Annotated in this window: 38 protein-coding genes and 1 pseudogene (1 of these 39 cut by a window edge); 18 read left to right on the top strand and 21 right to left on the bottom strand. The window is 64.0% G+C overall.

Translation table 11 applies throughout. The annotated features are described in order from the left end of the window. Positions 1 to 2 precede the first annotated feature (2 nt). The gene (locus EAW56_RS01580) at positions 3 to 176 is read left to right on the top strand and encodes an ATP-binding protein (protein ID WP_341867407.1); all 174 of its coding nucleotides are present in this window, start codon (positions 3 to 5) and stop codon (positions 174 to 176) included. Between the two features lie 487 nt (positions 177 to 663). Here the strand turns inward: EAW56_RS01580 and EAW56_RS01575 are convergent, their stop codons facing one another. The 7 genes and pseudogenes from EAW56_RS01575 to EAW56_RS13200 all read right to left on the bottom strand — a co-directional run. Then, positions 664 to 2,262 carry an ImmA/IrrE family metallo-endopeptidase gene (locus tag EAW56_RS01575; protein ID WP_108721767.1) on the bottom strand — a complete coding sequence of 533 codons (1,599 nt, stop codon included), beginning with the start codon at positions 2,260 to 2,262 and terminating at the stop codon, positions 664 to 666. Then, on the bottom strand, positions 2,225 to 2,971 hold the full coding sequence (locus tag EAW56_RS01570) for a M48 family metallopeptidase (RefSeq protein ID WP_095278761.1): 747 nt from the start codon (positions 2,969 to 2,971) through the stop codon (positions 2,225 to 2,227). Before EAW56_RS01570 ends, EAW56_RS01575 begins: the two co-directional genes overlap by 38 nt. After that, the gene (locus EAW56_RS01565) at positions 2,964 to 6,116 is read right to left on the bottom strand and encodes a type I restriction endonuclease subunit R (protein WP_095278762.1); all 3,153 of its coding nucleotides are present in this window, start codon (positions 6,114 to 6,116) and stop codon (positions 2,964 to 2,966) included. Before EAW56_RS01565 ends, EAW56_RS01570 begins: the two co-directional genes overlap by 8 nt. Beyond that, a complete protein-coding gene (locus EAW56_RS01560) occupies positions 6,113 to 7,324 on the bottom strand; it encodes a restriction endonuclease subunit S (RefSeq protein WP_095278763.1) in 1,212 nt (403 codons plus the stop codon). The genes EAW56_RS01565 and EAW56_RS01560 overlap by 4 nt, the downstream gene beginning before the upstream one ends. Next, positions 7,318 to 9,987: a type I restriction-modification system subunit M gene (locus tag EAW56_RS01555; protein ID WP_095278764.1), complete on the bottom strand. Its 2,670-nt coding sequence runs from the start codon at positions 9,985 to 9,987 to the stop codon at positions 7,318 to 7,320. The genes EAW56_RS01560 and EAW56_RS01555 overlap by 7 nt, the downstream gene beginning before the upstream one ends. Positions 9,988 to 10,011: 24 nt before the next feature. Beyond that, positions 10,012 to 10,218, bottom strand: a complete 207-nt coding sequence (locus EAW56_RS01550) for a type II toxin-antitoxin system Phd/YefM family antitoxin (protein WP_173783239.1) — start codon at positions 10,216 to 10,218, stop codon at positions 10,012 to 10,014. 290 nt (positions 10,219 to 10,508) lie between these two features. Further along, a pseudogene (locus tag EAW56_RS13200) lies at positions 10,509 to 11,561 on the bottom strand (type IIL restriction-modification enzyme MmeI); the annotation flags it as partial. Between the two features lie 122 nt (positions 11,562 to 11,683). On the opposite strand from EAW56_RS13200, the gene EAW56_RS01540 reads away from it, so the two are divergent. The 4 genes from EAW56_RS01540 to EAW56_RS01525 all read left to right on the top strand — a co-directional run bounded on the left by EAW56_RS01540 (position 11,684) and on the right by EAW56_RS01525 (position 18,706). Further along, on the top strand, positions 11,684 to 11,857 hold the full coding sequence (locus EAW56_RS01540) for an RNA helicase (RefSeq protein WP_095278765.1): 174 nt from the start codon (positions 11,684 to 11,686) through the stop codon (positions 11,855 to 11,857). Between the two features lie 39 nt (positions 11,858 to 11,896). Next, entirely contained in the window at positions 11,897 to 12,262 is a 366-nt protein-coding gene (locus tag EAW56_RS01535; RefSeq protein WP_095278766.1) for a DoxX family protein, read from the top strand. A gap of 86 nt (positions 12,263 to 12,348) precedes the next feature. Continuing rightward, positions 12,349 to 15,192 carry a PD-(D/E)XK nuclease family protein gene (locus tag EAW56_RS01530; RefSeq protein ID WP_167457371.1) on the top strand — a complete coding sequence of 948 codons (2,844 nt, stop codon included), beginning with the start codon at positions 12,349 to 12,351 and terminating at the stop codon, positions 15,190 to 15,192. Between the two features lie 19 nt (positions 15,193 to 15,211). Further along, the gene (locus EAW56_RS01525; protein ID WP_122084761.1) at positions 15,212 to 18,706 is read left to right on the top strand and encodes a UvrD-helicase domain-containing protein; all 3,495 of its coding nucleotides are present in this window, start codon (positions 15,212 to 15,214) and stop codon (positions 18,704 to 18,706) included. A gap of 79 nt (positions 18,707 to 18,785) precedes the next feature. Here the strand turns inward: EAW56_RS01525 and EAW56_RS01520 are convergent, their stop codons facing one another. Then, complete coding sequence (locus tag EAW56_RS01520) at positions 18,786 to 19,280, bottom strand: hypothetical protein (protein ID WP_095278769.1); 495 nt, start codon at positions 19,278 to 19,280, stop codon at positions 18,786 to 18,788. A gap of 137 nt (positions 19,281 to 19,417) precedes the next feature. On the opposite strand from EAW56_RS01520, the gene EAW56_RS01515 reads away from it, so the two are divergent. Genes EAW56_RS01515 through EAW56_RS01505 form a run of 3 tightly spaced genes read left to right on the top strand, consistent with a single transcriptional unit; the run spans position 19,418 to position 21,815 of the window. Next, complete coding sequence (locus EAW56_RS01515) at positions 19,418 to 20,956, top strand: acyl-CoA carboxylase subunit beta (protein WP_095536442.1); 1,539 nt, start codon at positions 19,418 to 19,420, stop codon at positions 20,954 to 20,956. A 48-nt stretch (positions 20,957 to 21,004) separates the two neighbouring features. Then, on the top strand, positions 21,005 to 21,220 hold the full coding sequence (locus tag EAW56_RS01510) for an acyl-CoA carboxylase subunit epsilon (protein WP_095278771.1): 216 nt from the start codon (positions 21,005 to 21,007) through the stop codon (positions 21,218 to 21,220). 4 nt (positions 21,221 to 21,224) lie between these two features. Further along, positions 21,225 to 21,815: a Maf family protein gene (locus EAW56_RS01505; RefSeq protein ID WP_095537160.1), complete on the top strand. Its 591-nt coding sequence runs from the start codon at positions 21,225 to 21,227 to the stop codon at positions 21,813 to 21,815. Here EAW56_RS01505 and EAW56_RS01500 read toward each other — a convergent pair. Together EAW56_RS01500 and EAW56_RS01495 are read right to left on the bottom strand one after the other, a co-directional pair. Next, positions 21,812 to 22,333, bottom strand: coding sequence for an ankyrin repeat domain-containing protein (locus tag EAW56_RS01500; RefSeq protein ID WP_095555338.1), 522 nt, complete (start codon positions 22,331 to 22,333; stop codon positions 21,812 to 21,814). The two genes, EAW56_RS01505 and EAW56_RS01500, sit on opposite strands and share 4 nt — an antisense overlap. Positions 22,334 to 22,348: 15 nt before the next feature. Continuing rightward, positions 22,349 to 22,876 (bottom strand): hypothetical protein, encoded by a 528-nt coding sequence (locus EAW56_RS01495; RefSeq protein ID WP_095546103.1) that lies wholly within the window; start codon positions 22,874 to 22,876, stop codon positions 22,349 to 22,351. Positions 22,877 to 22,965: 89 nt separating this feature from the next. Here EAW56_RS01495 and EAW56_RS01490 point away from each other — a divergent pair, with 89 nt between their 5' ends. Both EAW56_RS01490 and EAW56_RS01485 read left to right on the top strand, forming a co-directional pair. Further along, positions 22,966 to 23,361 (top strand): DUF3151 domain-containing protein, encoded by a 396-nt coding sequence (locus EAW56_RS01490; RefSeq protein WP_095537163.1) that lies wholly within the window; start codon positions 22,966 to 22,968, stop codon positions 23,359 to 23,361. Between the two features lie 6 nt (positions 23,362 to 23,367). After that, entirely contained in the window at positions 23,368 to 24,063 is a 696-nt protein-coding gene (locus EAW56_RS01485) for a hypothetical protein (RefSeq protein ID WP_147453237.1), read from the top strand. Between the two features lie 26 nt (positions 24,064 to 24,089). On the opposite strand, the gene EAW56_RS01480 is transcribed toward EAW56_RS01485, so the two are convergent. Next, the gene (locus EAW56_RS01480) at positions 24,090 to 25,241 is read right to left on the bottom strand and encodes a nuclease-related domain-containing protein (RefSeq protein ID WP_095277627.1); all 1,152 of its coding nucleotides are present in this window, start codon (positions 25,239 to 25,241) and stop codon (positions 24,090 to 24,092) included. A gap of 90 nt (positions 25,242 to 25,331) precedes the next feature. Beyond that, positions 25,332 to 26,393 carry a Cj0069 family protein gene (locus EAW56_RS01475; RefSeq protein ID WP_122084758.1) on the bottom strand — a complete coding sequence of 354 codons (1,062 nt, stop codon included), beginning with the start codon at positions 26,391 to 26,393 and terminating at the stop codon, positions 25,332 to 25,334. 281 nt (positions 26,394 to 26,674) lie between these two features. On the opposite strand from EAW56_RS01475, the gene EAW56_RS01470 reads away from it, so the two are divergent. Together EAW56_RS01470 and EAW56_RS01465 are read left to right on the top strand one after the other, a co-directional pair. Next, positions 26,675 to 27,562 carry a sulfurtransferase gene (locus EAW56_RS01470; RefSeq protein WP_095555334.1) on the top strand — a complete coding sequence of 296 codons (888 nt, stop codon included), beginning with the start codon at positions 26,675 to 26,677 and terminating at the stop codon, positions 27,560 to 27,562. Between the two features lie 115 nt (positions 27,563 to 27,677). Then, entirely contained in the window at positions 27,678 to 29,456 is a 1,779-nt protein-coding gene (locus EAW56_RS01465) for an acetyl/propionyl/methylcrotonyl-CoA carboxylase subunit alpha (RefSeq protein WP_122084756.1), read from the top strand. Positions 29,457 to 29,460: 4 nt separating this feature from the next. Here the strand turns inward: EAW56_RS01465 and EAW56_RS01460 are convergent, their stop codons facing one another. Beyond that, the gene (locus EAW56_RS01460; RefSeq protein ID WP_095277637.1) at positions 29,461 to 30,354 is read right to left on the bottom strand and encodes a chymotrypsin family serine protease; all 894 of its coding nucleotides are present in this window, start codon (positions 30,352 to 30,354) and stop codon (positions 29,461 to 29,463) included. A 55-nt stretch (positions 30,355 to 30,409) separates the two neighbouring features. Between EAW56_RS01460 and EAW56_RS01455 the strand changes: the two genes are divergently transcribed. Further along, positions 30,410 to 30,898 carry a GNAT family N-acetyltransferase gene (locus tag EAW56_RS01455; RefSeq protein ID WP_095555331.1) on the top strand — a complete coding sequence of 163 codons (489 nt, stop codon included), beginning with the start codon at positions 30,410 to 30,412 and terminating at the stop codon, positions 30,896 to 30,898. 44 nt (positions 30,899 to 30,942) lie between these two features. After that, positions 30,943 to 32,043 (top strand): HNH endonuclease signature motif containing protein, encoded by a 1,101-nt coding sequence (locus tag EAW56_RS01450; protein ID WP_122084755.1) that lies wholly within the window; start codon positions 30,943 to 30,945, stop codon positions 32,041 to 32,043. Here EAW56_RS01450 and EAW56_RS01445 read toward each other — a convergent pair. The 5 genes from EAW56_RS01445 to prpD all read right to left on the bottom strand — a co-directional run bounded on the left by EAW56_RS01445 (position 32,040) and on the right by prpD (position 40,094). Further along, positions 32,040 to 32,837 carry a trypsin-like serine protease gene (locus tag EAW56_RS01445; protein ID WP_147453236.1) on the bottom strand — a complete coding sequence of 266 codons (798 nt, stop codon included), beginning with the start codon at positions 32,835 to 32,837 and terminating at the stop codon, positions 32,040 to 32,042. The two genes, EAW56_RS01450 and EAW56_RS01445, sit on opposite strands and share 4 nt — an antisense overlap. Positions 32,838 to 32,874: 37 nt before the next feature. Further along, complete coding sequence (locus EAW56_RS01440; RefSeq protein ID WP_244213305.1) at positions 32,875 to 36,303, bottom strand: pyruvate carboxylase; 3,429 nt, start codon at positions 36,301 to 36,303, stop codon at positions 32,875 to 32,877. Positions 36,304 to 36,487: 184 nt separating this feature from the next. After that, on the bottom strand, positions 36,488 to 37,627 hold the full coding sequence (locus EAW56_RS01435) for a bifunctional 2-methylcitrate synthase/citrate synthase (RefSeq protein WP_122084750.1): 1,140 nt from the start codon (positions 37,625 to 37,627) through the stop codon (positions 36,488 to 36,490). 34 nt (positions 37,628 to 37,661) lie between these two features. Next, positions 37,662 to 38,582, bottom strand: coding sequence for a methylisocitrate lyase (gene prpB / locus EAW56_RS01430; protein WP_122084749.1), 921 nt, complete (start codon positions 38,580 to 38,582; stop codon positions 37,662 to 37,664). After that, positions 38,583 to 40,094, bottom strand: a complete 1,512-nt coding sequence (gene prpD / locus EAW56_RS01425) for a 2-methylcitrate dehydratase PrpD (RefSeq protein WP_095547573.1) — start codon at positions 40,092 to 40,094, stop codon at positions 38,583 to 38,585. It abuts the gene before it with no gap. 189 nt (positions 40,095 to 40,283) lie between these two features. Here prpD and EAW56_RS01420 point away from each other — a divergent pair, with 189 nt between their 5' ends. Continuing rightward, entirely contained in the window at positions 40,284 to 41,546 is a 1,263-nt protein-coding gene (locus EAW56_RS01420; RefSeq protein WP_095547574.1) for a short-chain fatty acyl-CoA regulator family protein, read from the top strand. 3 nt (positions 41,547 to 41,549) lie between these two features. On the opposite strand, the gene EAW56_RS01415 is transcribed toward EAW56_RS01420, so the two are convergent. From EAW56_RS01415 to upp, 3 genes are all read right to left on the bottom strand, one after another. Continuing rightward, positions 41,550 to 42,956 carry an NAD(P)H-quinone dehydrogenase gene (locus EAW56_RS01415; protein WP_095277660.1) on the bottom strand — a complete coding sequence of 469 codons (1,407 nt, stop codon included), beginning with the start codon at positions 42,954 to 42,956 and terminating at the stop codon, positions 41,550 to 41,552. 60 nt (positions 42,957 to 43,016) lie between these two features. Continuing rightward, positions 43,017 to 44,201, bottom strand: a complete 1,185-nt coding sequence (locus EAW56_RS01410) for an amidohydrolase (RefSeq protein ID WP_095555324.1) — start codon at positions 44,199 to 44,201, stop codon at positions 43,017 to 43,019. Positions 44,202 to 44,271: 70 nt separating this feature from the next. Continuing rightward, positions 44,272 to 44,907 (bottom strand): uracil phosphoribosyltransferase, encoded by a 636-nt coding sequence (gene upp / locus EAW56_RS01405; RefSeq protein WP_095537178.1) that lies wholly within the window; start codon positions 44,905 to 44,907, stop codon positions 44,272 to 44,274. A gap of 130 nt (positions 44,908 to 45,037) precedes the next feature. Between upp and EAW56_RS01400 the strand changes: the two genes are divergently transcribed. The 3 genes in view from EAW56_RS01400 to EAW56_RS01390 are tightly spaced (at most 60 nt apart) and all read left to right on the top strand, a layout consistent with a single transcriptional unit that may run on beyond the window. Continuing rightward, complete coding sequence (locus EAW56_RS01400; RefSeq protein ID WP_095546116.1) at positions 45,038 to 45,319, top strand: hypothetical protein; 282 nt, start codon at positions 45,038 to 45,040, stop codon at positions 45,317 to 45,319. Then, a complete protein-coding gene (locus tag EAW56_RS01395) occupies positions 45,316 to 46,413 on the top strand; it encodes a C40 family peptidase (RefSeq protein ID WP_122084747.1) in 1,098 nt (365 codons plus the stop codon). Before EAW56_RS01400 ends, EAW56_RS01395 begins: the two co-directional genes overlap by 4 nt. Before the next feature lie 60 nt (positions 46,414 to 46,473). After that, on the top strand, positions 46,474 to 47,627 hold the 5' portion of the coding sequence (locus EAW56_RS01390) for a hypothetical protein (RefSeq protein WP_122084745.1). It continues 85 nt past the right edge of the window; only the first 1,154 of its 1,239 coding nucleotides appear in the window; it begins with the start codon at positions 46,474 to 46,476; the stop codon falls past the right edge of the window.

The raw sequence follows: 47,627 nt of genomic DNA, 5'->3' as shown, positions 1-47,627 counted from the left end.
CCATCATTGCGGAACGAGAAAACCGAGGAGCGACCATCGTGACATCCCAGTTCGCCCCCATCGAATGGTGCAAGTCCATCCCCGACGCTGTCATCGCTGAGTCGATCCTCAACCGGCTCGCCGTCGGTGCCGAGATCATCACACTAGAAGGAGACAACATGCGCCTGACCCACTAACCTCACCCAACCCCCAAAACGCCCGGGTGTTACTGGATACTCACCCGGGCGTTACTCGATCCTCACCATGGCGTTACTAAATCAGTGGTCTGAACAGGGTGACCCGTCGAGCGCTAACCAACAGGTCCCACTAGCGAAAAGTAGATGTGCTTACAACCAGGAGTGCACGAGTCCTGGAGGGCGTCCCACGCGTGAGGTGGGTTCACATGAAGGTGGTTCGGCCGCGTTGGCCACCGCAGTTCGTCCGAACTCTTCCGTTTTGGTTGACGTCCAAGGCTTTTGGAGGCCGAATGCAAGAACAGCGCGTTAGGGGCGGCGCACGACCCATTGGTGTACTACTCATGCAATTGAGGATGCTTGATATTGAACGGCGTATCCTGACTTGGAAAGTCGGGATTAAAACCCCTGGCCAGGAACCTTGTGTGCCATTTGGGCATGAAAAAAGCCCCTTGCGGGGCTTGATCCTGACTTGCGAAGTTTTCGAGTTTTAGCTGGAGCGGGATTTGCTTCCGAGGAGTTCAAGACCGTGCGCGTCTAGGATGCCGTTGGCATCGTGAATTGATATGCCCGGGCACCGTTCAAGCATGAGCAGATAGACGTTGTCGGGAGAAGTGTCTCGGCTCAGGTGGATTCCAGATTTTTCCATGAGTTTGGTTGTTGCGTACGCATTGAGGTCCAAGCCGACAGCGATCGCCATCAGTGTCTCTCGCTTCATTGTAGTCAATCTGTCGTGCTGAATCTTGTTGAACAGTGCATCGTAGAGGCCGGTACGTTCGGTGAAGGTCTGCGGGTATCGGATACCGCGATATTCGAAAAGATTTGTAATTACTTGGCAGAGAGATGCTTGGCGATTGCTGATAATGTCGTCAAGCTCACCAGCTTCTTCAATAGCGGTGCTCATCGTCTTGGCAGCAGCCGCGTAGACTTTCTCATTCTCGTGATCGTCTGGGGTGGCTTGGTGGGCGGGGTCGATGTAGATGATGCGCTTGTCAACGCCGTACCGGTGTTCTAAGTGGAACAGGGTGTCGAGATCTCTATTGAGGCCGACATAGTCTTTGGTGACTACCGATCGGATGCGCAAGAGTGCTTTCTTAGGGCTCCTCTTCGCAGCTGGCTTGAGTCTGTAAGCGCCGCGGGCGTCGACGCGCACATATCTGGTGGAGTTTCTGACAAAGTAGCCTTCAACAAATATGTAGTCGCCTGCTTGTACCCATTGGCGTAAGCGGGCATTTTGGCTGAGCAGGACGGCAGCGTCAACGTGAGTGATGGCTATGAAGTCCTCCGCACCTTCGCCCATGAATCCATAAACAGAGTCATACTCGGGAAGCTTCGAGATACGGTTCTTTAGCCCCACTTCGAGGAGTCGGTACTTCACAGCAGAACGGGAGACCTGGTAGAGGTCGGCGAGTTGATCCAACAAGGCTCCACAACTCAGTTCAGGTGAGGAGTCCATGGCCTCGATGGCTGCCTTGGTGAACGTGGACTTGGGAATGAGTACTCGAGGCGCAAGACGGTGAGCCTGCCACTCGAGCCACTGCAGCTCAGTTTCCCCCCGTCTTGAGTTTTCCGAAGGTTCGAAGAACGTAGTGGATATCCGGGATTTTATCGGCTCAATGGCTTCACCTGCATTAGCGAGACGCGCGTGGTGGATTCGGAAGAATGTGCGATCCTTCTCCCAGTGCAGGATCTCATGCATGAGTGCATTACGTCGCGCTCCTTCACCCATTGACCACTCTGACCGAGGATCAACCACTATGGTGCCTGCAGGGTAAAACGTTTGAGTGTACTGACCAGTAGTGGGTTGAAAGGTAGTCACCTCACCGTCAACAAGTACACAGCAGGCAAACACATCCGAGCTCGCAGATAGGTAGGCCTCCTTTATCTGAAGGCCGCTTTCTTTAATAAGTTCATCCACTGGAATAGCCGTGGGCGCTTCAAGGGCTTGTGGATAATGCTCAGAGAGGTATTTTTCGGCATAGTCATCTAACCGGTTCTTGCCTAGGATCAGAGCGCCGGTTCGTGGGTTGACGTCAAACACATCAGAGTGACTACGCTTCACTGTCGGCAACCGGTGTTTCTCCTTCATTGATGTAATCCAACGGCATCTCTTTCAAGGTCTTGTCAACTTCTCGCCAAGTAGGGCAGTACTTTTCCACCAACTCATGAAATCGGTGGGTGTGGTTTGCTTCAACGAGATGGACTAGTTCGTGGATAAGCACATAGTCGAGACATTCAGGTGGCTTCTTCACCAATTGGAGGTTCACCCAGATGCGGCGTCGGGCAATATTGCAGGTGCCCCAACGTGTTTTCATGTTCTTGATCCGAAAATCGTCAGCTTCTATACCGGTAATCTCCGCGCAACGCCGAGCAGCAGATTGAAGTATTCGACGAAGCTCACCTCTGTACCATTCCGTCAGGACGCGCTCACGTTGTTCGACCGTGTAGCCCTCCGGAACTGTCATAACTAGCTTGCTAGCCCGTTTCGTGACCGCTGGACGTGTTCCTTCGTAGATCACTTGCAGTCGGTACGGCTTGCCCCAGAGGTAGTGGGCTTCGCCTGAGACGTAGGTTCGTTCGGTTTGTCGCGGTTGCGATTGCATCCGTTGTTGCCGCATATAGATGTCGGGGAGTTTTGATAAGAGGAAGCTGGAAAGCTCTGCGTTCGTTACGTATGACGGCACACTCACAGTAACCTGGCCATCTGGGGGAAGAATTCGCAGGTACACGTTCTTCAGGTTTTGTTTGCGAAGCACCGTCACGGGAACACTCCCGACTTGAAGCTCCTCTTTAGTCATCGAAGTATTCTTCCTGCCTAGTTGCCATTTCGTAGACCAGGTCGACAAGAATGTCAATCTGATCTGCTGGGCACCTGTATTCCCTCAAAGTGACGGCAATGGCACGTTTAATGCGCTGTTGCTTCTGCCTGTTTGCCAACCAGCCAGCCTCGAGAGATTCGAGGATTCCGTAATGAAGGTCAAATGCAAGGTCGCCCAAGTTAGCTTCGCCAAGTGAGTCTTGATCACAGACGAAGTCATAGAATGCTCGACCTGCTTGAGTATCCTTGATTTGTGCTGGGTAGTTCTCGGTTTCCTCCGGGTTATGAACGCGTCGAGCGAGTTCAGTAACTTGACGCAAATATTCGGCATACGACAGTGCGCCGAGACGGCGCTCGTCAATGATCCTCTTCAATAGCTCAGACATTTTGCCGAAATACGCCTTGTTGATTGGCATTTTTCGAATGATCTCGCTGGTCAAGTTCGCATCAATGATCTCCGCCTTGGCATTGTCGTCGCCCGTGACAGTATTGACGATCGAATCGACTGGAGTGGTTGAGGTGTTGTTGAGCAGCAGCTCTACTAACGGGGTGTCGTCCAGCTTGGAGATGAGAGTGCTGTCTTGGGCGGTGACGTATGTGTCCAAGATGAATCGCATGTCCTCTTGGTAACTACGCAGATCGATCCAGTCTTGGGCGGCAAGCATGACAGCATCTTTCAACTGGTTGTAGTTGTTAACATCCGCCCGGATCTGCTCGACATCTCGTGCCGTGTAATCAAAGTCTTCAACAAGGCGGTCAGCACAATCCGCAAACGAACGTGTCAGCGCCGAGACCAAGCCGTAGAAGGTAGCGCGCTTGCGGGAGTCAGCGTCGGCTTCATCCTCGGCAGCAGGAGGTTCGCAGAAGAACTGAATATGCGCAGCATCATCACGCGGAGCAGGAACTTCAGATAGAAGCTGGCTTAGCGAGTCCCGCGCACCTTCCATCTTGGCCGTCGCTTCAAGAGCACGCTGCTTGATCAGCCCTTCCACATCTTCAGGAGCAAAACCATCGAAAGCTTCGCTCGTGTAGTCTACGAACGCAGACTGCACGGAGCGGAACAAGTCCTTGTAGTCCACGATGTAGCCATAGTCCTTGGATGGGTCATCAGGACGGTTCACGCGACAAATTGCTTGGAACAGGTCGTGATCGCGCATGGACTTGTCGATGTACAAGTAGGTAGCACTAGGTGCATCAAAACCAGTAAGAAGCTTATCGACAACGATCAACAGCTTCATACGTGTAGGTTCGTCCTTGAACAGGCGCTTTGCCTCGTCCTCGAAGTCCCTAACTGATTTGCCATCGAGCATGCGCTCATAGATGCGCTTTTTGTACTCGTCCTCGCTTTCCTGATCGGGATCAGTCGAAGCGGTTCGAACAGACGCGTCGGTCGGCTCGTATGAGGTAACGACAGCGCAGCGCTTGAAGCCGCTCATCTGGAACAATTCCCAGTAACGGCACGCTTGGTAGATGCTGCCTGCGACGAGCATAGCAGTGCCACGGTCTTGTTTGAGGCGCGGCTTAGTCTGCATGTCGAAGATGACGTCGGAAACTATCTTCTGCAGGCGATCCTTTGACGAATAGAGCTTGTTCAGTGTTGACCACGACGTTTTCAGCTTGTCTTTTGCCGTCTCGGTCAGTCCAGCAGTGCGGCTGTCGAACCACTGGTCAACCTTTGTTTCATTGGACAGCTCTTGATCAACGTCACGTGCCTCATAGCGCAGATCGAGAACAACGCCGTCAGCAACACCTTCGTTGAACTTGTAGGTATGAATGTAAGGACCGAAGATCTCTAAGGTGGTCTTTTTGTCTTGCTTCAACAATGGCGTGCCCGTAAAACCGATAAGTGTCGCGCCGGGCATGAGTTGCCGAACTGCCTCGTGTAGCTTCCCTGAATTGGTGCGGTGCGCTTCATCGATGAACGCGACGATGTGACCCTTCGCCTGGTAGTCTGACGGCAAACTGTCCAGCAGCTCTCGCCGATATGCTTCAATGTCCGAGTCCTTGCCTGCGCTGTGGCCATACTTGTGGATCAGAGAACACACGACCCTATCCTCTGGATTATTCAGGATCTCTCGCAGATCAGCGCCGCTGGTAGCGCGGCGAATCTTCTCTCCGATGTCAAAGAACAAGTCCCGGATCTGTTTGTCCAGCTCATCGCGGTCAGTGATGATTACCACGCGAGAATCGTCGATGTGTTCGATGATCCACTTGGCCAGCCAAGCCATGATCAGCGATTTTCCCGAGCCCTGTGTGTTCCAGATGATGCCACCTTCACCGCGCTCGATGAAGGGGCGGGCTGCTAGGTTGGCAAAGAATTGATTGGGCCGGGGTACCTTCTTGATTCCAGCATCGAAAATAATGAAGTCATGGATGATCTGAAGCAGGCGGCGCTTCTCGCACAACGAAATAACGCCATGTTGCAAGGGATTCTTAGTCTGGTCGTGTAGACGGCGTATCTCAATGGATGTTTCGTCAGATGCCTTGGGATCCTCTCGCCACTGGAGATAGAATTTCTCCGGTGTTTCGATAGTTCCGTAGAAGAGACCTTGAGCCTCATTACCGGCAAACAAAAGCTGCTGAGTGGTGAAGAACCCAGAAATATACTCAGGTTTTTGGTTCGTGATCAGCTGGCGAATGCCTTGGGAAGCCTCTACGCAAGACTTCTTCAACTCGAACATGCCAAGAGCAATCCCGTTCACATACAACACGATGTCAGGTCGTTTAGACTTCTTACCGGTCGTGTAACGAACCGTGACCTCTTCAGCGACCGCGAAGTGATTGAGCTCGGGCTGCTCCCAATCGATGTAGTGAAGCCGCTTATCCTTTTGCCCGCGCTCGCGATAGGTGATGCCGTAGCGCAGAAGCGAATAAATCCTCTTATTCAGGTCATAGAGGGAAGATACCCGATCCTCTGACAGATCCTTGAGCTCCTTGACTGCCTTCACGACACCGACCTTGGGGTAGCCCCGGCTGTACAAGTAGGTAGTGAGGCGGGCTTCATCGACCGGCTTGTTGTACAGATCATGCAGGTTTCCGATGTATTCGTAGCCCAGATCATGAATTAGGCAATCCTTGATCAACCGCTTTTGAGCGTGAAACTCACTATTTACTACAACGCTCATGCCGCTCTCTCCTCAATCGGTAGGCGCACGCGCCCCGTCAACAAATCATCCATCGCGCCCAACTTCAAGCGTTCAACCTTCGCCCGCTCCTCCTCAAGCAGGCGAATCTCTTCACTGGCACCAAAAAGGATCTCCGCTAGTGCCGTTTGTTCTGATAAAGAGGGCGGAGCCATGAAAGTGAAATCCTTGAGATCTTTTTGGTACAGGTGTTTGATGGTGGATCCAGCAGCCAGAGTGTCAATAAAACGTTCAAACACGGGAGACATTAGAACCCAGTAAAGAAACTCTCTACTAAGCCCCGCATTCGGCCTAAACACGAAGACCCCGCTATTAAGAGTTGCTGGCTTGTTGAGCTGCGGAACTCGAGCAACTTTCCCTATCGTTCCATCTTTGGTCACCAAGACGTCGCCGGGCCTAACATGAATATAGGGATCCAACTCGTAGCGTGCACGACTAACGAAGCTAATGCTGTCAAAGGCGATAGTGCCAGAATCAAAATCCGTACCACCTATGAGATAGCTGTACCCCGTAGGCAAATACTCTTCAGCTTTTAGTCCCTGCCAGCCGATACGGGCTTTAGGCTGAATCGCTTCTTCAAAACTGATTTTGACCCACGGCTCTCGATAGTCGGCTATTCGCGTGCGCCCCGTTACAAGTTCTTCAAGCGCGCCGTCACTGATCGCTTTCTTCTTCGCAATCAACTCATCCAGGTTCGCAAGATGCTCATCAAACCCAGACAACACCCCAGCAATCACACGTTGCTCATGCAGAGGAGGTAGAAGAATCTCTGTACTAAGGATTAGATCATTGTAGAGCCTATTGATCGTTGTTCCTTCCATGCCTTTCCATGGAAAGCTATCAAAGACATACATGAGGAACTTGTTGTCGACAAGGGACTCGTCAGTATCAAGCCAGACAATATTTGAATCTTGGAAGTAAGAGGGTTCCCCTTTATACTCCACAGTCCGCCCTACGGTCCCGGCCGCAGAGATGAGGATCTGCCCACGTTTTGGGTACGAATACTTAGACCGGTACTCTTCAAAAAGCCGCTTTGAGATAAAAGCGTCGGGCGCTTTCCCGAATGTTCCAATCTTGTAGAAGGGAATAGGGCCGATCTCATTAGTTTGATCTTTAAAGATTCGCCGACACATTTTCACGGACCCCAAGTCGCTTAGCGTGCAAACCGTCCAATCACTAGGAACTACCATGTGTATCCCATTTTCTTTAGGCTATTCAAAACCGACTCACGAGAATTATTAACTGCGGCTTGGATGCGAGGCAGGGTACGTTCGTAGCGTCGGGCGATGTCGGTGATTCGTGTGGCGTGGGTAGTGACCTGTTGGTCGAAGATGCTGGAGATCTCCGATTGCAGGTGAGGCATCCATTTACGGTCAAACAACAGGTGCTTGATCTCGTCCTCAGTGAGCGTGCCGTACCGGGCGAGCACCTTCTGGCTGAGCTCGTCACGGGCAGCCTTAGCCTGCTTCCTCAAAGCCTTGACTTGATCCAACCTGTCTCGATAACCGGCGAGAGCCTCATATTCGTCTTGGTAGGCTTCCGGCACCGGTGCGGATCTCGCCAGTTCCTGACGTGCTTTCTTGAGCTTCGTCTTAATCGGCTTGCCGGACTTACCGTACAGATCCAGTGCGGCGATATCCGGGTGTTGCTCAAGCAGCCGGTCGACGCGAATCACTTTCTTCTGAGTGAACGTGTCGATCAGCTCGTTCAGGACGTCAAGCTGCGACGATTGCTTCATGGCGTCGAGAGCCTTGAGCCTGGCGTTGAGTTCCTTCTCCACGACCTTGCCCGTGGAGCTGAGGACTTCAGCGAACGGGTTATCTTCTTCGGGCTGCTCCTCCAAGAGGCTCTCCAAGTCAGCTTCGCTCCTAAGCAAGGTGCGGTCGAGCTCGGCAAGCTGTGCCTGTTCCCGCGGGAAGTATTCAGCTTCGATGATGGTAGCGGGGATCAGCAACCCCTCGAACCCTTTAATCTGCACGGTATCAGTTGTCTGCCCGTTGTCGGTCTTCTTCTGCTTGTAGTCGTACTCCACTTCACGGCCAGCTAAGAAACCGGAAGCCTTGATGACGTACACATCATCCTGGAGGCGTGTATTCCAGTAGTTCATGACAACGTCGAACACGTCGTACGGGTCAAGAACCTTCGCGTCGGCGTAATGGTCTAGGAGTTCTTCACCAACCTCGCGGATCATCAGGCGAGGATGGGTATCACGGTTCACCCCGAGCAAGGCAGGCTTGGCGCACGCTTCAGCCCAGGAAGCCAGCATATCGCTGACCTCGACGGTCTCTTGCGCGATGAGCATTTCGTCCGCCGTGATTCGTGTTGCCAGTTCGTCCGGAGTGAGCAGCAGTGCGAAGCGACCTGAATCTATTTGAGTGAACACGCGCTGTTTCAGATTTGGTGCCACCTGCCAGAGGGCGGCCAGCGAGTCGAGGTCTCCAGCCGGGATGCCTCCTTGCAGATGTGCGGCAATGTCCTGTGGTAGCTCGGTGCTCGGGCGTTGAATAAAGCGCGGAACGTTGAGATTACCACCGTTGCCTTCGAGAATCTCCTCGTAGCTGACCATGCGAGAGTAACCGTCGATCTCACGGCGAAGGTTATAGGTCTGGACGATCCGTTCGATGTCTTGCTCGCGCAGGCGATTCTTGTTGCCGTCCTTCTTAAAGCCTTGGCTGGCATCGATCATGAAGATGCCCTCATGATCGTCAGCGTGTTCCTTGTTGACTACGACGATGCACGCGGGAATACCGGTACCGTAGAACAGGTTCGCTGGCAGACTAACAATTCCGGTGATGTACTTACGTGCCAGGACTTGCTTGCGGATCGTCTCTTCAGCGTTACCTCGGAACAAGATGCCATGCGGCATAATGATGGCGGCCTTGCCATCTTCGGTCAACGACTTCAGCACGTGTAGGAACCAGGCCCAGTCACCGTTCTTTTCGGGCGGTATCCCATAACCATCGAACCGATGGAAAACATCGTTCTCAGGCGTGATCCCGTCAGACCATGACTTATCGGAGAACGGTGGGTTCATCACGATAAAGTCGAACTTGCGCAACTGGCCGTATTCGTCAAGGTACTGGGGAGACGTGAGTGTCGAGTGCGTTTTAATCTCACCGGTGCTCTTTTGGTGAAGCACCAAGTTCATCTTCGCTAAACCCGCCGTCGCATTGTCTTTCTCCTGGCCGTAAATCGACACCATCGCATTGCCTTGGCGGTTCACTGGGGCCTCGTCCGCTGCCCGGATCAACAGGGAGCCGCTGCCAGCTGCTGGATCGTACAGTGTCCACGGGCGACCCTGCCGTGGCTCGATGTGGGAAATGCCCACAAGCCTTGCCATGATCCGTGACACCTCGGAAGGCGTGTAGAACTGGCCTTTACTCTTGCCTGATTCCTGAGCGAACTTCATCATGAAGTACTCGTAGGCGTCGCCGATGATGTCATCGCCACTCGCGCGGTTGGTCTTGAAATCAATCGCCGGATTCTCAAAGACCGCGATCAGGCCAGTAACCTTATCCACGAGCTCCTTGCCTCGCCCCAGTTCGTCCTCGTTGTTGAACGAAACCTCTGGCAGGGAGCCTTGGAGCTGGTTCTCTTCCATGAAAGCGGACAGGATCTTGTCGACGCGCTCACCGATATCCTTCTTGCCCTTCGCAGCAATCAGATCATCGAACGATGCGCCTTCTTCCACAATGAAATCGCCGTAGAGTTGGCCCTTGTACCGGTCGGACACGTACTTGAAGAACAGCAGGGTCAGCACATAGTCCTTGTAGCGGGCGGGCTCAACACCGCCACGAAGTTTGTTAGCCGCTTCCCATAACAGGGAGTATAGTTCTGTCTTTTTCACTGCCATCAAGAAATCCTCGGTAGATTCTTTCTAGTACTCGGTAATGTCGATCCCGGCCTTCATCAGCCGCCCGTACCTGTCGATTGAGATGAGCACCGCCATCGGTCTACCGTTCTTAAGCACGAAAGCCGCCTCATCTTCTTCGGATAGCTTCGTGATAATCTTCGACGACTGACCACGCAGGAAGTCCGACATGTTATAGAAGTCCATCGTTGTCTTCTCCGCTTTGTCGTCCACATCGACCCCTCTCAGCGCAGTTCCGCAGTCAGACACTAATACACAATTCAACCTATAAAGTAGTTACTAAAGATGGTACCACCACGGCCGGCCCCTCCACCCGAACTCGCTAACGAAAGAGGTGAACCGCACCCCTCCTCGACTGGTGGCGCGGTTTTTCCGAGCGGGAGAGCCCCATGGCGACACTCGAATGCTGCACGTTGAAGATTTCAGCCCGCCCCAGAAACAAGAAAACCCCTGGTCATCAGGGGTTAGGTAGCGACGGTGGGTCTTATCAAATCCGAGGTCCTTGGCTCGAAGACCTTGATGCGAGCGATCCGATCGAGCAGCTTATCTAGCTTTTTCGTGCTGTCGTAGGCCGCATCAAATTCCTCCTTGAGCTCGTCCATAAAGAGCGGCTCGATGATCTTCAAGATGTTAGGCACCGATGTGTAGTGCTGACCCAGGTTCGAGCGCTTACCCGGCGTAACGATCGCCTAAAACATGGAGCCGAAAAGTCCAGGTTGATGTCCAACCAGATCTGTTTGCCCAACTCGATGAGCATCTCGCGTGCCTTCGGCGAGAAACGCGGAACAGTAAGGTGAGCGTCAGCCCGGAAGAGGCGACCGTTGACGTACGGGAAACCTGCTAGGTGTCCCGGTTTCTTCGCGGGATCAGACTCATCGAGTGCAGTGAAGAGTTCGCGAATGAAATCGGCGGTGTCGGAGCCGTCGTCAAGCGTGTGCGAGCCCACCGCATTGGTGAACTGATTCTCTTCAAAGACCCCGGCGTCTTCGGCGAAGTAGCAGAACAGCAGACGAGTGAAGAAGACGTTCACCCGTGGCGGTGCTCAGGATCTTTCATCAGGCCCGGGTTGGCGGAGGCGAGCTCATCGAAAAGCTTGCCCATCTCCTCTGCAGCCTTCACGTCGGCGTGCGACTCGGCGGTGTACTGGGCCTTCTCATTCCCAGCCCATGGGAGGAAGAAAGTGAAGTGCTGATCAATCTCGAGCAGTGGAAACGTACGGTTTTCCGCAGTCTTGAGTTCGTAGGTAATCATGTCCGTTTAGTCGGTCACGATGACAAACGGGTGGCGAATTTCACCACCGTCAGCGATACACACAGCCGCTCTAGTTCTGCGAGGAGATCCCCCTCCGTCTCGCGGAAATAAATAATGTTCTTCTGCGCAACCTCATGCTCCGGGTCCTCGGCGATGTTCAGCGAGCCGTTGCGAAGGCAAGTGACATTTCCCTTCGAGCGTCCGTACGCAGCTAGCAGGTCAAAGATGAACTCGCGGTCGTACTCTTCTTGCCCAGCTAACGGCTTGATTCGTTCCTCGATCGCTTTCAAGTTCAGTCTTACCACGACTGCATCCCACTTCCACGGATGTTTGCGGATGATTTTTTGGACCGGATTTCCCCACAGGAGTTTACAAGGAAAAGCGGAACACGTAGCGGGAGTTGCGGAACGCATCTAGAGTGACGTGCATGAGGTGCAACAATGAACAGTGCGAGGACGAGGTCTACGTCCCCAAAACCAACGTCCCACCTCACGCCGGTCAGATCGCAGCGGCCAAGCTGATCATGAAGCGTCATCGCGAGGGCAAGAGTCGCTTGGAAATCACCCCGAAGATCCGCTACCTCGCCAACTACGATTCCTAGGGTTCCTTTGCCGGATCATCCCGGCGTACCGTGGCAGGCATGAATACATTGCAAAAAGCGCTCATCCCCGTCTTCGGTGGCGCGGGCGTGCTCCACTTCATCAAGCCTGAGCCTTTCGACGGCATCGTTCCCGAGCAACTTCCGGGCAGCGCGCGGACCTACACCTATGTCTCTGGCGTGGCCGAACTCGCCACCGCAGCCCTGCTGGCAAACACGAAAACCCGCGCGACCGGTGGCGCCGTCGCGGCGGCACTTTTGCTCGCCGTGTGGCCGGCCAACTTCAACATGGCGTGGCAGTGGCGCAACAAGCCCTGGTATTTACAGGCGGGCGCCATCGCGCGTCTCCCGCTGCAGATCCCGATGATCCGTGCTGGGTGGGACTTGTACAAGAAGGGCAAGAAGTAGCGCACCTCGAGCGCAACCCACCACTTTAGAACGCCGGTTCGATTACGCACCTGCGGATGTCGGGCTGCCCAATTACTGTGGGCCACATGACAGCTACGCCCCACCCGCCCTCGTTCCCCTACGCCACCGCGCTGCTCGCGGCCGTCGATACTGCGCAGGCCGGCGATCCTCTCGCCCCGGTCACGGTGCTGTGCCCCACCCCCGCCTTCGACGATGTGGTCGCCGCCATTGCCACCGGCGGCCCGCGCCTCGGAGTGGACGTGGTCACACTCGACATGCTGCTGCAGCGCGCCGCCCGCGACCAGGAGTCTCGCACGCTGCTGCAGCGCGCCGATGTCGCCGCCTTCGTCGCCCGCACCCTTGCCGACGGCGCGGAACCGACTCCCTTCCATGAGGCCAAGCTGCATACTTCCGCGGCCACGCATGCAGCGCTTATCGACGCCCTGTATACCCTCCTCAACTCCCCCGCCGAATGGCGCGCGGACCACGGCGGCGCGCAGCTGCCCAGCATCGTGGCCGAGATCGCCCAGCGCGCCGCCGAAGAGTTCCGCAACACCCGATTCACCTTCCCGGACGCGGTCCGTGCCGCCGCCGACTCCCACCGCGGGGCGCTCATCACCGTCGGCGCGCTGGCCCACGACGCGCGCACCGAATGGGCGCTGGCCCAGTTCCAGCAAGCCACGCCCGTCGAGCTGCCAGACCTGCGTGAGCACACCGAACGCATCTCACTGATCGCCGAACCAGACGAGGCCACCTACGTCACCGGCCGCGTCCTCGACGCCGTCACCCAAGGCACCCCACTGCACGCAATCGCCGTGGCCTACTGCGACGACGCGGAGCTGCCCTTCCTCACCCACGCCCTCGACGAGGCTGGCATCCCCTACCACGCGCCCGCGCGCGACGTGTGGGCGCAGCAAAACACGTTCCGGGCGCTGACCGCCCTGCTCACGCTTCGGCCAGCCGACATGCACCGGCACCAGCTCGTGGAGCTGCTCTCCACCGGCAAGGTCAAAAACAGCCCCAGCCTGCGCGCCTTCGACGCCGGCTCGCGCGACCGTCTCGGCACAGCGCTTACCGGTAGCGACTGGGACGCGGTGCTCGACACTGCCGCGCGCCAGGACGAGGACGGCACCCCAGAGCGCGAGCGCGTGCCCGAACGCAGCGTGACCGCAGCCCGTTGGGTCGTGGACCTGCGAGCCACACTCGCACCGCTGACCGAGGCCGAGAGCTGGGAGGGCTTCGCCTCCGCGTTCCGCGCCGCGGCACTCGATGTACTCGCCCTTGGGAAGCAACAGCAGGCAATCTACCTAGACCCGCTGGTAGATCAGCTCGCCGCCCAGCAGGGCACACCCCAGCGCGAGCGCGCCCTCGAGATCACTCGCGAACTCGCCGCCCGCCCGGCGCGCGCCACCAACACCGGTGTGCTCTCGGTCGGGCCACTGGAGTGCCTGGACGGGCGCAACCTCCAGCTCGCGTTCATCACCGGCGCCACCGACGCTGCCCTGCCCGGCTCGCTCACCCCCAGCGCGACGATGACGCAGGCGCAGCAGCACACCACTCCGGACAAGTTCCTGGCGCGGAGGGAGCGGACGCTTGCGGGGGCGCTGCGGGCGTCGAGAAGCATTGTGCTCACACGCGCCCGATCTGGGATCGCCGGCGGCGGGCTGACCGAGCCCTCCACCTGGCTTGACCAGGACGAAACCCGCGTGGATGCGCTCTACCCGGGGCTAGTAAGCGGCGAGCGCACGCCCACGAGCCAGACTGAACTGGCGCTGGCGAATGCGCTGGCCGGCGCCCCGAGCGAGCGGGCGGCGCGCTACGCGGAGATCATGCAGGCGCGGCATGCGGGCGTCGCCGGCGAATTTACCGGCTACACCGGCACCGACTTTGGCCTGCACACGCTGCAGAAACCGATTTCCAGCTCCGCGCTGGAGGGCTTTACCAAGTCGCCGCTGGAGTACTTTATCCAGCGCGTGACCGGCAACTGGGTACTTGAGGACGACGCGGAAGATATGCACGTCGCCTCCGCCGACACCGGCACGATCCTGCACGCCGTGTTTGAGCGCTGGACCAACGAGGTGTGGCTGGACAACCCGAACCGGCCGGAGCGCTACGCGGACCTGGATTGGGACGGCGAGGGCATCGAGGTGCTCGACCGCATCCTCGGCGAGGATCTCGCCGCGCGCCGCACTGACCAGATCAACCCGCTGGTGTGGGACACCTTTGCCGAGCAGGCGCGCAAGGACGTGCACGGCTGGCTCGCCCAGGAGCGCAACGAGGCAGAAGAAGGCTGGACGCCACTTGCCACCGAGTTCGCCTTTGGCAACACCACCGAGGAACCGGCAGCATCCCTGCTGCTGCCGGCGCTCGGCGTGGAACTGCCCGTGAAGGGCTACGCCGACCGCGTTGATTACAAGGTGGAAAACGGCGCCGTCATCGTGCGCGTGACCGATTACAAGTCCGGCAAGGGCAAGACGACAAGCACGTACGTGAAGCAGAAGACGCCCACCGGGCAGGTCAAAGACGGCGCGCCGCACTACTACTTCCAGCTGGCTCTGTACGGCTACATCGTGCGCGCGCTTGCCGCCACGGGTAATCCGGCCGTGCTTTTCCCCGGCGGGCCCGCAGAGTGGCCCGGCGAGGTTACCGAGGTGCAGGCGCGCTACTGGTTCTTCCGTGACCCGGACGACTCGCACGTGAAAATCACTGTCGACGACGACGCAGTTGCAACGCTGCAGACAAACCTAGGCAATGTCTACCGCCACATCCAGCGCGGTGCGTTCCCGCCGCACGCTATCCCGGAGCGCTGGGACAGCGACGAGCGCCTGCGCCTGGGTGTCTCCAACTACAACGCGTTGACAGCGATTATGCCGCCTTTGGACTTCGAGCAGCCTCTGACCACCGAGTACACTGCGTCCGCCGACGCCTAGCCCCGCGAGAGGAAAATCAATGACTCAAGCACCATTTGCCGACCGCCTCTCCGAGGACGAAGCCAACCGTGAATTCATCCAGAACCAAGTCGAGCTCTCCTGCTTCGTCGAGGCGGGTGCCGGCTCCGGCAAGACCGTCATGCTCATCCAGCGCCTGCTCACGCTGATTATCGAGCGCGGCACCCGCATCGATCAGATCGCCGCCATCACCTTCAACGAAGCCGCAGCCGCGGAGCTCACCGCCCGCTTGCGCCGCGCGCTCATCCAGGTGCGCGACACCGGGGCATACACGCTCGGCAATGGGCTGCCCCGCGCATTCCACGACCCGGAGCGGGCCAAGCAGCGCGCCCAAGAAGCGCTCGAAGGTCTGCCCGGCGCCGCGCTCGGCACGCTTCACTCCTTCTGCCTGCGCGTGCTCAAGCAGTACCCGCTGGAGGCCGGCCTGCCACCGAAAGTCGACGCCGTCGATGACCTCGCCGCTTATTTCTCCTCTGCCCAGCACAGCGAGGCAATTATCGAGACCATTACCGCGCTCTTCGAGGGCAGCGAAGAAGCCACAGCAACTATCGACGCCCTGCCGACGAGCATCTCCGCAGCCGAATTCATCACCCAACTGCAGTACCTCCTGGGCGAGGGCGTGACCTTCAAGCACCTGCAGGAGCTGGTCGAGTGGATGGACGCGCACTGGGGCGAGCTCGGCGCCACGATCAAAGCGCCCGCCTTCGAGGCCCCACCCGAAGACGAGCTACGAGCCAGCCTGCGCAAGCAGCTGCGCCTGATCCGCGATCGCGCCTACGCCTCGGGGGTCTCCGACAAACTCCTCGCCTTCTTCGATGACCGCCTGGCCGAGCTCGACGCGGCGGACTCCCTCGCCGAGCTCAAGTTGCCTAAACCTGGCAACACCGGCGGCAGCAAGCCGGAAGCTAAGCAGGTCAAGGAGGAGTACAAGGACTTCCTCGAGCGACTCGATGAGCTTGGGTGCTACGCGGGGTACGCGGCGACGTCGACAATCGCTCCCGTGCTCGCGGCCCTCGTGCTCAGAGCCGCCGACACGCGCCACCGCACCGGCGTCCTCGAGTTCCACGACATGATCTACCTGACGCAACAGCTCGTGGTCGACGACGAGGTGCGCGCAAAGCTGCATGAGCAATACCGCGTCATCTTCGTCGACGAATTCCAGGACACCGACCCCGCGCAGCTCGACATCGTCACCGCGATCGCCCGCGGGCCGCACGACACCCCGCAGCCCGGCCGCCTGTTCATGGTCGGCGACCCGAAGCAGTCGATCTACAAGTTCCGCAACGCCGACATCGACACCTACGTCGCCGCACGCACCAGCGCCGCCGCCCGCGATGCCGACCATGGTGTGAAGCAGCTCTCGCGAAACTTCCGTTCCTCGGAAGCGGTCGTCGCCGCTGTCAACGAGCTCTACGGGCAGCTTTTCGACGCCCACGCGAGCTCCAACGACGGCCCCGCCCAAGCCCACTACGTGCCCATGCTCCCCCAGGACGCCGCGGAAGGCCGCGAGGGCGCGTTCATCGTGCTGCAGGACGCAGACGCGGAAGACCTGCCGCCCGCCGAACTGCGCGAACGCGAAGCCGCCGACATTGTCGCGCTCATTCGTGCGGCGGTTGCCGGTGCGGACCCTCGCTTCGTCCACCACAGCGGTGCGCAAGCAGGCGCGCCCCTGCGCTACTCCGACATCGCCATCGTCGTGGCCACCCACAACGATGCGCTGCGCCTGATGCAAGTCCTCGGCGACGCAGACATCCCCTGGGTTTCCGAGGGCTCCGGCGCGCTTTTTGCCACCCCGGAGCTAAACGACCTGTTCACTGTACTGCGCGCGGTGGCCGACCCCGCTGACGACTTCACCCGCATCGCTGCCCTGCGCACCGCACTTCTCGGCTGCTCGGATGCGGACATCGCTCGGTGGGCGCAGGTACGCCGCGAGCACCTCCATGAAGCCCCGGAGTCGCTCGACGCCGCGATGACGCAGGATGAGGTTGCCGCGAGCGTCGACACTTGCGTCGAGCAGCTTCGCCGACTTTCCGCGGAAGCACAGCGCACCGATGCGGCAACCATGGTGCGCCGCATCGTCGCGGAGTTCGGACTCGCGGAGGCCTACGCCGCAAGTGGCCACCCCGACCACCTCCCGCGCGTGGAGACGTTGCTCGCGCTCGCTGACCGCTTCTCTGCCACAACCGGGCTCGGCCTCCGCGAATTTGTTCGCTGGTCTGACACCCAAGCTGAAACCAACCAGGGCGTCTCCGAGCCTCTGCTTGATACCGGCACCGACGCAGTTCGCTTCATGACGATCCACAAGTCCAAAGGTCGCGAGTTCCCCATGGTCATCGCCGCTGGCATGTCCGGCCACACCTCGAACAGTCGCGCGGTACGATCCTTCTCCCGGGCAGATAGCACCGCGCAGTTCAAGCTCAAGGACGCGCCGACCCCCAATTACCTCGCTGCCAAGGCCTTCGACGACGAAGCCGACGCCAACGAGCTGATCCGCCTGCTCTACGTCGCCATGACGCGCGCCAAGTCCGTCCTGGCTATCCCGCTGCAACTCAAGAAAAACAGGCCCAAGAAGAAGGGGGGACCACGCGAGTACACCAAAGCGCAGCGCGGCGCGAAGCTCGCCGAGGTCATCGACGACTCCACCCAATACGCCCCCATCGCCCGTGAGGAACTACCAGGTTTCGATGCCATCGCGGCACCCAAGGCACAGGACGCCGAACGCAGAGCGCCGAACGCAGAGCGCTTCACTACGAGGGCCGAGGCACTCGCCGAGGCGACCGGCATCACCCAACGCATGGGTGTCACCGCGATCGCTCACGCTAAGGACCAGGCCAACCCCGAGCCCACCGCCGACCCGACCGGCGTGCAGCGGGCGCAGTCCCGCCCGGGGGACGACGAAGTGCCGCGCCACACACACGTCACCGGCGTACGCCTGCGCCGCTCCCTCGACGAGCGGGTGGCAGCGTCCGGCTTCCCGGCCCGCCAGATCAACAGCGGTCTGTACCGGGACAACGCCGGGACCGACTTCGGCACCGCAGTCCACGACGTGATGGAGCACCTGCCCCAGGGCGACGAGCTCGAGCAGGTCGCCGCCACAGTGGCCTCGCTCTACGAGCTGCCGACCTCGGCCGTGAAAGACGTGGTGCGCGTCGCCGCGAGCTTCGCCGAGTCTGCACCGTACGCGCGCAGCCTCGAGCCGGACGCGCAGGCGCAGCGGGAGCTGCCGGTCATTGGCACCGTCGACGGCACCGCCGTCAACGGCTTCATCGACCTGCTCTACCGCGACACCAACAGCGATACCTCCGGGTGGGTCATCGCCGACTGGAAGACCGACATCACCGCGAAACCAGAGACCGTGACCAGCTACTTCCTGCAGCTGGACATCTACGCAACGTTCCTGGAGCAGGCGCTTGGCGAGCCGGTGACTCGCCTCGAGCTCATCTTCGCCGGGGTCGAAAAGCCGCAGGTGGTGGTGTTTGAGCGTGGGCGTCGATAAGCGATAAACCCAAACGCAAACGGCGGGTGCCTCGAACAACTCGAGGCACCCGCTCAGTGTTTGGGTGAGCCAGAAGTGATTAGAACTTCGGCAGGCCCGGGATGTTCGGCAGCAGGCCAGCCTGGTACGCGCCAGCAATCAGCGCGAGGACCAGCGCCAGGCCGCCAGCGACACCGGCAGCGATCTTCTGCTCCTTGGAGGAACCCTCGGCTGCATCGCCCTGGTCACCAGCCTTGGCCTCAGCCCACCAGTTTTCCTTGGTCAGCTTGGCGATGGTGGTGTTGTCGATGTACTTGCCACGCACCGGATCCTCGCCCTCGGCAGCTGCGAGGATGTCCTCGGAACCAGCGCCCTTGAAGAAGAACGGCACGAGCTGGTTGGTGTGGTCGCCGGAGTTGTACTTGTGCTCCGGTGCAGCCTGACTTTCGCCGGCCAGCGGGGAGAAGCCCGGGACATCGTTGGCGCCGGTGAGGTAGCCGGTCTCGTGGTCGGCGGTGACAATCAGCAGGGTCTCTTCCCAGGAGGGGTTGACCCCCGTGCCATAGATAGGAACACCCCCAGATTTCGGCTTCACAACGCCTGGGTAAAGCTTTTGCAAAACATGTATAGGCTGACACAGCATTCGCAGAGAAACGCTTATGCCCGACCGGACGATACAACGTGTGGTTTTATCTTTGGTGCACAACAGATAGGGGCATAGACTGAGGGCTTATGGGCGACAAGACTGCAAAACCCGATTTGAAGACCACCGCGGGCCGCATCCAGGACCTGCGCAACCGCCTGGACGAGGCGCGCACGCCGGCCGCTGATCGCGCGGAGGCGCCGACCGAAGGCGCGATGACGGCACGCGCGCGCGTGGAGGCGCTGCTCGACGACGGTTCGTTCGTGGAAACCGACGCGCTCGCGCGCCACCGCGTCGAGGCGTACAAGATGGATCGCACGAAGCCCGCCACCGATGGCGTCATCACGGGCTATGGGCTTATCGACGGCCGCCGGGTCTGCATCTTCAGCCAGGATCCCGACATCTTCGACGGGGCCATCGGCGAGGTCTACGCCGAGAAAATGCTCAAACTCTTTGATCTGGCAACCAAGACCGGCGTACCGGTCATCGGCATCTACGACTCGGTCGGTCCGCGCTGGCAAGAAGGCATTGTCACCGCCCACATGCAGGCCAAACTGCTGCGCGCCGCCACCCACGCCTCCGGCCTCGTGCCGCAGATTGCGCTGGTGGCCGGCGAGGTCGCCACCCTCGCGGCGACCACAGTGCCGCTTGCCGACGTCACCGTGATGGTCGAAGGCGCGAGCCTCCACCTGTCCGACACCGGAATTGTCAGCCAGGTCTCCGGCACCGCGACGACCGCAGACGCGCTCGGCGGGGCGAGCGTCCATGCCGCCACCACCGGTCTGGCACACGTCGCCGCCGCGGACATGGCGGGAGCGCTCGATGCGGTGAAGCGCATCGTAAGCTACCTGCCGCTGAACAACCTGGCTGCCTCCCCGCTCGGCGCGGACGCAGAACGCGCTACCGCAGAGGGCACAGAGGGCGCCGACACCGATCTGGACACCATAATCCCCGACGACGACGCGCAGCCCTACGAGGTCGCCGAGATCGTTGCCGCGGTCACCGACGGCGACTTCTACGAGCTCGGCGCCGACTTCGCCGGCAACGTACTCACCGGGTTCGCGCACATCCACGGCCGCGCCGTCGGCGTTGTGGCCACCCAGCCAAGCGTGCTCGCCGGCTGCCTCACCGAGGCCGGCGCACGCAAGGCTGCCCGCTTCATCCGCACCTGCGACGCGTTCAACCTACCGATCGTGCAGTTCGTGGACTCCCCAGGCTTCGTCCCCTCCACCGAGGAGGAGCACGCCGGCGCGCCCGCCGGTGCCGCCGCGCTCGCCTACGCTTTCGCCGAGGCGCAGGTCGGCACGATCACCGTGGTTACCCGCAAGGCGCTCGGCACCGCCTACACGGTGCTCGGCTCCAAGGGCCTGGGCGCCGACTTGGTGTTCGCGTGGCCTACTGCGCAGATCGCGCTTGCCGACGCCCCCACCGCCGCCGGCCACCTCAACGTCGATGCCGAGAAGTACGCCGAGGAGAACCTCAACCCGTACGCGGCCACCGAGCGTGGGCTCGTCGACGCGGTCATCCCGCCGTCGGCAACTCGCCGCCACGTCCTGGAGGGCCTGCGCCTGTTGGAGCGCAAGGTTGCATATCCGGCGCAGAAAAAGCACGGCAACATCCCGCTGTAGCCGATATACTTTCGCTACACTAAATTCTTTCTCGCTGAAAGGAATGCTATGACTGCACCAACTGCCACCCGGTTCACGGTGACCAAGGGCAACCCCACCGAGGACGAGCTCGCCGCGCTCGCAACCGTCCTTACGGACCTCCAGGCAGCCGCGAAGGCGAAGCAGCAGCCTGCAGACCAGAACCGCTGGGGCGCCCCCGCCCTGGCACACCACGGGGAGCAGCTGTTCAACCCGCACGCATTCGCCAACGTCACCTACTTCTAACCCCATGCGCCTCGTTCTCGCCTCCCAGTCCCCCTCGCGCCGCATGCTGCTTGAGCAGGGTGGCGTCACCCCAGTGTTGCGGCCCGCCCACGTCGACGAGGACGCGATCATTCGGGATTTGGCCGGAGCTGAGCCACGGGTGATCGTGGAAAAGCTTGCGCAAGCGAAAGCCGCCACCGTGGCACCCGACTTCCCCAACGACGTGGTCGTCGGCTGCGACTCGATGCTGCTGCTAGACGGCCAACTGCTGGGCAAACCCCACACCACCGAGCGCACCATCGCGCGCTGGAAAGCCCAACGTGGCAAGGAAGCACACCTGCTGACCGGCCACGCCGTTGCGCATAAGGGCGAGTGGGTCGTGGACACCATTTCCACCGCAATCCGCTTCGGCGACGTCTCGGACGCCGACATCGAGGCCTACGCCGCCTCCGGCCAACCGCTCGAATGCGCCGGCGCGTTCACGCTCGAAGCGCTGGGCAGCTGGTTCATCGACTCCATCGACGGCGACCCTACCAGCGTCATCGGCCTGTCCATGCCGCTGCTGCGCCGCTGCCTCTACCGCTTCGGGCTCAACGCCTCCGATTTCTGGGACTAGTACCCGCGGGCAGAAAGGAACTCGTCGAGCACAGCGAGGCCTTCGGGGTTCGCGTCCACGCACATGCGTAGCCAACCACCGATCGTGTTTTTCGGGTTGCGCACGCTCGACGGCAGGCTCAGGTCGAGCTCCTCGGCGCCGAACAGCGCCTCGTAGACGGGGCGGCGCTGTGCATCATCCATCCCCATGTCAATGGCCAGCTTGATGGGCACGTCCCCGCTACGGTTACGGAAATTCACGTCCGCGCCGCCGTCGATAAGCCTTTGCACCAGCGCGGCGTCGCCTGCGCCCAGCGCTTCGTGCGAGCACACCAGGGTCAGTGCGTTCTGGCCAGTGTCGACCCGCGCAGCGTCAGCACCACGGCCCAACATGTCGTTGCTGATCTTCGCGCGCGCCTCCGGGTCACCGTTGGTCAATGCCGCGAATAGCATGTCGGTCACGTCGTTTTCTTCCGCGTCGAAGACCTCGCAGAACTCCTCGTAGGTGCCATTCCCGGCAACATAGAGCGGGCTTGCCATGGGGGCCTCCTTCACTCACTCGCCACGGGCCTGGAGGAACTCGTCGAGCACATCCAGCTTGCCGGGACGCCCATCCACGTTCATGCGCAGCCACCCGCCGATGGTATTGACCGGGTTGCGCACGCTCGACGGCAGACTCAGGTCGAGCTCGCCCGTCCCAAACAGCGCCTCGTAGACTTCGCGGCGCTGCTCGTCATCAGCTACACGCACCGTGATCGCCAACCGTATCGGCAGGTCCCCGCTACGGTTGCGGAAATTCACGTCTGCGCCGCCGTCGATAAGCCTTTGCACCAGCGCAGCGTCGCCGTCCCCGAGGTCGCGATGCCGACCGAGCAGGATCGTCAGCGCGTTCTGCCCGTATTCCTCGCGCGACGCATCCGCGCCACGATCCAACATGTCGTTGCAGATTTTCGCGCGCGCCTCCGGGTCACCGTTGGTCAGCGCCCCGAACAACATGTCAGTCACATCGTTTTTCGCGGGATCGAAGACCTCGCAGAACTCTTCGTACGTTCCCTTCTTCGCAACGTAGAGCGGGCTTGCCATAGGGTCTCCTTCGTGTCAGTTGCGTACTACTGTAAGGCAACTGGTGCGCGCTGGCACGTCGAAAAGCCCAAACTGCTAGCCTGGCGCGCATGGAAATCAACGACATGCTCGCACCCCCGCCGCTCCACCTGCCCGATGATCCCGCGAGGGGCGAGGACCCCCTGGCCCGCGAGACCGCGCTCACCCACCCGGATTCCCCCGCCGTGTGGGCCGCCCGCGCCGAAAAGGAGCTCGACGGCGGCGACGAGCTGATCGCCTACGCGTACGCGCGCACCGGCTACCACCGCTCGCTCGACCGCCTGCGCGCCAACGGGTGGAAGGGCTGGGGCCCGGTCCCGGCCTCGCACGAGGCGAACGTGCCGGTGCTTAAGGCAATCGCCATGCTCGCGCTTGCCTCCAAGGCGATTGGCGACGACGCCGAGTACGACCGCTGCCGCCAAATGCTTTCCGACGCCGACCCGGCCAGCGTCGACGAACTCCTCTAAGAACCCATGCGACGAATCCTTCCAGCCGCTGTCCTCGCGACACTGCTCCCGCTTGCCGCCTGCAGCAACGAGCCAGCCGACCCGCCTACCGTGACTGTCACGCAGACCACCGTGGTGGAGGAGCCCACAGGCCCGGAGAACACTGCCTCGGACAACGCTGCCCCGGAGAGCACTGCCTCGGAGAGCGCCACGCCGCCGGCGCAGCAAACTCAAGACAACGCGGATGCCTGCGCGCAGCTGCCGAAGGACCCGCGCGAGGCCTACCCTTCCGGCACAGCCCCTGGCCGCATGCCGGCAGATGACGGCAGCGACTTCAACTACTGGATCGAGGACATCGACAACGCCTACGACCCGTGCGCGCCACTGAGCTGGATCATCTTCCGCGGCTCGCTTGGCGACGAGCACCGCCCCGCCGGCACCGGCGCCTCCATCGCCGACGGTCTCGCCTTGTACGTCAACGGCGCGCCCGCCCAGGACATGGCGGCGGTGGACAAGATCGAGTCCGTCACCCCCACCCCCGACGGCGGCGTGGACCTGGCCTGGGGCGAGCGCACCGGCGCCACCGCCGAGGGCATCACCACGCACTACACGGTGCATTTGCTCAACGACGGCGGCGCGGTTGTTCCCGTCTCTGGCAACATCGACGAGTTCAACAGGTGGTGGAACTACCCGGTCCACTATCTGCTCGGCACCTACGACTAACGGCGCCTAACGGCACCTAACTGTGCCTAGCTCTGCGGGTACCACTCGGTGCCCGGGGAGTTTGCCGCCACTGAGCTCATCGGGATCGGCTCGCGCAGGCGGCCGGCGTTGTGGAGCTCCGTGACGACGCGCGGCACGTCCTCCGCAGGAACGGCGATGATGGGGATCTGGCCATCCTCGTGCTGCTCAATCCTGCCGCCCCGCACAGTGCCGCCGACCACGGCAAGGATGATCATGGCGACGTCGCCGCGGTTGAGGCGCGATGCCTCGAAGCGCGTCGTCCTGGCCGCCTTCTCGCGGTACTGGCTGCCCGCGTGGTTCGGGCCTGCGGTGAACTGGCCGTTCTCATCCAGGCTGAGCTCGCCGGTCCAGTGCTTCGTGTCCACCATGATCACGCCCGCCGCAGTGGACAGGACGTGGTCCGCGTTGGCGGTCACCGCGCTCTTGCGGGACAGCTCGCCGAGCATGCCGATCACGCCCATCGCGAGGCCGAACTTACGGGTCTCCGGCGTCGTGCCGTAGAACATCTCGGACGTTGCGTCGTCGAAGCCGTCGACGGCCTTGGCCAGCCCGGAGCGGGAGTCGGTGCGGATCGTCACGTCGTGGGCAACCTCGATGGAGTCCGGCAGCTGCTGCTCGAGCATCTCACCGATCCGTTCCTCCGCCAGGTAACCGCGGGAGACGCGCTGCAGCGGCTCCGGCAGCCCGGTTTCCTCCGGGCGGCCCTGGCGCGCCAGCCCGACGAGGCGCTCGACCTCGGCGCGGCGTTTCTCATTGACCTGCTTTTCCAGGCCCTTGTTCACATACGCCTTGTTTTCCTTATCCTTGTTGATGCGGCGGTCCATGGAGCGGAAACCGCTCAGGCCCAGGTAGACCAGTGCGAGCACGCCCGCGAACATCATGATGCCGCCGAGGCCCTTGTTGAAGAGGGAAACGATAATGCCCAGGACAAACAGGACCGGGAAGAGGACGATGGCGATAAGCCGTCTCTGGGTGCGCTTCCGCGCCTTCTTCGCACGGTCGTCGTTTTCGCCCAGCCCGTACTTTTCGGCGTGCTCGCGCATCGCGAAGGTCACGGCGTAGCCGTCGACCTCGCTTTCCAAGTACTTGTCCACCTCGGACGCAAAGTCGGCCCATCCGCCTTGGCCGGGGCGGGTCTTCCCGTACACAGTTGCCATTCGCTACATCTTCCTTCCAATTGAGCCTCACTGATTAATAAGGCCAATTGCATTAAAGCATTACCTTTTCTGCAATGTACCGGAAACGCGTCAGGCGAACTTCGCTTCCACGCGGCCGATGGCCTCCTTGGCCACCAGCTCCTGGATGCCCATGTCCAGCTCGGAGGTGAAGCCGACGCAGGAGCAGTTGATTTCGCCGAGGACGTAGGTGTCCTGGCCGGTCTCGTCGTCGTCGGCAAGCATGAAGTCCGCGGTCCAGATCAGCGGAATGTTGTCGCCGCCGAGCTTCTCCGCAATCACCGGGCGGGCCGCGGCGAACATGTCCACCAGCTCCTGCCACTCCTCCGGCTTCTGGTAGGTGTACGTCGCGCCCGAGAACAGGGTCGCGGAGAACGCATCGCCGCCGGCCGCCGGCTTCTTGTGCACCACGAAGACGGGATGCGGGCCGACGAGCAGGATGCGGATCTCGCCCTCGGTGATGCGCGGCATGAAGCGCATATCCACGAGCATGCCGTTGTCGCCGATGATGTACTGGTCGCAGAAGTCCATAAACTCGCCCAGCTCGCGCTCCTCGGTGTGGTTGTCCACCGCCTCGGTGCACTTGAGCTTGGTGTCCAGCGGCAGGGCGGTGCCCGGCTCCAGCGCCTCGGCCTGCGCCTTATCAGCCAGCCGGACGCGCCAGATGCCGGAGCCGGTGGAGCCGCGGTTCTGCTTGAGCACGCGCTCGCCGTAGGACAGGGAGGTCGGGAACGTGTCGTGGAAAGAAGCGACGTCGTAGTAGGCGGCCGTGTCGGCGGGCACGAGGTCGGTCTGGTTGAGCTTGACTAGCGCGTCCTTCGCCCCGTACGCCATCATTTCGGCCGGGGTGGACATGCCGACCAGGCCGGCGTCGGCAAGCTTGGTCAGCAGCTCGAAGTACCCCTTCTCCCCGCCCGGGATGTTGCCGGGGTTGACACGGGAGATGTAGGCGTCGAAGTGCTCGGTGACGTACTCGAACAGCTTTTCCGACCACTCGGGGCGGTAGAAGACGACCTCGGCGTGCCAGCCGGCCGCCTTGATCGCGTCGACGATGGGCATGGTGTCTTTCCGGTGGCCGTTGAACTGCTTGTCAGATCCGCCCTCGACCTCGAAGACGACGATTGCTTTGTGCACGGGAAGCCCTTTCTTGTAGGCCTGGTTGGCAAGAGTCTCGGTCGCAGGCGCTGCCGAGCAGGTGTTACACACGGAATTTTAAGGCCAGCGCTGCGGTTCCACCGCGCGAGCGGGCGTGAGGTGTGCAACTTCACAACTGGATGGGTGCGCGCAGCGCAGCGACCAGTTCAAACAGGCGTCCAATCCGCCGTTTTGCCCCGGCGGCGCGCGGCACGCGGTAGGGTGAGCGGTGAATAAGAGGCGAAGAAGCGTCGATAAGCATGCACCGAAGGGGAACCACCATGAGCATTGAGCTCGACGACAACCCGAAATTCAAGGACTTCGCGCACCCCGAGAAGTTCGTCTCCGCCGCGTGGCTCTCCGCACGCCTGGGCAAGCCGGGGCTGCGCGTCGTGGAGAGCGACGAGGACGCTTACCTCTACGACATCGGGCACATCCCGGGCGCGGTGCGCATTGACTGGCACCGCGACCTCAACGACCCGGTCACGCGCGATTTCATTGACGGCGAGGCATTTGCCAAGCTGATGAGCGAGCGCGGCATTACCCGCGACGACACAATCGTGGTCTACGGCGACAAGTCCAACTGGTGGGCCGCCTACACCGCCTGGGTCTTCGAGCTGTTCGGCCACCCGGACGTGCGCCTGCTCGACGGCGGCCGCGACGCCTGGATGGGCGAGGAGCGCGACACCTCCTTCGCCGTGCCGGAGTTCCCGGCCTCCGACTACCCCGTGGTCGAGCGCAACGACGCGCCGTACCGCACCTTCGCCGCCGATTTGCTCGCGGAGACGCCCGCGCAGCTTATCGACGCCCGCCCGGCCGACCAATACGACGGCACCGCCGAGGACCCGACCGCCAACCGCGCCCCCGGCAAGTCCCCGAGCACGCTGCGCCACGGCCACATCCCGGGCGCGGTCAACGTGACGTGGGGCCGCTCCCTGTTCCCGAACGCCCTGTTCAAGGATCTGCCGAACATCGCCGCGATCTACGAGGACTTCGACCCGAAGGCCCGCACCGTGGTCTACTGCCAGCTCGGCGAGAGCAGCGCGCACACCTGGTACGTGCTCAACCACATCCTCGGCTTTGAAAACATCTCGCTGTACGACGGCTCCTGGGCCGAGTGGGGCAACATGGTGCGCGTGCCGGTGGAGCAGGGCTCCGGCGCCTCCTAGAATCTTGCGCTCGGGCGCGGAACTTCCGCCCCGCGACCTCCGGGTTGTAACATTGGGCACCGAAAACCGATATAGTTTGGCAACACTAATCGATTGCGAGAAAGACGGGATTTTCGTGCGTACTGAACCGAGCACCAGCCAGAACCCAGTCACCAAAGTCCTGGTGGCCAACCGCGGCGAAATCGCCGTGCGCGTGATCCGCGCCGCGAAGGACGCGGGCATCGCCTCCGTCGCCGTGTACGCCGACCCGGACCGGGGCGCGCCGTTCGCAGCGCTTGCCGACGAAGCCTTCTCCCTCGGCGGCGCCACCGCCGCAGAGTCCTACCTGGACATGGACAAGATCCTCGACGCCGCCGCGAAGGCCGGCGCGGACGCCATCCACCCCGGATACGGCTTCCTGTCCGAGAACGCCGATTTTGCCCGCCGCGTGATCGACGCCGGGCTGACCTGGATCGGCCCGTCGCCGGAGTCCATCGCTGCGCTGGGTGACAAAGTCACCGCCCGCCACATCGCCGAGGCGGCCAACGCCCCCATGGCACCGGGCACCAAGGACCCCGTCGCCGACGCGGACGAAGTCGTAGCGTTCGCGGACCAGCACGGGCTGCCGGTGGCCATCAAGGCCGCCTTCGGTGGCGGCGGGCGCGGCATGAAGGTCGCCTACACCCGCGAAGAGATCCCGGAGCTGTACGAATCCGCCACCCGCGAGGCCACCGCAGCGTTCGGCCGCGGCGAGTGCTTCGTGGAGCGCTACCTGGACAAAGCTCGCCACGTGGAGGCCCAGGTGCTGGCGGACATGCACGGCAACGTCGTCGTGATGGGCACGCGCGACTGCTCACTGCAGCGCCGCTTTCAGAAGCTCGTGGAGGAGGCGCCCGCGCCGTTCCTCACCGAAGAGCAGCGCGAGCGCATCCACTCCTCGGCCAAGGCCATCTGCCGCGAGGCGGGCTACTACGGCGCCGGCACCGTGGAGTACCTCGTCGGCTCCGACGGGCTGATCTCGTTCCTGGAGGTCAACACGCGCCTGCAGGTGGAGCACCCCGTCACGGAGGCCACCACCGGCGTGGACCTGGTGCGCGAGCAGTTCCGCATCGCGCGTGGCGAGCAGCTGCGCTTCACCGAGGACCCGACCCCGCGCGGCCACGCTTTCGAGTTCCGCATCAACGGCGAGGACGCCACGGCCAACTTCATGCCCGCCCCGGGCACGGTCACCGAGTACGTCGAGCCGGCCGGCCCGGGCGTGCGCGTCGACTCCGGCGTGCGCGCGGGCTCCGTCATCGGCGGGCAGTTCGACTCCATGCTGGCCAAGCTCATCGTCTACGGCGAGGACCGCACCGAGGCGCTGCAGCGCGCCCGCCGCGCCCTCGACGAGTATGTGGTCACCGGCTTCCCCACCGTCATCCCCTTCCACAAAGCGATTGTGAACGACCCCGCGTTCGTGGGCACCGAGGACTCCTTCGACGTGTACACGCGCTGGATCGAGGAGGAGTGGGTCAACGAGCTCACTAGCGACGACAACACCGACAACACAGACGACGCCGAGAGCGCCGAGACGCGCACGTTCGCCGTCGAGGTCAACGGCCGCCGCATCGAAGTCGCGCTCCCCGCCTCCCTCGTCTTCGGCGGCGCCCAGCGCAAGAAGCCGAAGAAGCGCCGCTCCGGCGGGTCCAAGGCGACCGTCTCCGGCGACGCCGTGGCCTCCCCGATGCAGGGCACCGTGATCAAGCTCAACGTCACCGAGGGCGACGAGGTGGAGGAGGGCGACGTCCTCCTGGTCCTCGAGGCCATGAAGATGGAGAACCCGGTCAAGGCCCACAAGGCCGGCACCGTCACCGGCCTCGCCGCCGAGGAAGGCGCCCAGGTGAACAAGGCCGCCGTGCTGATGGAGCTGAAGTAGCGGCCTACCCGAGGATCCCTTCGCCCTTCCATTCCACCACGGTCTGCAAGATCTGCCCGATGACCGGGGCGGATGCCGCGAGCACGCCGACGACAATGATCGCGATCACCGGCAGCGTGCCCTCTTCCAAACTGGTGCTGCCCTCGATGCGCTTGGCGGAGCCCGCGGCGGCGCCGCTGAGCGCGTCGTCGGGCAGCTCCGCTTTGTGCACCGTCGGCTGCTGCACGCTGTAGTACTTCGAGATCAGCGCGATCTCGTCGGCCGACTCGACCGGCCCGCCGTTCTTCGCCGCCGACGCGCGCGACAGCTGGTGCTCCCCCTCGCTCTTCGACTCAATCACGCTCACCCCCGAGTACACGCCGAGGAACCCGCGCCCGGGCGCCCACACCGGCCCGCCCGAATCGCCGTGCTGCCCCGTCTCGCCGTCGAAGTACACGTTATTGTTCACGCTCCCCGCGTACTTCCCGCAGATCACGCGCCGCGAGGCCGCGCCATAGGTGCACACTTGCTGCCCCGGACGCATGTCGCTTATCGACGCCACCTCGTCCCCACTCCTCCCATTCCCCGCAAGGCGCACCCCGTCGTCCCAGCGGATCGCCGCCCAGTCGTTGCCCGTGACGCTGTCGCCCCAGCGCGAGGAGGGGTACAGGGTGCCGATTTCTGGGGTGAGCGTGCCGTCGACAAGCTTGACCCTCACCCTGTCCCCCGAAAGGCCGCAGTGCGCGGAAGTGTAGCTGATGTGCTCGGCGTGGTCGTTGAACGCGACGGCGCAGCTGGAACTGTCGGCGACGACGATCTGCGCGCCCTGCGCCACCGCGGTCGCCGCGTGCGCGGGCGGGGCCACGGCGGCGGTGGCGGCGATCGTGGCGGTGAGGGCGGCGGCGACTCGGTTACGCATACGGCAGATCCTACAACCAGCAGCGTTCCTGCTCCGAGTTGCTATCGTGGGGCGCATGACATTTGAATTCCGACGCGCCGTCGAAGCCGATCGCACCTACCTCCAGCGACTGAACTACCTCACCGAGGTGTTCGGCGACGAGGACGCGCCGATGCACGAGCAGCACCGCGACAGCATCGTCTCCGGCGTCGACGACTACGTCTACGGCTGGGACCCGGATTCCGACGGCGGCATCATCGCCACCGACGAGTTCCACACTCCCGCCGGCGGCCTCTGGTTCCGCTACTGGGACGACCCGTCCAAGGGCCACGCCAACCTCGGCCCCGACATCCCCGAGCTGGCCATCGCGATCGAGGGCCGCTTCGCCGGGCAGCGCCTCGGCGCGCTCCTCCTCGAGCAGGCCGTGCAGCTGGGGCACGAGCAGGGCGCCGAGCGCCTCGCCCTCTGGGTCGACCCGGACAACCCGCGGGCGCGCCACCGCTACGAGCAGTTCGGCTTCGACGACGTCAAGGGCCTCGACAACGTCATGGCCCTCGACCTCTAGAGTTCCGGTTGCGGGGTCCGTGCGCCTGGGTTAGCGTCGTGCGCATGGGGGAAGCACAACTGAAGGCCTTTTTCGCCTTCAAATCCGGGGGTATCGCGGCGCTCGAGCACGTCTACGACGCCGGCTACTCCGCCGAAGCGCTGACCGGCCTCGGCGCGGCCGACGACTACGCCGAGACGCTGTGCCAGCTGGCGTCGAAATTTTTCGCGCCCACCACGCACTCCCGCTATCAGCAGCGCGCCCGCGACGCCGCGCGGCGCAACAGCCACTGCGTCGAAACGCTCGACATGATCGTGCGCACGGGCCGCGCCATCGCGGACCCCACCGACCGCTGGGACTACACCGAGCAGCTCTGCGCCACCCGCGGGGACACCGCGACGCTGACCAAGCGCGCCGCCACGCTGCGCAAGAAGTTTCTCGCGCCCCGCGTTCCCAAGGACGGCGCCACCATCCGGCGCAGCACGGCGCACGACAAGATCAGCGTGACGTTCACGGCGTCATCCAACGCGATGCAGGACGTCATCACCACCCTGGAGACGCGCGACGAGCACGGCGCGACGATCGACGCGATCGATTGGCTGGTGAACAACCGCTCGCTGTCCCAGGCCCCAGCGGCCGTCCACCTGATTGTCACCGACGACCAGATCGACCACATCCTCGCCGGCACCGACGACCAGCCGGACACCGAGCCGGTCGTGGTGACCAACACCGGGATCCGCATGACCACCAGCCAGGTGCTCGACCGGCACATCCTCCCCGACGGCTACATCACCCTCGCCTCCGGGCACCTCGGCCCCATTAACACGCACCGCATGCGCCTGGCCTCGCCAGTGCAGCGGCTCGCGCTCGAGGCGGACTCCCCGACCTGCTGCTGGCCCGACTGCAACACGCCAATTAGCGGGTGCCAGGCCCACCACCTCACCGAATACATCCAGGGCGGCGAGACCACCCCGGCGAACATGTGCTGGCTCTGCCCGCACCACAACGCCGTCAACGGCCAGCCGGGCCGCGGCCGCATGACCCGCATCGACGGCCGCATCGCCTGGGTCGGGCCGAACGACAGTTCGCCCAGGTTCACCGGCCGGAGCTACACCCCGCACCGCGCCCCCGTCGGCGGCCCCGCCCAAGGCCGACCACCCGACTAGCCGTTGAAGATCAGGGATAGGACGGCGAGGAGCAGCTGCAACGCGCCGCTGAACACCGCGCGCAACCAGGAATCACTGCTGCCCGCCGGCTCGGGCGGCGGCGGTTTCGGCGCGCCCGCCTGCGCGTCGTCGCTGAAGTAGCTGACGAACGCGTCGATGATCGCGTCACGGATCGGCCCGCCGTCGGCCGTCGTCGCGCCGAGCGTGAACGTTTTCGTGCGCCCCGTCAGGTTGTCGCGCCCGTCGAGCGACGCCGAGTGCACGCCGACGAAGCCGCGACCCGGGATCCACATCGGCCCGCCGGAGTCGCCCGGGGCGCCGGGCTCGACGTCCACGAGGAACGAGTTGCCCACCCGCGCGTAGTAGGTGCCGCAGGTCGCGGCGCCGGTGGCCCAGCCGTAGTAGCAGACGGTTTCGCCGCGCCGAATGTCGTCCAGCGGGACCTGCGCGTCGCCGGTGTACTCGTTCGGCCCGAGCTCGACGCCCGCGTCCCACCGGATGCGGGCCCAGTCGTTGGTCGTCTCCTCGCTGCGCGGCGAGGTGTCGAGGGTGCCGATTGCGGGGGACCACGTGCCGTCGTCAAGCACTTTGCGCACCCTGTTGCCGCTGGTGCCGCAGTGCGCGGCGGTGAAGCTTTCGCGCTCGCCGTTGAAGCCGACGGTGCACTCGGAGCCACTCACGACGACAGCGTCCCCCTGCCCCACCGTCACCGCCCCCGCCGCGGGCGCAGCCAGGAAAAGGGCCGCAGCCGCTGTCGCGACGCTGCGGCCCATCGGCACGGGAAGCATTCTCACCCGGGCAATTGTACCCAACTGCTCAGGTGGGCAAAACTTACTTTTCGGAGATGACAACCACCAGGTCGCCGCCCTCAACCTTGGTCGGCTGCGAGAACGCGAGACGCTCGATCGTGCCGTCCTGGGTGGCGGAGATGCCGGCCTCCATCTTCATGGCCTCGATGGTGGCGACCTGGTCGCCGGCCTTGACCTCGTCGCCGACCTTGGCGGTGATGTTGACCACGCCCGCGAACGGCGCGGCGACGTGGCCCGGGTTCGAGGCGTCCGCCTTCTCGGCCTCCGCGACCGTCGACTCGGCGTGCTCGTCGCGCACCAGCATCGGGCGGACCTGGCCGTTGACGGTGAGGATGACCTGGCGCATACCCTTCTCGTCCGGCTCGCCGACGGCGTCCAGGCGCACGGACAGCGGCGGGCGCTGCTCGTCGATCTCGCCGTACCAGATCATGGTCTCCTCGCCCTCGACGAGGCCGTAGAAGAAGGTGCGGTCCGACAGCTGGTCGGTCACGCCGTAGGTGCGGCGGTGCTCCTGGAACTCGGCGTACTGCTTCGGGAACAGCAGTTTGTCCAGGGCAGCTCGGCGGGCATCGTGGTCGTCGGTCGCCAGGTCGCCCTCGAGCTCAGCCGGGACTTCGACGGTGTGGTCGACGGGGCTGCGGTCGGCCAGGGCGGCGTCGCGAAGCAGCGGCCAGCCGCCCGGGGGCGTGCCGAGCTCGCCCTGCAGGAAGCCGATGACGGACTCCGGAATGTCGTACTTGCGCGGGTTCTCCGCGAAGTCCTTCGGGTCCACGCCGGCGCCCACGAGGTGCAGCGCCAGGTCGCCGACGACCTTGGAGGACGGGGTGACCTTGGTCGGGCGGCCGAGGATCTCGTTAACCGCGGCGTAGTAGTCCTCGATCAGTTCGAAGCGGTCGCCCAGGCCCAGCGCGTTCGCCTGCGTGCGCAGGTTGGACAGCTGGCCTCCCGGGATCTCGTGCTTGTACACGCGGCCGGTCGGGCCGGGGATGCCGGACTCGAACGGGGCGTAGACCTGACGCACGGCCTCCCAGTACGGCTCCATGTCGGAGACGGCCTGCAGGGAGATGCCGGTGTCGCGCTCCGTGTTGGCAAACGCGGCGACGAGCGCGGACATCGACGGCTGCGAGGTGGTGCCGGCCAACGGCGCGGACGCCACGTCAACGACGTCGGCACCGGCGTTGGCGGCTGCGAGGTAGGTGGCCAGCTGGCCGCCCGCGGTGTCGTGGGTGTGCACGTGGACCGGCAGGTCGAAGCGCTCGCGCAGCGCGGAGACCAGCTTCGCGGCGGCGGCCGGGCGCATGAGGCCCGCCATGTCCTTGATGGCCAGGACGTGGGCGCCGGCGTCGACAATCTGCTCCGCGAGGCGCAGGTAGTAGTCCAGCGTGTAGAGGTCCTCGTTCGGGTCCATGAGGTTGCCCGAGTACGCCATGGCGACCTCGGCGACGGTGGTGTTGGTCTCCAGGACCGCCTCGATCGCCGGGCGCATCTGGGAGACGTCGTTGAGCGCGTCGAAGATGCGGAAGATGTCGATGCCGGAGGTGGCCGCCTCCTGCACGAACGCCTTGGTCACCGAGTCCGGGTACGGCGTGTAGCCGACGGTGTTGCGGCCGCGCAGCAGCATCTGGATGTTCACGTTCGGCATCGCCTCACGCAGCTCGTCCAGGCGCATCCACGGGGATTCGTGCAGGAAGCGCATGCCCACGTCGTAGGTCGCGCCGCCCCAAGCCTCCACGGAGGTCAGCTCCGGGGTGAGGTGGCCGACGTGCTTCGCGGCCGCGACGAGCGTGTTCGTGCGGATGCGGGTGGCCAGCAAGGACTGGTGCGCGTCGCGGAACGTCGTCTCAGTGACGCCGAGCGCGGTCTGGTTGCGCAGCTTCTCTGCCCACTTCTTCGGGCCGAGCTCGAGCAGCTCGTCGCGGGAGCCGCGCGGCGTGTCGGAGTACTCGGTGGTGGGCAGCTTTTTCGACGGCCGGATCGTGGTCGGTCGCGGACCGTTCGGCTTGTTCACCGTGACGTTGGCCAGGTAGTCGAGGATGCGGCCGGCGTCGTCTGCTGCCGGCGGGGCCTCGAGCAGGAACGGGTGCGCGGCGATGTAGCCGGTGTTGATGCGCTCGTGCTGGAAGTCGTCCTGGGAGAGCAGCACGCGCAGGAAGCCGATGTTGGTGGAGACGCCGTTGACGGTGAACTCGTTGAGCGCGCGCAGGGCGCGGTCCACGGCGACCTGGAAATTGCGGCCGCGGCAGGTCATCTTGACCAGCAGGGAGTCGAAGTTCGGGGTGATCTCGGTACCGACGGACACGGAGCCGTCGAGACGCACGCCCGCGCCGCCCGGCGAGCGGTAGCCGGTGACGGTGCCGGAGTCGGGGCGGAAGCCGTTGTTCGGGTCCTCGGTGGTGATGCGGCACTGCAGGGCGGCGCCGTTGACCTCGATGAGGTCCTGCTCCAGGTGGACGTCCTCCAGCTTGGCGCCGGCGGCGATGTACATCTGGTTCTTCACAATGTCCACGCCCGTGACCTCCTCGGTCACGGTGTGCTCGACCTGCACGCGCGGGTTCATCTCGATGAAGACGTGGTTGCCCTTTTCGTCCACGAGGAACTCGACCGTGCCGGCGCCCTCGTAGTTGATCTCCTTGCAGAACCTCACCGCGTCCTCGCAGATGCGCTGGCGCTGCTCCTCGGTGATGTGCTGCGCAGGCGCGATTTCTACGACCTTCTGGTGGCGGCGCTGCAGGGAGCAGTCGCGCTCGTAGAGGTGGACCACGTTGCCGTAGGAGTCCGCCATGACCTGGACCTCGATGTGCTGTGGGTTGATCACGGCGCGCTCGACGTAGACGTTCGGGTCGCCGAAGGCGGCCTCCGCCTCGCGCGACGCCTCGGCGGCGAGCGCCTCCAGGTCTTCCGGCTTTTCCACGAAGCGCATGCCGCGCCCGCCGCCGCCCGCGACGGCCTTGATGAAGACGGGGAACTGGAATTCCTTCGCGTACTCGGCAAGCTGTGCGACGTCCGAGGACGGCTCTGAGTCCTTCAGCGTGGGCAGCCCGGCGCGCTCGGCAGCCTGGACGGCGGCGGACTTGTCGCCGGTCAGGTCCAGGGTGTCCGCGGAGGGGCCGATGAACTTAATGCCGTTGGCGTCGCAGGCGCGGGCCAGGTCGGCGCGCTCGGAGAGGAAGCCGTAGCCCGGGTAGATCGCGTCCGCGCCGGTTTCCTTGGCGGCGCGGATGATCTCGTCAATGTCCAGGTAAGCCTTGACGGGCTGGCCCTCGGTGCCGATCTGCACGGCCTCGTTTGCAAAGGGGCGGTGGAAGGAGTTGCGGTCCTCCCGCGGGTAGACCGCCACGGTTTTCGCACCGGTCTCAAACGCTGCGCGGAACGCGCGCACCGCGATCTCGCCGCGGTTGGCAACGAGGATCTTCTTGAAGGCGGGGAGGTCATTAAGTGGGAGTTGTTCCACGAGAACTTTGTCCTTTCGCTGTGTGCAAGGCACGGTTCGCATATCGAACGGAGCACCTCGACTCTACCGCGTCCGACGACGCCAGATGTGCATTTTATGAACTCATTTGGGGTGGGTAGCGCGCGCAACAGCCCGCCGAGCGCGTGGTGTGCGACGGGGCGGGCTGGCGTCGATAAGCAAATTGCTAGAGGTGGCGCTCCTCCGGGCCGTTGTAGGCGGACAGCGGGCGGATGAGCGAGTTGTTCTCGTACTGCTCGATGATGTGGGCGATCCAGCCGGTGATGCGGGCCATGACGAACAGCGGGGTGAAAAACTCGATGTCAAAGCCCAGGATGTAGTAGGCCGGGCCCGACGGGAAGTCCAGGTTGGGCTTGATGTGGATGGAGGTGTTCTCGTACATCGTTGTTTCCATGATGTCGTAGATGTCCACCCACTTCTGGGAGTCCTTCTCCGGGTGCTCGGAGGCGAGCTTCTTAAACGCGGCCTCCATCGTGGGCACGCGCGAGTCGCCCTTCTTGTACACGCGGTGACCGAAGCCCATGACGAGCTCCTTGTTTTTCAGCTTGTTCAGCGTCCAAGCCTCCGCGTTGTCCGGCGAGCCGACCTCGACCATGTTGTGCATGACAAACTCGTTCGCGCCGCCGTGCAGCGGCCCCTTGAGCGCGCCGATCGCCGCAGTGATGGCGGACCACGCGTCGGACTGCGTGGAGGTCACCGTGCGGGCGGTGAAGGTGGAGGCGTTGAAGGAGTGCTCCGCGTACAGGATGAGCGACTTCTCAAAGGCCTCGATGTCGGACGGAATCGTGGCCGGCGAGCCCTCCTCGTCGCCGAAGACCATCCAGAGGAAGTTCTCGGCAAAGCTCTTGTCGTGCGACGGCGCGAGGTAGTCCTTGCCCTGGCGGCGGCGGATGTCGGTGGCCACGACGGTCGGCAGCTTGGCCAGCAGCTGGGTGCCGATCTTGCGGATGTGGTCCGCGTCCGGCGTGAACTTGTGCTCGTCGCGGGTGCCCAGGAAGGACACGGCGGTGCGCAGCACGTCCATCGGGTGGCAGTCCTTAGGCAGGAAGTTGATGACTTGGATGAGGTCCTCGTCGATGTCGCGGTTGGCCATGCAGCCGTTGCGGAACTCCTCGCGGCCCTGCTCGTCCGGCAGCTCGCCGTGCCACAGCAGGTACGCGACCTCCTCGAAGGTGCAGTTTTCGGCGAGCTCCTGCACGGGGTAGCCCTGGTACAGCAGCGAGTTGGTCTCGGGGTTGACTTTGGAGATGGCCGTGTAGTCGGCGACGACGCCGGCGAGGCCCTTGCGAATTTCCTGATCAGACATGATGTGCTCCTTTGGGGGGGGATGGGGATGGGGTCTACTCGAACGTGGACGAGTAGCTGTCCTTGGAGTAGGTGAAGACGGACTGGTCGAACTGGTTGTATTCGTCGTAGCGGACGAGCTCGTAGAGGCGCGAGCGGTGCTGCATCTTGTCCAGCCACGGCGTTTGGATGCCGGTGTCGGCGATGTCGCGCAGCATCGCCTCGGTCTGACCCATGGCGATGCGGAACGTGGTCACCGGCCAGATCACCGCGTTGTAGCCGAGGTTCTCCAGCGTGCCGGCGGACAGCAGCTCGGTTTTGCCGAACTCCGTCATGTTGGCCAGCAGCGGGGTGTCCACGGCGGCGCGGAACTTGGCAAAGTCCTCCTCCGAGTACAACGCCTCGGTGAAGATGAGGTCCGCGCCCGCGTCGGCATACGCCTTCGCGCGCTCGATAGCCTCGTCGATGCCTTCGATGCCGGCGGCGTCGGTGCGCGCGCAGATGACAAAATTGTCGTCCTGCCGCTCGCGCACCGCCGCGGTGATGCGGCGCACCATGAGGTCGCGGGGCACGACCTCCTTGCCGTCGAGGTGGCCGCAGCGCTTCGGGTTCACCTGGTCTTCCAGGTGGAGCGCCGCCAGCCCGGCTGCCTCAAATTCGGCGACGGTGCGGGCGGCGGACATGGGTTCGCCGAAGCCGGTGTCGGCGTCGATAAGCACTGGCAGGTTCGTGGCGCGGGCGATCTGGCCGCCGCGGTTAGCCACCTCGGACAGGGTGGTCAGGCCGATGTCGGGCAGGCCGAGGTCGTTGGCCACCACGGCGCCGGAGACATACACGCCCTCGAAGGCGCCGATGTCCTCGATGAGCCGCGCCGTGAGCGGGTTGAACGCGCCCGGCAGCTTGGTGATGGTCTCCGAGGTGAGCGAATCGCGCAGTGCTTGCCGACGCTCACGCGGTGTCTTCTCTGGTGCAAACATTTAGAAAATGCCTCCTGGGATCTCGGGGGCGCTCGCCTTCGCGTCGTCGTTGACCGCGATGTTGAGCGCGGACAGGTCGGTGAGGTGTTCCAGATCCTGCACCGCGGCGAGGAAGCGGTCCTGCTCCTCCGGGGCGACGATGCCCTCGGCGAGGGTGCGGAATTTCTGGATGTAGTTGTCGCGCTCGAAGGGGCGGGCGCCGAACGGGTGGGCGTCGGCGACAGCCATCTCGTCCTCGATGACGGTGCCGTCGGCGAAGGTGATCACGGCGCGGGCACCGAACGCCTTCTCGTTCGGGTCCTGCGAGTGGTAGCGACGGGTCCACTCCTTATCCTCCACCGTGGAGATCTTGTGCCACAGGGCGACGGTCTCGGGGCGGCCGGCGCGCTCCGGGGTGTAGGAGTTGACGTGGTGCCAGGTGCCGTCCTCGAGCGCGACGGCGAACATGTACATGATCGAGTGGTCGAGGGTTTCGCGGGATGCGGTGGGGTCCATCTTCTGCGGGTCGTTCGCGCCGGTGCCGATGACGTAGTGAGTGTGGTGCGAGGTGTGCAGGACGATGGATTCGATGTCGGCGGTGGACTTACCGGCATCAGTGATGGTCTGCTTCATGCGGCGCGCCAGGTCGATCGGGGCCTGGGCCTGGTACTCGGCGGAGTGCTCCTTGGTGTAGGTCTCCAAGATGGCACGCTTGGCCTCGCCGTCGGCCGGCAGAGGGACGGTGTAGGTGCGCTCCGGGGAGTGCAGCATCCAGGCGATAAAGCCGTCCTCCCCCTCCCAGATCGGGGCCGGGGCGCCCTCGCCGCGCATGGTGCGGTCGACGGCCTCGATGCCCATCTTGCCGGCAAACGCCGGGGCGGACGCCTTCCACGAGGAGATCAGGCCCTTGCGGGACTGGCGGGTGGCGGTGGTGGTGTGCAGCGCCTGGCCGACGGCCTGGTAGATGGTGTCCACGTCCAGGTCCAGCATGGTGCCGATACCCGCCGCCACCGAGGGCCCGAGGTGCGCGACGTGGTCGATCTTCCACTCGTGTAGGCAGATGCCCTTGACCAGGTTGACCTGGATCTCGTAGCCGGTGGCGATACCGCGGATAAGCGCCTTGCCGTCGAGCCCCTTGTGCTGGGCGACGGCCAGGATCGGCGGGATGTTGTCGCCCGGGTGCGAGTATTCGGCGGCGAGGAAGGTGTCGTGGAAGTCCAGCTCGCGCACGGCCGTGCCGTTGGCAAACGCGGCCCACTCGGCGGAGTAGGCGCCGTCCGCGCCGAAGACCTGCGCGCCGCCCTCGGCGACCGGGTGTGCCAGGGCCATCTCGCGCGCCGTGGCGACGGGGCGGCGGCCGTAGGAGGCAACGGCGACGGAGGCGTTGTCGATGATGCGGTTGATAATCATCTCGCGCGTGTCTTCCGGCACCTCGACCGGGTCGGCGGCGACCTTGGCCACCTTGTAGGCAAGGTGTTCCTCGATGGGGAAATCCTCGGCGGACTTCCTGGTGCGGACTTCGTGGTTGATCATTCGGTGTGCAACTCCTCGGCTGGTGTGGGGGCGAGTGGGCGTCGATAAGCGACTTGGTGCATCTCATAGTAAGCGGGCAAATGTGTCGCACGACATATTTTGACGTGTGAAAAGGAGTGTCACGGGTGCGCGGTTTTTGTAAACTTTGTAAAACCACAGTTCAACGCACCGAAGCGGCGGGGAGGCCCAATGACCAAGCACTACGCGGGGGCAAGAATCCACACGCTGCGCGCCAACGAGGGGCTCACGCAGGTGGACATGGCGCGCAAGCTCGGCATCTCCACCAGCTACCTCAACCAGCTGGAAAACGACCAGCGGCCCCTCACCGTCACCGTGCTCCTGCAGCTCACGCAGGTCTTCGGGCTGGACGCGACATTCTTTTCCCCCGACGCCGAGCAGCGCGTCGCCGGCGAGCTCGCGGAGCTACTGCCCGGCGCGCCCGAGTCGGAGCTCGCGGAGATCGCGCTGCGCTACCCCGCCGTTGCGCAGGGCATCAAAGACCTGCCCGGGATGCTCGCCGGCGCCGCCAGCAACCCGCACATCGTCGTGCGCGACTTCTTCCAGCAGCACAACAACTACTTCCACGACCTGGACACGGCCGCCGAGGACTTCGCCACCCCGCTCCACGCGCGCCAGCTGCGGCTCACCCGCATCGCCGCCGTGCTAGACCGCGACTTCGGCTACACCGTCCGCTTCAACCAGTACACCGGCGGCGAGCGCTCGGCCGCCAGCGCCGACGCGCGCGAGATCCGCCTGCGCACTGGCCTTTCCGAGGCCCAGCAGTGCTTCGAGCTGTCGTACCACTACGCGCGCATCGCGCACGGGCAGCTTCTCGACGCCCACGCCTCCCCCATCGCCAACCCCCGCGCCCGCCAACTCGCGCGCCACGGCCTGGCGCAGTACTTCGCCGCGGCCGCCACCATGCCGTATTCGCTCATCCTTGAGGCGGCGGAGGAAACCCGCTACGACGTGGACGTGATCTCCGCGCGCTTCGGCACCGGCTTCGAGTCCACCTGCCAGCGGCTAGGCACCCTGCAGCGGCCCGGCGCGACCGCCATCCCCTTCGTGTTCATCCGCACCGACCGGGCTGGCAACATCTCGAAGCGGCAGTCCACCACCTCGTTCCACTTCTCCCAGCGCGGTGGGACCTGCCCGCTGTGGGTGGTACACCGGGCGTTTGAGACCTCCAACCGCGTCACCCGGCAGGTCTCCGTCATGCCCGACGGGCGGACGTACATGTGGGTGGCGCGGATGGTGCAGGGCCCGGCGGTGGAGTTTGGGAAGCCGCGCAAGGAAAACGCCGTGGCGCTGGGGTGCGACGCCGCCCACGCGGACCGGATGGTCTACGCGGACGGGCTCGACCTGTCGCCGGATTCCGCCACCCCGATCGGGCCGGGGTGCGAGACGTGCCCGCGGCGCGCCTGCCCGCAGCGGGCGTTCCCCGCGCTGTGAGGTTTAGTCCAGGTCGGACTTCTTCACCAGGCGGCGCGCCGCCTCCGTCACCGAACCGGACAGCGACGGGTAGACCGCCATGGAGTTGGCCAGCTGCGCGACGGTGAGGTTGTTGGCCACCGCGATGGTGAGCGAGTGAATGAGCTCGGAGGCGGTCGGCGCGACGATCACGCCGCCGATGACCTGGCCGGAGCCCTTGCGGGCAAAGATCTTGACAAAGCCGTGCTGCAGGGAGCGCATCTTGGCGCGCGCGTTGGTGGCCAGGGGCAGCTTGTACACCTCGGCGGCCACCTCCCCGTCCTTGATCTGCTGCTCGGTCACGCCCACCGCGGCGATCTCGGGGCGGGTGAACACAGCGTTGCCCACGGTCTTGATGCGCAGGGGGGTCACGCCCTCGCCGAGCGCGTGGTCCACGGCGATGCGGCCCTGCTGCGCAGCCACGGATGCCAGCGGCATGAGGTCGGAGCAGTCGCCCGCAGCGTAGATGCCGGAGACGTTGGTGCGGGAGACGCGGTCGACGTGGATGTGGCCCGACGGGGTGGTCTCCACACCGGCGGCCTCCAGGTTCAGGTCCGCGGTGTTCGGGATGGAACCGATGGACATCATCACGTGCGAGCCCTCGATGGCGCGCCCGTCGGTGGTGTGGACGACCACGCCGTCGCCGGTGTTTTCCACGCGCTCGACGCGCGCGTCCTTCTCCAGCTGCACGCCCAGGTTGCCCAGGACGGTCTCGAGCACGTCGGCGGCATCCGCGTCGTCGTGCGGCAGGATGCGGTTGCGCGAGGCCACCATGGTCACCTTCACGCCCAGCTCAGCGAAGGCGGAGACGAACTCCGCGCCGGTGACGCCGGAGCCGACGACGATGAGGTGGGTGGGCATCTCGATCAGGTCGTACATCTGGCGCCAGTTGAGGATGCGCTCCCCGTCCGGCTCGGCGCCCTTGAGCACGCGCGGGCTCGCGCCGGTGCAGACGAGCACCATGTCGCAGTCGATGTGCTCGGTGGTGCCGTCGGCGCACTCGACTTCGAGGCTGTGCGTGGTGTGGCCGTGCTGTTCGTCGGTGAAGTGCGCGCGGCCGTCGATAAAGCGCACGCCCACGCGGTCCAGCTGGGCGCGGATGTCGCGCGACTGCTCGGCCGCCAGCGCCACCACGCGGTTGTTCAACGCGCTCAGCGCCAGGTGCGCCTCGCCCAGGCCGTGGTTGAGCCCCATGTCGTCGGCGCGACGCAAGTCCGTCTTAATGTTGGCGCCCGCAATGAAGCTTTTCGACGGCACCACGTCCTTCCGGATCGCCGATCCGCCAGCCCCCTGGTCCTCCACCACGATGATCTCCGCGCCGTAATTTGACGCGACCAGGGCGGCCTCGTACCCTGCCGGACCTCCACCAACAATGACGATCTTCTTCGACACCGAGTTCTTCTCCCCTTTTTATGCGAGCGGAATTTTCCGTGCGCCAGTGTACAGGCCCGCCTAAGGCTTCGATGCGTTGAAGTACTGCTCCACCACGGAGCCGAAGAAGCGCACGCCGACGGCGATGGCGCGCTCGTCAATGTTCAGGTTGCCCTGGTGCAGGTCGTACTGCTCCCCGCTCCCGCTCCACGCGCCGAGGCGGACCATCGCGCCGGGGACGTGCTCGAGGTACCAGGAGAAGTCCTCCCCGCCCGAGGACTGCGGGGCAGTAACGATCCCGTGCGGGTCCACGGCGCGGCCGGCGGCGGCCGCTAGGGCGGTGGCGGCGTCGTCGTTCAGCACCGGCGGCACGCCGCGCACGTAGTCCAGGTGGTAGGTGCAGCCGGTCGGCGCGACGACCAGGTCGATCAGGTCCGTGAGCAGGTCCTCCAGCCCGCGCCAGGTGGTGATGTCCGCGGTGCGGATTGTCCCGTCCAACAGTCCGACCTTCGGGATCGCGTTCGGGGCGTCGCCGGCCTCCACGTGGCCGAACACCAGCACGGTGCCGGTGCGCGGGTCCACGCGGCGCGACAGCAGCGCCGGCAGCTGCGTCACCAGCGCGCCGAGGGAGTAGACCACGTCCGTGGTCAGCTGCGGCCGCGAGGTGTGGCCGCCCGGCCCCTCCACCCGCACGCTCAGCACGTCTGAGGCAGACGTGATCGCCCCGGCGCGCACGCCGACCTGCCCCACCCGCAGCTTCGGCTCGGTGTGCAGCGCGTAAATCGTGCTCACGTCTTCGAGCGCGCCCCACTTGATCACGTCGAGCGCGCCGCCGCCCATGACCTCTTCGGCCGGTTGGAAGATGACGCGTACGCCGTGGGGCAAGGTGGCTTTGGCAAGCGCACATGCGAGCGCCAGCGCAACGGTGGTGTGGACATCGTGGCCGCACGCGTGGGAGACCCCCGGCTCAGTGGAGGCGAACGAGAGGCCGGTCTGTTCGGTGACCTTCAGGGCGTCAATGTCGGCGCGGAATGCGAGGCGCTCCCCGCCCTCCGGCCCGATGTCCACGTACAGCCCGGTGCCCGGGAACGGGACGGGCTGCAGCCCGTGCGCAACGAGGACGTCGTGGATGAACCTGGTCGTCTGGACCTCTTCGTTGGAAAGCTCGGGGTGGGAGTGCAGATGTCGGCGCCACTCGATGACCTCGTCGTGGTGCTGCGTGACCCATGTGTCCACGGCTGCCGCGATTGATGCCGTGTCTGCCATTGTCCCTCCGGCTCTCTCGATGTGGCGTGTGCTTAGCCTGACAGTCTACGCGCGCACGCCCAGCGCAGAGCTAAAAGTCAATATTGCGCGGCCCGTAGAGGCGATCGCCGGCGTCGCCAAGCCCGGGCACGATGTACGCCTGCTCGTTCAAGCTCGGGTCGATCGCCGCGGTGATGAGCCGGATCGGACCGCCGTGAGCTTGCAGCTTATCGACGCCCGGCTGCGCACTCACCATGCACACGCAGGTAATATCGTCCGCCCCGCGGTCAACCAACAGGTCGATCGCGTGGATGAGCGAACCGCCCGTGGCTAGCATCGGGTCGACGAGGAAGACGGGCTGGCCGGACAGGTCGTCCGGCAGCGCCTCCAGGTACGGCACCGGCTCGTGCGTCTCCTCATTGCGGGCCATGCCGATGAAGCCGACTTGCGCATCCGGGATCATGGACAGCGCGGGATCGATCATGCCGAGGCCGGCGCGGATGATGGGGACGATGATCGGCGGCGTCTTCAACCGGGACCCCTGCGCGGTATCCACCGGGGTGACGGTGTCGAAGGTTTCGACCTCGAGGTCGCGGGAGGCCTCATAGATCAGCATGGCGCCGAGGTCCGCGAGCGCCGCGCGGAAAGCTGCGTTGTTGCTGCGCTCGTCGCGCATGATGGTCAGGCGGGAGGCGGCAAGGGGATGATTCACAACGGTGATGTCCATGACTCCCCATGCTAACCCACTGGCGCGAAACGACCGCGAAAACAACGAGGTCCAGCGGGCGCGACAAAAAATCTGCCACTTTTTTGGCTCTCGATGGAACCGGGGGCGCCTTCGCTGCGTCTAATACTGCATGAACGTATTTGAACTCGACACCACATATGTCCGCTCCCACACCGATGCGCTGCGCAATGACGCAGCATCGCTTGCGCCCCTGTCCGAACTGCCCATCCCCGCTACCGGCCCGCTCGCAAACTTCGCCCGCGCCACCGCTGGCGCCATCCGCTGCTCCAACGGCAAGGCCGAAGAGCTGCAGGAGGCCGCCCGCCGGATCGCGGGCAACATGGACCTCACGCTGCAGGCAGCCCACTGCGTGGACGAGACCACGGGGCTCACCCTGGAGGGCGCGCTATGACCACAGCAACGCCATCGCCCCTGACCGCGTTCGCCCAACATCCCACCTTCACCGCGGTGCGCGATACCGCGCGGGGCTCGTGCATCGACCCGCTTTACGCGGCCACGAAGATCTTCGCGTCCTGCCCGGAGATCTTCCCGACGCTCCCGCCGTTTTCCACCCCGCAGTTCGCCGCCTTCGACCCGCTCGCCAGCGTCGTCGGCGCCGATGCGGGCCGCTACCGCGACGCCGTCACCGCGCTGACCGAGCAGCGCGACGAGATCAGCGACATCGTCGTCACCGGCACCACGCTCGTCGCCACCGCGGTGGGCGAGCTCGTGGACACCGCCATCTCGATGGTCCGCAACGCGTCCGCCGCTGCCGCCGCAGCTGCCGTCGGCGGTCCGCTCGCGCAGCTCTCCGCCGCCGCGCCCGTGGTGATCACCGGCCTGCTCAAGGCTGGCGCGATCCTGGAAACCCTGGGCAATGACCTCGACGGCCTCGCCGACCGGCTGAACCAGACGACGCTGGCGATGCACGCCCGGGAGGCGCTGGTGGCGTCGCCGGTCGCACAGGAAGCGCAGCGCACGCTCGGCGAGCTGGTCGATCGCTCTCCCCTGGCCGCGATCCGTCCCACCGCCACCCCGGTGCCGGAAACCCGCCCGGCGGCGCAGCCGGTGGCGGCGAGCGTAGGCGGCGGCGAACCGGGCCCCGCGGGCGACGCGACCCCGCCAGAGCTCGGCGAGCCGGTGAGCCCTGCAAGCCCCGCCAGTACGGCCGGGTCCGCTGCGGTGCAGGCGGCGAAGTCGCAGATCGGCACCCCGTACACCTGGGGCGGCAGCCAGCCCGGCGGCTTCGACTGCTCCGGTCTCACCTCCTGGGCATACGGGCAGGCCGGCGTGGACATCCCGCGCACCGCAGCGGAGCAGGCCGTCGGCCAGCAGGTAGCGTACGAGGACCTGCAGGAGGGTGACCTGGTGGTGTGGGACGGCCACGTCGCCATGTACGCCGGCGACGGGATGATGATCGAGGCGGGCGACCCCGTCCAGCTCAATCCGGTGCGCACCGAGAACATCGGCATGCCGTTCCGCGGCTTCTGGCGTCCGACGGCGTAGCCGGGAGGGGTAGCGGGTTGGGTGCGTCGCGCGCGGCGACCTTTAGTAAAGTTTGCGTTCATGAGCACGCGCGCGATCCTCCCCGTCAAGATTTCACTGACCCAGGGCGACTTCTACACCCTGTGGGCCCCGACCTGGAAGGAGCACGGCTCCGAGTGGCAGGCGTTCCTCGGAGACGACCAGTCCATCCTGGTGTTTAATTCACCGGCCGAGCTGCTGGCGTACATCAATACCCACGCCGAGCACGACCTGACGGACCACCCGAAGTGGGCGCACTTTAGCGGCCAGGGCAACGACCGCGTCGTGCCGGACGAGAAGCACACGTTCGACATCATCGGCGCGCCCGAGTACTTGGCGGGGCGCCCGAGCCACGTCAACGTCTCGTCGCTGGGCGGCGTGCTGCAGATCGCGCGCTCGCTGGCGGACGTAGCCAGCGCGGAGCACGCGCAGATCTTCTTCGCCTCGCACTCGGTGCTGGGCAACGTGGCGCGCGGCGCCGACCACTACGCGGGCGAGAACGGCATGGACGAGTGGACCGGGCTCGGCCACGTCATCCTGGCCAACTGGAAGGAGGTCGTGGAGTCGCTCGATGGCGCTGTGCGCTTGGTGTCGGCGGATGAGCTGGATGCTGCGAGCGTCGATAATGCGCGCGCCGCGATCGAGTCCGCCCAGGCAACGCGCGCCGCGAACAAGGAACGCGAGGAGGCGGCGGCGAAGGAGCAGGCCGCCGCGGCGGACCCGTACGACGCCACGGTGTGGGCCAACGCCGGCATCGACCCGGTCAAGATCTCCATCCAGGGCAAGAGCGTGTACACCCTGCGCACCTACCTCGGCTCCGCCCCGGTGTTCATGGGCAAGTACGGCGAGATCATGACGTTCCCGTCCACGAAGCACCTCGGCCGCTGGATCCTGCAGAACGACGAGCACGACCTGGCCTCCCTGTCCACCTGGCCGGACTTGGTCAACGCCGCCAATGCCGGCGACCTGAAGGTGGAGGTCCACCCGGACAACTCCTACTCGTTCAACGGGCTTGCGCAGGACATCGCGAAGGGTGTCGACACCGTGGACACCCAGCAGATGGCGAAGGCGTACGAGCTGCTTGCCGACGCCGCCGACTGGGCCAAGGACGACTCTCTCAATTCCTTCCTGCTGGCCAACCCGCGCTTCCAGGACTACCTGGCCTACATGCTCGGTTCGACCGAGGCCGCAGGCTA

The organism is Corynebacterium gottingense (assembly GCF_003693265.1).
Lineage (GTDB): Bacteria > Actinomycetota > Actinomycetes > Mycobacteriales > Mycobacteriaceae > Corynebacterium > Corynebacterium gottingense.
The sequence above is the reverse complement of the archived record's forward strand: the minus strand, read 5'-3'. Positions and strand labels throughout refer to the sequence as shown.

Bases quoted from the DNA above. Each gene is read 5' to 3' on its own strand.
- EAW56_RS01455 (WP_095555331.1), top strand. From the start codon at position 30,410: ATGACATTTGAATTCCGACGCGCCGTCGAAGCCGATCGCACCTACCTC.
- EAW56_RS01575 (WP_108721767.1), bottom strand. From the start codon at position 2,262: ATGAAGGAGAAACACCGGTTGCCGACAGTGAAGCGTAGTCACTCTGAT.
- EAW56_RS01490 (WP_095537163.1), top strand. From the start codon at position 22,966: ATGGAAATCAACGACATGCTCGCACCCCCGCCGCTCCACCTGCCCGAT.
- EAW56_RS01570 (WP_095278761.1), bottom strand. From the start codon at position 2,971: ATGACTAAAGAGGAGCTTCAAGTCGGGAGTGTTCCCGTGACGGTGCTT.
- EAW56_RS01500 (WP_095555338.1), bottom strand. From the start codon at position 22,333: ATGGCAAGCCCGCTCTATGTTGCCGGGAATGGCACCTACGAGGAGTTC.
- EAW56_RS01410 (WP_095555324.1), bottom strand. From the start codon at position 44,201: ATGGCAGACACGGCATCAATCGCGGCAGCCGTGGACACATGGGTCACG.
- EAW56_RS01535 (WP_095278766.1), top strand. From the start codon at position 11,897: ATGAATACATTGCAAAAAGCGCTCATCCCCGTCTTCGGTGGCGCGGGC.
- EAW56_RS01420 (WP_095547574.1), top strand. From the start codon at position 40,284: ATGACCAAGCACTACGCGGGGGCAAGAATCCACACGCTGCGCGCCAAC.
- upp (WP_095537178.1), bottom strand. From the start codon at position 44,907: ATGGACATCACCGTTGTGAATCATCCCCTTGCCGCCTCCCGCCTGACC.
- EAW56_RS01510 (WP_095278771.1), top strand. From the start codon at position 21,005: ATGACTGCACCAACTGCCACCCGGTTCACGGTGACCAAGGGCAACCCC.
- EAW56_RS01480 (WP_095277627.1), bottom strand. From the start codon at position 25,241: ATGGCAACTGTGTACGGGAAGACCCGCCCCGGCCAAGGCGGATGGGCC.
- EAW56_RS01505 (WP_095537160.1), top strand. From the start codon at position 21,225: ATGCGCCTCGTTCTCGCCTCCCAGTCCCCCTCGCGCCGCATGCTGCTT.
- EAW56_RS01400 (WP_095546116.1), top strand. From the start codon at position 45,038: ATGAACGTATTTGAACTCGACACCACATATGTCCGCTCCCACACCGAT.
- EAW56_RS01460 (WP_095277637.1), bottom strand. From the start codon at position 30,354: ATGCGTAACCGAGTCGCCGCCGCCCTCACCGCCACGATCGCCGCCACC.
- EAW56_RS01395 (WP_122084747.1), top strand. From the start codon at position 45,316: ATGACCACAGCAACGCCATCGCCCCTGACCGCGTTCGCCCAACATCCC.
- EAW56_RS01560 (WP_095278763.1), bottom strand. From the start codon at position 7,324: ATGGTAGTTCCTAGTGATTGGACGGTTTGCACGCTAAGCGACTTGGGG.
- prpD (WP_095547573.1), bottom strand. From the start codon at position 40,094: ATGATCAACCACGAAGTCCGCACCAGGAAGTCCGCCGAGGATTTCCCC.
- EAW56_RS01530 (WP_167457371.1), top strand. From the start codon at position 12,349: ATGACAGCTACGCCCCACCCGCCCTCGTTCCCCTACGCCACCGCGCTG.
- EAW56_RS01525 (WP_122084761.1), top strand. From the start codon at position 15,212: ATGACTCAAGCACCATTTGCCGACCGCCTCTCCGAGGACGAAGCCAAC.
- EAW56_RS01555 (WP_095278764.1), bottom strand. From the start codon at position 9,987: ATGGCAGTGAAAAAGACAGAACTATACTCCCTGTTATGGGAAGCGGCT.
- EAW56_RS01485 (WP_147453237.1), top strand. From the start codon at position 23,368: ATGCGACGAATCCTTCCAGCCGCTGTCCTCGCGACACTGCTCCCGCTT.
- EAW56_RS01435 (WP_122084750.1), bottom strand. From the start codon at position 37,627: ATGTCTGATCAGGAAATTCGCAAGGGCCTCGCCGGCGTCGTCGCCGAC.
- EAW56_RS01565 (WP_095278762.1), bottom strand. From the start codon at position 6,116: ATGAGCGTTGTAGTAAATAGTGAGTTTCACGCTCAAAAGCGGTTGATC.
- EAW56_RS01470 (WP_095555334.1), top strand. From the start codon at position 26,675: ATGAGCATTGAGCTCGACGACAACCCGAAATTCAAGGACTTCGCGCAC.
- EAW56_RS01540 (WP_095278765.1), top strand. From the start codon at position 11,684: ATGAGGTGCAACAATGAACAGTGCGAGGACGAGGTCTACGTCCCCAAA.
- EAW56_RS01450 (WP_122084755.1), top strand. From the start codon at position 30,943: ATGGGGGAAGCACAACTGAAGGCCTTTTTCGCCTTCAAATCCGGGGGT.
- prpB (WP_122084749.1), bottom strand. From the start codon at position 38,582: ATGTTTGCACCAGAGAAGACACCGCGTGAGCGTCGGCAAGCACTGCGC.
- EAW56_RS01515 (WP_095536442.1), top strand. From the start codon at position 19,418: ATGGGCGACAAGACTGCAAAACCCGATTTGAAGACCACCGCGGGCCGC.
- EAW56_RS01495 (WP_095546103.1), bottom strand. From the start codon at position 22,876: ATGGCAAGCCCGCTCTACGTTGCGAAGAAGGGAACGTACGAAGAGTTC.